Annotated in this window: 44 protein-coding genes (1 of these 44 running past the window's edge); 10 read left to right on the forward strand and 34 right to left on the reverse strand. The window is 71.2% G+C overall.

Annotated features, from left to right (window positions below; all coding sequences use genetic code 11):
- Positions 1-121: 121 nt before the first annotated feature.
- Positions 122-1,702, reverse strand: a complete 1,581-nt coding sequence (gene guaA, locus ACFWBT_RS08065) for a glutamine-hydrolyzing GMP synthase (RefSeq protein ID WP_266761860.1) — start codon at positions 1,700-1,702, stop codon at positions 122-124.
- A gap of 328 nt (positions 1,703-2,030) precedes the next feature.
- On the opposite strand from guaA, the gene ACFWBT_RS08070 reads away from it, so the two are divergent.
- Positions 2,031-2,315, forward strand: a complete 285-nt coding sequence (locus ACFWBT_RS08070; protein WP_261705907.1) for a chorismate mutase — start codon at positions 2,031-2,033, stop codon at positions 2,313-2,315.
- A gap of 1,041 nt (positions 2,316-3,356) precedes the next feature.
- Entirely contained in the window at positions 3,357-4,322 is a 966-nt protein-coding gene (locus ACFWBT_RS08075; RefSeq protein WP_385697252.1) for an LAETG motif-containing sortase-dependent surface protein, read from the forward strand.
- Positions 4,323-4,555: 233 nt separating this feature from the next.
- Here the strand turns inward: ACFWBT_RS08075 and ACFWBT_RS08080 are convergent, their stop codons facing one another.
- The 7 genes from ACFWBT_RS08080 to ACFWBT_RS08110 form a co-directional block, all read right to left on the reverse strand.
- Positions 4,556-6,364 (reverse strand): GMC family oxidoreductase N-terminal domain-containing protein, encoded by a 1,809-nt coding sequence (locus tag ACFWBT_RS08080; protein WP_385697254.1) that lies wholly within the window; start codon positions 6,362-6,364, stop codon positions 4,556-4,558.
- Between the two features lie 70 nt (positions 6,365-6,434).
- Positions 6,435-8,198: a succinic semialdehyde dehydrogenase gene (locus tag ACFWBT_RS08085; protein WP_385697256.1), complete on the reverse strand. Its 1,764-nt coding sequence runs from the start codon at positions 8,196-8,198 to the stop codon at positions 6,435-6,437.
- 230 nt (positions 8,199-8,428) lie between these two features.
- Entirely contained in the window at positions 8,429-10,132 is a 1,704-nt protein-coding gene (locus ACFWBT_RS08090; RefSeq protein ID WP_385697257.1) for a serine/threonine-protein kinase, read from the reverse strand.
- Between the two features lie 92 nt (positions 10,133-10,224).
- Entirely contained in the window at positions 10,225-11,871 is a 1,647-nt protein-coding gene (locus ACFWBT_RS08095) for a protein kinase (protein ID WP_385697259.1), read from the reverse strand.
- A gap of 58 nt (positions 11,872-11,929) precedes the next feature.
- A complete protein-coding gene (locus ACFWBT_RS08100; RefSeq protein WP_385697326.1) occupies positions 11,930-13,654 on the reverse strand; it encodes a serine/threonine-protein kinase in 1,725 nt (574 codons plus the stop codon).
- Positions 13,655-13,841: 187 nt separating this feature from the next.
- Positions 13,842-16,904, reverse strand: a complete 3,063-nt coding sequence (locus tag ACFWBT_RS08105) for a protein kinase (RefSeq protein ID WP_385697261.1) — start codon at positions 16,902-16,904, stop codon at positions 13,842-13,844.
- A gap of 169 nt (positions 16,905-17,073) precedes the next feature.
- Positions 17,074-19,239 (reverse strand): serine/threonine-protein kinase, encoded by a 2,166-nt coding sequence (locus ACFWBT_RS08110; protein ID WP_385697328.1) that lies wholly within the window; start codon positions 19,237-19,239, stop codon positions 17,074-17,076.
- Between the two features lie 263 nt (positions 19,240-19,502).
- Here ACFWBT_RS08110 and ACFWBT_RS08115 point away from each other — a divergent pair, with 263 nt between their 5' ends.
- Positions 19,503-20,579: a serine hydrolase domain-containing protein gene (locus tag ACFWBT_RS08115; RefSeq protein WP_385697263.1), complete on the forward strand. Its 1,077-nt coding sequence runs from the start codon at positions 19,503-19,505 to the stop codon at positions 20,577-20,579.
- Positions 20,580-20,649: 70 nt separating this feature from the next.
- Here ACFWBT_RS08115 and ACFWBT_RS08120 read toward each other — a convergent pair whose 3' ends face one another.
- Positions 20,650-22,356, reverse strand: coding sequence for a glycerol-3-phosphate dehydrogenase/oxidase (locus ACFWBT_RS08120; RefSeq protein WP_385697265.1), 1,707 nt, complete (start codon positions 22,354-22,356; stop codon positions 20,650-20,652).
- A gap of 270 nt (positions 22,357-22,626) precedes the next feature.
- Here ACFWBT_RS08120 and ACFWBT_RS08125 point away from each other — a divergent pair, with 270 nt between their 5' ends.
- Both ACFWBT_RS08125 and ACFWBT_RS08130 read left to right on the forward strand, forming a co-directional pair.
- Positions 22,627-23,832: a nucleotide sugar dehydrogenase gene (locus ACFWBT_RS08125; protein ID WP_385697267.1), complete on the forward strand. Its 1,206-nt coding sequence runs from the start codon at positions 22,627-22,629 to the stop codon at positions 23,830-23,832.
- 153 nt (positions 23,833-23,985) lie between these two features.
- On the forward strand, positions 23,986-24,558 hold the full coding sequence (locus tag ACFWBT_RS08130; RefSeq protein ID WP_385697268.1) for a hypothetical protein: 573 nt from the start codon (positions 23,986-23,988) through the stop codon (positions 24,556-24,558).
- A 174-nt stretch (positions 24,559-24,732) separates the two neighbouring features.
- Here the strand turns inward: ACFWBT_RS08130 and ACFWBT_RS08135 are convergent, their stop codons facing one another.
- The 4 genes from ACFWBT_RS08135 to ACFWBT_RS08150 form a co-directional block, all read right to left on the reverse strand.
- The gene (locus ACFWBT_RS08135) at positions 24,733-25,857 is read right to left on the reverse strand and encodes a GuaB3 family IMP dehydrogenase-related protein (protein WP_385697270.1); all 1,125 of its coding nucleotides are present in this window, start codon (positions 25,855-25,857) and stop codon (positions 24,733-24,735) included.
- A gap of 138 nt (positions 25,858-25,995) precedes the next feature.
- Positions 25,996-27,504 carry an IMP dehydrogenase gene (gene guaB, locus ACFWBT_RS08140; RefSeq protein WP_385697271.1) on the reverse strand — a complete coding sequence of 503 codons (1,509 nt, stop codon included), beginning with the start codon at positions 27,502-27,504 and terminating at the stop codon, positions 25,996-25,998.
- Positions 27,505-27,978: 474 nt separating this feature from the next.
- The gene (locus ACFWBT_RS08145) at positions 27,979-28,554 is read right to left on the reverse strand and encodes a sigma-70 family RNA polymerase sigma factor (RefSeq protein ID WP_315903658.1); all 576 of its coding nucleotides are present in this window, start codon (positions 28,552-28,554) and stop codon (positions 27,979-27,981) included.
- A gap of 268 nt (positions 28,555-28,822) precedes the next feature.
- Positions 28,823-29,434: a response regulator transcription factor gene (locus ACFWBT_RS08150; protein ID WP_003948568.1), complete on the reverse strand. Its 612-nt coding sequence runs from the start codon at positions 29,432-29,434 to the stop codon at positions 28,823-28,825.
- A 389-nt stretch (positions 29,435-29,823) separates the two neighbouring features.
- On the opposite strand from ACFWBT_RS08150, the gene ACFWBT_RS08155 reads away from it, so the two are divergent.
- The gene (locus ACFWBT_RS08155) at positions 29,824-30,153 is read left to right on the forward strand and encodes a WhiB family transcriptional regulator (RefSeq protein ID WP_356468855.1); all 330 of its coding nucleotides are present in this window, start codon (positions 29,824-29,826) and stop codon (positions 30,151-30,153) included.
- A 227-nt stretch (positions 30,154-30,380) separates the two neighbouring features.
- On the opposite strand, the gene ACFWBT_RS08160 is transcribed toward ACFWBT_RS08155, so the two are convergent.
- On the reverse strand, positions 30,381-31,277 hold the full coding sequence (locus ACFWBT_RS08160; protein ID WP_385697273.1) for a LysR family transcriptional regulator: 897 nt from the start codon (positions 31,275-31,277) through the stop codon (positions 30,381-30,383).
- Between the two features lie 79 nt (positions 31,278-31,356).
- Between ACFWBT_RS08160 and ACFWBT_RS08165 the strand changes: the two genes are divergently transcribed.
- From ACFWBT_RS08165 to ACFWBT_RS08175, 3 genes are all read left to right on the forward strand, one after another.
- Positions 31,357-32,025 carry an MOSC domain-containing protein gene (locus tag ACFWBT_RS08165; protein WP_385697274.1) on the forward strand — a complete coding sequence of 223 codons (669 nt, stop codon included), beginning with the start codon at positions 31,357-31,359 and terminating at the stop codon, positions 32,023-32,025.
- Between the two features lie 108 nt (positions 32,026-32,133).
- On the forward strand, positions 32,134-32,907 hold the full coding sequence (locus ACFWBT_RS08170; RefSeq protein ID WP_385697276.1) for an SDR family NAD(P)-dependent oxidoreductase: 774 nt from the start codon (positions 32,134-32,136) through the stop codon (positions 32,905-32,907).
- A gap of 127 nt (positions 32,908-33,034) precedes the next feature.
- Positions 33,035-33,742 carry an ester cyclase gene (locus ACFWBT_RS08175; protein WP_385697278.1) on the forward strand — a complete coding sequence of 236 codons (708 nt, stop codon included), beginning with the start codon at positions 33,035-33,037 and terminating at the stop codon, positions 33,740-33,742.
- A 170-nt stretch (positions 33,743-33,912) separates the two neighbouring features.
- On the opposite strand, the gene groL is transcribed toward ACFWBT_RS08175, so the two are convergent.
- The 4 genes from groL to ACFWBT_RS08195 form a co-directional block, all read right to left on the reverse strand.
- Positions 33,913-35,538 carry a chaperonin GroEL gene (gene groL, locus ACFWBT_RS08180; protein WP_385697280.1) on the reverse strand — a complete coding sequence of 542 codons (1,626 nt, stop codon included), beginning with the start codon at positions 35,536-35,538 and terminating at the stop codon, positions 33,913-33,915.
- Between the two features lie 155 nt (positions 35,539-35,693).
- Positions 35,694-36,002, reverse strand: coding sequence for a co-chaperone GroES (gene groES, locus ACFWBT_RS08185; protein WP_385697282.1), 309 nt, complete (start codon positions 36,000-36,002; stop codon positions 35,694-35,696).
- Between the two features lie 226 nt (positions 36,003-36,228).
- Positions 36,229-36,981, reverse strand: coding sequence for a polysaccharide deacetylase family protein (locus ACFWBT_RS08190; protein ID WP_385697283.1), 753 nt, complete (start codon positions 36,979-36,981; stop codon positions 36,229-36,231).
- Positions 36,978-37,943: a polysaccharide deacetylase family protein gene (locus ACFWBT_RS08195; RefSeq protein ID WP_385697285.1), complete on the reverse strand. Its 966-nt coding sequence runs from the start codon at positions 37,941-37,943 to the stop codon at positions 36,978-36,980. Before ACFWBT_RS08195 ends, ACFWBT_RS08190 begins: the two co-directional genes overlap by 4 nt.
- Before the next feature lie 91 nt (positions 37,944-38,034).
- On the opposite strand from ACFWBT_RS08195, the gene ACFWBT_RS08200 reads away from it, so the two are divergent.
- Positions 38,035-39,228, forward strand: a complete 1,194-nt coding sequence (locus ACFWBT_RS08200) for a methyltransferase domain-containing protein (RefSeq protein WP_385697286.1) — start codon at positions 38,035-38,037, stop codon at positions 39,226-39,228.
- Here the strand turns inward: ACFWBT_RS08200 and ACFWBT_RS08205 are convergent.
- The 16 genes from ACFWBT_RS08205 to rimI all read right to left on the reverse strand — a co-directional run.
- The gene (locus ACFWBT_RS08205; RefSeq protein WP_385697288.1) at positions 39,206-41,248 is read right to left on the reverse strand and encodes a cell wall-binding repeat-containing protein; all 2,043 of its coding nucleotides are present in this window, start codon (positions 41,246-41,248) and stop codon (positions 39,206-39,208) included. The two genes, ACFWBT_RS08200 and ACFWBT_RS08205, sit on opposite strands and share 23 nt — an antisense overlap.
- Positions 41,249-41,424: 176 nt before the next feature.
- Positions 41,425-42,702, reverse strand: a complete 1,278-nt coding sequence (locus ACFWBT_RS08210; protein WP_385697290.1) for an RNA polymerase sigma factor — start codon at positions 42,700-42,702, stop codon at positions 41,425-41,427.
- Between the two features lie 64 nt (positions 42,703-42,766).
- Positions 42,767-43,123 carry a YciI family protein gene (locus tag ACFWBT_RS08215; RefSeq protein ID WP_385697292.1) on the reverse strand — a complete coding sequence of 119 codons (357 nt, stop codon included), beginning with the start codon at positions 43,121-43,123 and terminating at the stop codon, positions 42,767-42,769.
- 162 nt (positions 43,124-43,285) lie between these two features.
- Positions 43,286-43,864 (reverse strand): Uma2 family endonuclease, encoded by a 579-nt coding sequence (locus ACFWBT_RS08220; protein WP_385697293.1) that lies wholly within the window; start codon positions 43,862-43,864, stop codon positions 43,286-43,288.
- Between the two features lie 381 nt (positions 43,865-44,245).
- On the reverse strand, positions 44,246-44,779 hold the full coding sequence (locus ACFWBT_RS08225) for a hypothetical protein (protein ID WP_385697294.1): 534 nt from the start codon (positions 44,777-44,779) through the stop codon (positions 44,246-44,248).
- 306 nt (positions 44,780-45,085) lie between these two features.
- Positions 45,086-46,153 (reverse strand): LCP family protein, encoded by a 1,068-nt coding sequence (locus ACFWBT_RS08230; RefSeq protein WP_385697296.1) that lies wholly within the window; start codon positions 46,151-46,153, stop codon positions 45,086-45,088.
- An 84-nt stretch (positions 46,154-46,237) separates the two neighbouring features.
- Positions 46,238-47,611 carry an endo-1,4-beta-xylanase gene (locus ACFWBT_RS08235; RefSeq protein ID WP_385697298.1) on the reverse strand — a complete coding sequence of 458 codons (1,374 nt, stop codon included), beginning with the start codon at positions 47,609-47,611 and terminating at the stop codon, positions 46,238-46,240.
- Between the two features lie 164 nt (positions 47,612-47,775).
- Positions 47,776-48,855, reverse strand: coding sequence for a LacI family DNA-binding transcriptional regulator (locus ACFWBT_RS08240; protein WP_385697299.1), 1,080 nt, complete (start codon positions 48,853-48,855; stop codon positions 47,776-47,778).
- A gap of 97 nt (positions 48,856-48,952) precedes the next feature.
- Positions 48,953-51,178 (reverse strand): glycoside hydrolase family 3 N-terminal domain-containing protein, encoded by a 2,226-nt coding sequence (locus tag ACFWBT_RS08245; RefSeq protein ID WP_385697301.1) that lies wholly within the window; start codon positions 51,176-51,178, stop codon positions 48,953-48,955.
- 146 nt (positions 51,179-51,324) lie between these two features.
- Entirely contained in the window at positions 51,325-52,173 is an 849-nt protein-coding gene (locus ACFWBT_RS08250) for a carbohydrate ABC transporter permease (protein WP_385697303.1), read from the reverse strand.
- Positions 52,170-53,174 (reverse strand): carbohydrate ABC transporter permease, encoded by a 1,005-nt coding sequence (locus tag ACFWBT_RS08255; RefSeq protein WP_266761800.1) that lies wholly within the window; start codon positions 53,172-53,174, stop codon positions 52,170-52,172. Before ACFWBT_RS08255 ends, ACFWBT_RS08250 begins: the two co-directional genes overlap by 4 nt.
- Before the next feature lie 10 nt (positions 53,175-53,184).
- Positions 53,185-54,480, reverse strand: coding sequence for an extracellular solute-binding protein (locus ACFWBT_RS08260; RefSeq protein WP_385697330.1), 1,296 nt, complete (start codon positions 54,478-54,480; stop codon positions 53,185-53,187).
- A gap of 385 nt (positions 54,481-54,865) precedes the next feature.
- Positions 54,866-55,888 carry a LacI family DNA-binding transcriptional regulator gene (locus ACFWBT_RS08265; RefSeq protein ID WP_385697305.1) on the reverse strand — a complete coding sequence of 341 codons (1,023 nt, stop codon included), beginning with the start codon at positions 55,886-55,888 and terminating at the stop codon, positions 54,866-54,868.
- Positions 55,889-56,128: 240 nt separating this feature from the next.
- Positions 56,129-56,380: a hypothetical protein gene (locus ACFWBT_RS08270; protein WP_385697307.1), complete on the reverse strand. Its 252-nt coding sequence runs from the start codon at positions 56,378-56,380 to the stop codon at positions 56,129-56,131.
- Entirely contained in the window at positions 56,377-57,480 is a 1,104-nt protein-coding gene (tsaD, locus tag ACFWBT_RS08275) for a tRNA (adenosine(37)-N6)-threonylcarbamoyltransferase complex transferase subunit TsaD (protein ID WP_385697308.1), read from the reverse strand. Before tsaD ends, ACFWBT_RS08270 begins: the two co-directional genes overlap by 4 nt.
- Positions 57,473-57,671, reverse strand: partial view of a ribosomal protein S18-alanine N-acetyltransferase gene (gene rimI, locus ACFWBT_RS08280; RefSeq protein ID WP_385697331.1) — the final stretch only. Its footprint extends 275 nt past the window's final position; the window shows 199 of its 474 coding nt (coding positions 276-474); its start codon lies off the right edge, out of view; its stop codon occupies positions 57,473-57,475. The genes tsaD and rimI overlap by 8 nt, the downstream gene beginning before the upstream one ends.

Below are 57,671 nucleotides of genomic sequence, written 5' to 3' on the forward strand. Positions count from 1 at the left end.
GTCCTCGTACTGGATGTACTTGGGCTTTCGGCCGGTGCGGCGAGAGTGCGTGCCGGGAGTCGCGACGGGGCGAACGTTGCCTGTCGCGGCACTAGGGGGTTCTACGCCCCTCGCGGGAGGACTACTCCCACTCGATGGTGCCCGGGGGCTTGCTCGTCACGTCGAGCACGACGCGGTTGACGTCCGCGACCTCGTTCGTGATGCGGGTCGAGATCTTCGCCAGGACGTCGTACGGCAGCCGCGACCAGTCGGCCGTCATGGCGTCCTCGCTGGACACCGGACGGAGCACGATCGGGTGGCCGTACGTCCGGCCGTCGCCCTGCACGCCCACACTGCGGACGTCCGCGAGCAGGACCACCGGGCACTGCCAGATGTCCCGGTCGAGACCGGCGGCGGTGAGCTCCTCGCGGGCGATGGCGTCGGCCTCGCGGAGCAGGTCCAGACGCTCCTTGGTGACCTCGCCGACGATCCGGATGCCGAGCCCGGGGCCGGGGAACGGCTGGCGCTGGACGATCTCGTCCGGCAGGCCGAGCTCCTGGCCGACCATCCGGACCTCGTCCTTGAACAGCTTGCGCAGCGGCTCGACGAGCTGGAACTCCAGGTCCTCGGGGAGGCCGCCCACATTGTGGTGGGACTTGATGTTGGCGGTGCCGGTGCCGCCACCGGACTCGACCACGTCCGGGTAGAGCGTGCCCTGCACGAGGAACGCGACGTCCTCGCCCTCGGCGGCCTCGGCGATGATCTCCGCCTGGGCCTGCTCGAAGACGCGGATGAACTCGCGCCCGATGATCTTCCGCTTCTCCTCGGGGTCCGAGACACCCTTGAGCGCGGTGAGGAAGCGCTCCTGCGCGTCCACGACCTTGAGCTGGACGCCGGTCGCGGCGACGAAGTCCTTCTCGACCTGCTCGGTCTCACCCTGGCGCATCAGACCGTGGTCGACGTACACACAGGTGAGCTGGGAGCCGATGGCCTTCTGGACGAGGGCCGCGGCGACCGCCGAGTCCACGCCTCCGGACAGGCCGCAGATCGCGCGCTTGGTGCCGACCTGCTCGCGGATGAGGGCGACCTGCTCGTCGATGACGTTGCCGGTCGTCCAGGACGGGGTGAGACCCGCGCCGCGGTACAGGAAGTGCTCCAGGACCTGCTGGCCATGCGTGGAGTGCATGACCTCGGGGTGGTACTGGACGCCGTAGAGCTTCTTCTCGTCGTTCTCGAAGGCGGCGACCGGGACGACGTCCGTGGAGGCCGTGACCGTGAAGCCCTCGGGAGCGGCGGAGCAGGCGTCGCCGTGCGACATCCACACCGGCTGCTCGTCCGGGGTGCCCTCGAACAGGGTGGAGCCGGACTTCGAGACGTGCAGCGGCGTACGGCCGTACTCGCGGGCGCCGGTGTTGTCGACCGTGCCGCCGAGGGTCGTCGCCATCAGCTGGAAGCCGTAGCACATACCGAAGACGGGGACGCCCGCCTCGAAGAGCTCGCGGTCCAGACGCGGGGCGCCCTCCGCGTACACCGACGAGGGCCCGCCGGAGAGGATGATCGCGGCCGGATTCTTGGCGAGCATCTCCTGGACCGGCATGGTGCTCGGCACGATCTCGCTGTAGACCCGGGCCTCACGGACACGACGGGCGATGAGCTGGGCGTACTGCGCACCGAAGTCGACGACCAGGACGGTGTCGGGGGCGGCGGGGGACGCTTCTGGCACGGTCTGCCTTCCGGCGGTGAGCAAAAGGGTGTGTACGGCCGATTCTACCGGGGGCCGCGGCGGGGGTGGCGCCGCCCGGGTTTCCGGCCCGGATCTCACCATCCGAACCTGCTTGGCCCATGCCCCCGCGGGCGTGCATACTGCCGTCATGCTCACGCACACGACCTTCCTCTTTACCTATGGCAACCGGCCCACCGGCTGCCATGGTCGTGCTGCTTGAGCAACTGACAAGCGACTTCCCAGGCGCCCCGGGCCGACAAGGCCCGGGGCGTCTGCCGTTTCCGGGCCCAGCCGCTCCGGGGCACCCCTTCCACCGAGGAGCCCCACCATGGCCGACGTACTCGACAAGACCGGCGCCCGCACCGACGAGGCCGCCGATGTGATCACCGGTGCCCGTGAGCGCATCGACGCCCTCGACGACCGGATCATCGGTCTCGTGCAGGAACGGATGGCCGTCTCGGCCGTGATCCAGGAGGCCCGGATCACCTCCGGCGGCCGACGGGTCAACCTGTCCCGCGAGATGGAGATCCTCGGCCACTACCGGGAGGCGCTCGGCAAGCCGGGCACCTCGCTGGCCATGACCCTCCTCGAACTGTGCCGCGGCCGCGTCTGAGACCCGTGCCCCGGGTACGCCGAGAGACCACGGCCTCCGGGACGCGCGGCCCGGTACCCGGCGTACGCACGTACGCATTCCCTCTCACCCGTACGGCGCGTGACCGGGGTGCCGCGGACTTCGTTTCTCCTGATGTCCGTGTCAGCCAGGGGCGGGCCCGAAAGAACCACGCGTGGCTCCGCTGGAGCGATGAGACGTACGGATCGTGCCGTGCGTCGTGGGACCTCGCTCCAGGTGCTGTGACCGGACGGCAGGGGACAGCAGCCCGGTCACTCAAGAGAACGGTCGGCTCCGGGGACGCCCGGGGCCGTCCGGCGGAAACTGTTCAGCGGTGTCGCGGCGGTTCGGAGGCCGTCGCCCACCCGGCACGATGCGAGAACAGCGCACACCGCAGGTCAATCCTGTGCGGTCCAGCGCTCGGGACAGTCCCAAGTCCCGTGCTGGGCAGCCTCGTCGACAATCACCGGACAACTCGATCCGTGCCGCGGAGCCACACCCCGCGACACGGCCCGCCAAGGTCGGCACCACGTGCGCCCCGTGCGCCGCGGCGCACGACCGGCGGCCACCCCCTCGACCAACGGCGCACCCCCCGGCGCCGCTTCCAGGCATCGGCGCTGCCCTGACGTCGGTGCTGACGAGCGAAGGGCCCCGCGGACATCCGTCCCGTGGGGCCCTTCGCCATGCCGGGGCCCCGACGCCGGGGTTCACCGCGACGACCACCACGGCGACGGCGAGCGGGACCCCGATGACCGCCCGCAGCCGGCGGCGGCGGGCCGCGCGCCCGTGCGGACGGTTCTTCGGCGGAGGACACTTCCGAGCGATTCGAAGGACGTACACAAGGCGCGTCCGGGTGTGACCCAGCCCACATAAGAATTACGTGAGTTGAAGGACAACCATTCTCAGCTTTCGCCGGTCACACCTGCAGAACCAACGGCCACAACCGCGCCCCACACGCGGAGGCCTCACCCATAAAAGCCATATGCGCGCCGCGAGTTCACGGCGCTCCGGACTTCCGAGGTCTTCATGAAGCTTCGCCGTGCCATGGCCACTGCGGCCGCGACGGCTGTCATAGCCCCGCTCGCGCTGCTGTCGGTCGCGCCGGCCGCGTTCGCGGAGGAGAACCCCACCCCGAGCGCGAGCGTGTCCGAGTCCTCCTCCGAGTCGGCGTCGCCGAGCTCGTCCGAGGCCGCTCCCGAGCCGTCCGACTCCGCGTCGGCCAGCGCCTCCGCATCGTCGTCCACCAGCGCGTCCGCCCCGGCCCCGAGCGACTCCGCCTCGGCGTCGGCCCCGGCGCCGAGCTCCTCCGAGCCGGAGGAGTCGGAGTCCCCGGACCCCGAGACCGGCGAGTGCGAGGACTCCGCGGTCCAGGTCTCCATCAACGGCCTGTCCGGCAAGATCGCGCGGGGCAGCGGCTGGCACAAGTTCTCCCTGGACGTGCTGAACAACTCCGACGCCACCCTGAGCGACGTCGGCTTCTTCGCCGGTGCGTCCTCCGACAAGGCGGGCGAGAACCTCTTCCAGAGCAAGAAGGTCCGGCTCCAGGCGTACAACCCGGTCGAGAAGGCCTGGGAGGACGTCGACTCCCAGGGTTACGCGGTCGGCTACGTCGGCTACACCGACGAGCTCAAGCCCGACTACGAGGTCGACATCCCGCTGCGCATCAACGTGACGTCCAACGCCCCGGTCGGCGTCGCCTTCTCGCTGGGCGCCAGCATCTACGGCGACGCCGAGGCGGAGTGCACCGGCTTCGGCGAGGTCGCGTACAAGTTCCAGATCGTCGCGGCCGGCACGGACACCGGCGGCACCAAGCCGCAGGAAGGCGGCAAGGTCCCGGTCTCGGACAAGCCCGCCGACAAGAGCAACACCCCGGCGGTCGACGGCAGCCTCGCCGAGACGGGCTCCAGCTCCGCCCTGCCGATGATCGGCCTCGCCGGCGGTATCGCCGTGGTCGCCGGTGCCGGCGCGCTGGTCGTCGTCCGTCGCCGCAAGTCCGGTGCGAGCGCGTAACACCGCCGCACACGACTGACGCGGGCATCAGCCCCGTACAAGGAGAAGGACCTGCGCTCGGAGGGGGGCGCAGGTCCTTCTTCGCGTCCGGAACCGGAACTGGTGCGGGTCCTTCTTCGCGTCCGGGACTCGTGCGGGCCCCGGGCCCCGGGCTCCGGCCGAGGCCGGGGGCCGACCAAGGCCCGGGGGCCGTCCGGTACTTCGGGAAGGAACGCCCCGGGTTCCGGGCGGGGCTACTGCTTCGGTGGCACCGTCGGCATGCCCAGGAACGGCAGCCTCAGTGCGCCGAAGGCGTCCGCGGGGACGGCGGGCCGGCTCGGCTCCACCGCCTTGAGACGCTCGTACGCGGCTCCCGGCGCCGGACGCGGATCGGCCTCGCCCTTGTTGGGCCAGAACGACATGGCCCGCTCGGCCTGCGCGGTGATCGTGAGCGACGGGTTGACGCCCAGGTTCGCGGAGACGGCGGCACCGTCGACGACGGAGATGCCCGGGTGGCCGTAGAGGCGGTGATAGGGGTCGATGACGCCCTCGTCCGCCCCGGCACCGATCGGGCAGCCGCCGAGGAAGTGCGCGGTGAGCGGGGTGCCCATCAGCTCGCCGACATTGCTGCCCGCGAACCCGTTGATCTCCTCGGCGAGGACGGAGGCGGCCTGCGAAGCCGCCTTGATCTGCTTGGGGTTGGGAGCCCCGTGCCCCTGACGTGCCGTCAACAGCCCCTTGCCCGCACCCTTCGGCTTCAGGTACGTCGTCAGGGAGTTGTCGAGCGACTGCATGACCAGCCCGATGATGGTGCGTTCGGACCAGCGGCGGTTGGAGAGCGAACGGAGCACCAGCAGCGGGTGCCTGGCCGCGTTGACGAGCCATCCGGCGACCCTCGACGAGCCTTCCGCGTAAGGGACCTGGAGGATGGACATGCCGCCCATCGCGTTGGAGCCCTTGCCGTAGCGGACGGGTTCGATGTGGGTGTTCTCGTCCGGGTGGATCGAGGACGTGATCGCGACGCCCTGGGTGAAGTCCGCCTTGGGCGTCCCGTGCGCCTTCCGGTAGCGCCGGTTGTCGGTCTGCGCGCCCACCAGCGCCTCGGAGTTGGTGCGGGTCAGCTCGCCCAGCTTCTGTGACAGATACGGCAGTTGACCGCCCGCCTTCATGCGGTGCAGCAGCGTCTGGGTGCCGTAGGTGCCGGCCGCGAGGACGACCCGGTGCGCCGTGAACGTCCGGCCCTTGCCCTTGCGCCGCTCGTCCGTCGGGAGGGTCCCCACGGCGTAGCCGCCCCGCGAGTCGTCGGTGACGGACACGACGGTCGTCATGGGATGGACGACGGCGCCCGCCTTCTCGGCGAGGTAGAGGTAGTTCTCGTTGAGGGTGTTCTTGGCGCCGTGGCGGCAGCCGGTCATGCACTCGCCGCATTCGGTGCAGGCCTTGCGGGCGGGGCCGACCCCGCCGAAGTACGGGTCGGCGGTCTCCGCGCCGGGCTCGGCCCTGGCCCGGCCGTCCGCGTCCTGTCCGTCGCCGAAGAAGACACCCACGGGTGCCATGTGGAAGGTGTCACCGACCCCCATCCGCTCCGCGGCGGCCTTGAGGTGCACGTCCGACGGGGTCATGGTCGGGTTGAGCCGCACGCCCAGCATGCGCCGGGCCTGGTCGTAGTACGGCTTCAGCTCCCCTTCCCAGTCGGTGATGTCCTTCCACTGCGGGTCCTCGAAGAACGGCTTCGGCGGCACGTAGAGGGTGTTGGCGTAGTTCAGGGAACCGCCGCCGACGCCCGCTCCCGCGAGCACCATCACATTGCCCAGCAGATGGATGCGCTGGATGCCGTACATCCCGAGCCTCGGGGCCCAGAGGTAGTTCTTGATGTCCCAGGAGTTCTTGGGGAGCGCGTCGCGGGTGAAGCGCCGGCCCGCTTCGAGGACACCTACGCGGTATCCCTTCTCCGTCAGCCGCAGCGCGGTGACGGAGCCGCCGAAACCGGAGCCGACGACGATGACGTCGTAGTCGTACGTTCCCTCGTCCGGCTGTTCCTGGACAGAGCTCTCCTGTGACACGTGCCGCTCTCCTCATTGAGAACCGTTGCGAACCGTGGATCGTTGTCGAGGACCCCCGCGGGGCCGGTGCCTAGCGCAGCCGGAACGCCTTCATGACCTTGAGGCTCCGGCTCATGAACGCCGCGTACTTCTCGTCGTCCATGCCGAGGGACGGCGCCATCGGCAGCAGCCTCTGATGGGCGACGGTCTGCGCCTCGGTGTACTTGAGGATGCCCTCGGAGCCGTGCCGACGGCCGAGGCCGGAGTCCTTCATGCCGCCCATGGGCGACTGGACGCTGCCGTACGCGGGTGCGTACCCCTCGTTGACGTTCACCGTCCCGGTCCGCAGCCGGGCCGCGATCGCGCGACCGCGCCGCCCGTCCTTCGTCCAGACGGACGAATTGAGGCCGTACGGCGTGGCGTTGGCGAGCTCGACGACCTCGTCGTCGGTCGTGAACCGGTAGAGGGAGACGACGGGGCCGAAGGTCTCCTCGGCGCAGACGGCCATCGGGGCCTCCACTCCGTCGAGGACGGTGGGCTCGTAGAAGTACGGGCCGATGTCGGGCCGGGCGACACCGCCGGCGAGGACCGTGGCCCCCTTGGCGACGGCTTCCTCGACGTGCCGTGTCACCGTCTCCAGCTGCCGTTCCCCGACCAGCGACCCCATGTCCGCCCCGTACGCCAGGGACGTGCCGAGCCGCATGGCCCGGGTGCGGGCCGCGAACCGCTCCGCGAAGGCGTCGGCGATCGACTCGTGGACGTACAACCGCTCGATGGAGATGCAGAGTTGACCGGCGGAGGAGAAGCAGGCACGGACGGCGCCCGCGGCGGCCTTGTCGATGTCGGCGTCCTCGAGGACCACCATGGCGTTCTTGCCGCCGAGTTCGAGGGAGACGCCGACGAGACGGGCGGCGGCGCCCTGGGCGACCTCGCGGCCGGTCCGGGTCGACCCGGTGAAGGAGACGTAGTCGGCGTGCTTCACGACCTCGGGTCCGACGACGGGCCCGTCCCCGAGGACGACCTGGAAGACCTCGGCGGGCAGCCCGGCCTCGATGAGCAGGTCACGCGCCCACAGGGCGGTGAGGCAGGTCTCGGTGTCGGGCTTCATGACGACGGCGTTGCCCGCGACGAAGGCCGGCAGCGCGTCACCCACCGACAGTTCCAGCGGGTAGTTCCAGGGCGCGATCTGCCCGACGACACCGCGCGGGTGGCGCAGCTCGGTGACCTTGGTGAGGGTGGGGACCGCGCCGGTGTGCCGCTTGGGGCGCAGATACGCGGGCGCCTTGCGTCCGTAGTGCCGTGCGGCGACCACGACGGCCTGGACCTCTTCGTGGGCGTGCAGCCGGGCCTTGCCGGTCTCCAGCTGGATCAGGTCCAGCACCTCGGCCTGCCGGGCGAGCACGAGGTCGTGGAAACGGAGCAGGACGGCGGCGCGCTGCCGTACCGGGGTGGCACCCCAGGCGACCTGGGCCGCGCGGGCCCGCTCGAAGGCCTTCTCGACGTCCTCCGGGGTGGACTCGGGCAGGTCGGCCAGCTTCTCGCCGGTGAACGGCGTGTGGTTGGCGGTCCGCCCGGACCCGGCCACGCCCTTGGTGAGCTGCGCAACGAGCTCGGGGGTGACGACATCGGCGGCGGTACGGGCGCCGACCGGGGCGGGGGCGAGCGGGTTGGTGCCGATAACACCGGGGACGCCTGGCGCGTCGGCGCCCGCGGTGCCGTCCGGACCGGCGGCGGCATCCGGGCCGGCCGCGTCCGTGCCGGTCACCGCGGCCACGCCGACCGCTGCGTCGGTACCGGCCGTCTCGTCGGCGCCGGTCTTTTCCGTGGCCTGCTCCGCGGCCTGCGAGTCCGTCATGAGCCGCAGAGTATGCCCGCTCGCTCCCTTTGGGTACCCGTCGGTAATGGCCTTTCACCGAGTACTCACACACCGCCAGTGATCACTGGCAGCAAACGCGCTGATCAGGGCGTTGTCGATCCGGCGATCACCGGGGGATCACGTTCCCGATCACAGTCCGGTCACCGGGGACGAGACCGCGGCCACAGCCACCGCGACCCCGGCCGCCCGCGCGGCACCGCCGCGGCCGGTCACGGCTTGTCGATGTCCAGGTTCGCGATCGCCGTCCTGGCCACCTCACGACCTCGTGCCGTGAAGTCACCCTTGCGCGGATAGCTGATCGTGAGCTTGTACATGTCGCCCGCCTTCGACTTGTAGTAGAAGAGCCGGAGTTCGCGGGGGCGGGGGTTCTGGCTGTCGGTGGTCGTGTAGCCCACCGTGTTCTCCGCGGCCTGCCCGCCCCGGTACGTGACCCCGGCGTCCGGAGACGTCTTCGAGCCCTCGGGCATGCTCAGGTCGTACGAGCCGGTCGCCTTGAACTCACCGTCGTCCGCGTACATCTCGGCCCGCGCCGAGCCCTTGATCTCCTTGTTCGTGTCCTCGGACTTCCTGGCGAGGGTCAGCCCGATCCAGATGCTCCCGCTCCAGTCGGTGTACGTGACCCAGTGCTTCTTGTCCGACGTCCGGTCCGGCTTCGCCTCCTGGTACCCGGCGGGCACCGCCAGTGTCGCGGCGACGTCCGTCACGTGCTTCTTCTGCCAGCCGTCCGGCAGCGGACCGGCGAACGGGTCCGCGATCACCAGGTACACCGCCACCGCCGCCGCGACGACCGCCGCTCCGAGGCCGATCAGGGTCTTGCGGCCGACCCGGACACCCCTGCCGCCGGACCCTCCGGGTCCGTCCGGGCCCTCGATCCGCACGACCTGGGTGGGCGCCGGGGCCGGCGGCTGTGCGGCCTCCTCCAGGAGGCGCCGCACCTCGGCCGCCGCGGGGCGGTGGGACGGCTCCTTGCTGAGCAGCCGGTTGATCACCTCCGCGAGCGGGCCGCCGCCCGAACCGGGCGCGGCCGGCGTGGAGTTGAGGACCGACTGAAGCGTGGCGGGTGTGTTGCTGCGGCGGAAGGGGGAGACACCCTCGGTCGCGGTGTAGAGCACCACACCGAGCGACCAGAGGTCGGAGGCGGGACCGGGGCGCCGGCCCAGCACTCGTTCCGGGGCGATGTATTCGGGTGAGCCGACGAAACCGCCGGTGTCCGTCAGGCTGGTCTCGCCCTCGATCTGGGCGATTCCGAAGTCGGTGAGCACGACGCGGTCGTGCCGGCCGAGGAGCACGTTGTCGGGCTTGACGTCGCGGTGCAGGATGCCCGCCGCGTGCGCGGCCTCCAGGGCACCGAGGACCTCCAGACCGACGCGCGCGGCCTCGCGGACGCCGAGTGTGCCCTCCTGGAGGGCGTCACCGAGCGACCGGCCCCGCACCAGCTCCATGACGATCCAGGGCTGTCCGTCCACGACCGCCACGTCGTGCACGCTCACCACCGCGGGGTGGTCGAGCCGCGCCGCCGCGCGCGCCTCGCGCCGCATCCGCTCGTACGCGTTGGCACGTTCACGCTCGGGAAGGTGGTCGGGAACGCGCGGTTCCTTGACGGCGACCTCGCGGTCCACGGTCTCGTCCTTGGCCCGCCACACGGTGCCCATGCCGCCGTGCCCGAGCTTGGAGAGCAGGCGGTAGCGCCCGCCGATGAGGCGCCCGGTCCCCGGTTCCGGCGCGGGCTGCGGCGCGGGAGCCTGCGGCTGGTCCGGGACGATCCGGGCGGGCGTGGCATACGGATTGCCCGGGTACGGGACGGCGGCGGCCGGGGCCCCCGCCGGTACGCCGGGCACCGCGGCCCTCGGCGGTTGCAGACCGAAACTCGTCGGCTCGTCGCCCCCGTGAGGGACTACCCCGTTGTCGCTCATGCGTCCATCTGTATCGCGGCAGGCCGGTCGCCATCCAGTCCCGCCGCCCGCCGGTCACAGACCCGTGACGCGCGCCATCCCTTATTTCCCCTTTATGAGGGTGCGAAGGTATCCACCGCGACGTCGAAGTACTCCTTCGCCTCCGTCCCCCGCCCGACCGGCGCCGAGACCCATACGTCGTACATCCGGCCGCCCTGCTCCCAGCACAGGTCGTAGGTGTGCCGTGCGCCCTCCGCCTTGGTGAAGCCGTCCCAGGTGAACTCCCAGAGGGCGGCCGGGTGTCCGTCGTGCGTGGTCCGGGCGACCGTGCCGTCGCGGTACCCGGGGTTGTTGGCGGACCCCTCGGAGTCCGCCCGGCGCATCACGCCGAGCGGACCGCCGGTCTCGGGATCGGCCTGCTTGATACCGATGCGGAAGGTCCGCCCCGGTGACATGTAGAAGACCCGCTCCCCTTGCGGGTCCCGGGTGAAGCCGTCGGGCACGGCGAGCGAGAAGCCGTCCGGGTCCGACGCGATGCGGTATCCCGAGGGCGCCGTACGGGCCGAGGTGGCGGTCGGCGACTGCCGCCGGGTCACCGTGACGGTGGGCGCGGCGCTCGCGGGCGGGGCCGAGAGCGTGCCGGACGCCGAGGACGACGTACCCGGCGTCCGTGACGTGCCCGGCGCGCTGGACGAGGGCGGTCTGTTGTCCCCGCCTCCGCCGCCGTTCATCAGCAGCATGGCCGCCGACACCCCCGCGCCGGCCATCGCGGCGACCAGCGCGGCGGCGACGAGGAGACTCCGTGTGGACTGCTTGGGCGGGCCGTCCGTCGCGGTACCGGAAGCGGGCGGCTGCGGCCTGGTCCCCGGTCGGTGCAGAGGTACGTCCCGCCGCGTGGGCGTGTAGGGGACCGACAGTCGCGGCGTACGGCCGGTGTCGCGGTAGGCGCGCAGCATCCGCTCCGCCTCCGCCGCGCCGAGCCGCCGCTCCGGATCGCGCTCCAACAGCCCTCGTACGACGGGCAGAAGCGGTGCGGCCTGGGCCGGCGGACGGATCTCGTCGACGACGACCGCGTGCAGGATGCCGCCCAGCGAGTCGCGGCGGAAGGGCGACGCGCCGCTCAGCACCGTGCACAGCAGGGCGCCCAGCGACCACAGGTCGGACTCGGGACCGGTCCGTGCCCCGGCCATCCGCTCGGGCGCGGTGTACTCGGGCGAGCCGACGAACGCCCCGCTCTCCGTGAGCGTCGTCGCGCCCGCGACCTGGGCGATCCCGAAGTCGGTGAGCACGACACGGTCGGTGCCCGCCTCGACGAGGACGTTGGCGGGCTTGAGGTCGCGGTGCAGGACCCCCGCCTCGTGCGCGCGGCGCAGCGCTCCGAGCAGGTCGATGCCGATCCGGGCGGCCTCGCGCGCGCCGACCGGCCCGTCCGCGGAGATCCGCTCGGCGAGCGAGCCGCCGTCGATCAACTCCATGACGATGTACGGGCGTTCGTCGTCCACGACGACGTCGTGGACGACGATGATGTGCGGGTGGTGCAGTTGCGCAACGGCCCGGGCCTCGCGCAGGGTCCGGTCGCGCTGGAGCCCGGCCTCCTCCGCCGAGAGCGAGTCGTCGAGGGCCAGCTCCTTCACCGCGACCCGGCGGCCGAGCAGTTGGTCGGTGGCACGCCAGACGACGCCCATGCCGCCCCGACCGATTCTGGCCTCCAGCCGGTAACGACCCGCGATCACACGGACGTTCTCCCCCTCGGTCCCCATGGGCCCATCATGCCCCAACGGACGGAGACCTTCCGGAGCGGTGACGTCGCCGTGGGTGCTATCCGGCCTCGCGCCAGTTGCGAAGGACGGTGCCGAACTGCTGACGCGTGACGATCCAGTCCTCCAAGGGCGAGGACATGTAGATCGCGTACTCGACGCCCTTCCGGGACAGATAGGTCTCCTCGATGGCGCGGCGCGGGCCCGGGAAGTCCCCCTGCGACGGCAGCGCGGTCCAGGTGAAGTCCCACAGGGAGGCGCGGCAGTCCCGGAAGGTGTTCTCCTGGAGTCCCATCCGCTGGTAGTCCTTGAGCTTCTTCACCTGCTCCTCCAGGTCGAGCTGGTGGCGGTACGGGTCCTCGAAGTCCGGCGAGTCGTCGAGGGCGATGCGGATGAAGTGCTGGCCTCCGTCGGGGGTGTAGTCGATCTGTGAACCATTGACCTCCCGCTTCCAGTCCTTGCCGGGCAGGGCGAGGCTGAAGCCCTCGGGGTCCTTCCTGCGCACCCAGCCTTCGGGAAGGGTGCCGGCGGGCGTCGCCGAGCCGCTGCTCGTGGGGTCTCCGGTCGGCTTGCCGGCGGCGCCGCCCTTGTTCCCGCCGGTCGCGGAGGAGGAGTCGTTGCCCTGCCGCCAGTTGTCCGCGTACCGCATGGCGACGGCACCGCCGCCGCCGACCAGCGCGGCCATGGCCAGGACGAGGGCGATGCTGCGGCCACGCCGCCGCTTCCCCGGCGCGGGGGCGGGCAGGGGCTGGTACATGGTCCCGGCGGGGCCGCCGCCGTGGGGGGCGTGCCCCGCGGTGGCGCCGGTCCCCTGGCCGTGGTCGCCCGCCGTCGGTGTGCCGTACGGCTGACCACCGTGGGCGGAACCGCCATGGGGTCCACCCCCATAGGTCCCGCCCCTACGGGCAGATCCGTGTTCCACGCTGGTGTCCACATGTTGCGTCGGCACATACGCCTGCGCGGTACTCGGCCGACGGCCCTCCGCGGCCTCGGCGAGCATCTCCTCGGCCTCGGCCGGGCCGGGGCGTTCCGCCGGGTCCTTGCGGAGCAGCGCGGTGATGACGGGTTCCAGCACACCGGCGTACTGCGGAGACGCGGGGTCCTCGTCGACCACGGCCTGCATGGTCGACAGCGGCGAGGTGCGCCGGAACGGCGACCGCCCCTCCACGGCCGTGTACAGCGTGGCCCCGAGGGCCCACAGGTCGGAGGCCGACCCGGGGTCGTGGCCGCGCACCCGCTCGGGCGCGAGGTAGTCGACGGAACCGACGATCTCGCCGGTGCGCGTGATGGTCGTGTCGCCCTCGACCTGGGCGATCCCGAAGTCGGTGAGCAGCACCCGCCGGTCGGACGACAGCAGGACGTTGCCGGGTTTCACGTCCCGGTGCAGCACTCCGGCCGCGTGGGCGGCGCGCAGCGCGCGCAGTACCCACAGACCGATCCGTGCCGCCTCGGCCGGTTCCAGGCGCCCCTGTTCCTTGACCTCGTCGGCCAGCGAGTTGCCCTCGACCAGCTCCATGACGATCCACGGCCGGTTGTCGTGCTCCAGCACGTCGTGGATGGTGACGACGGCCGAGTGGTTGATCCGGGCCGCGGCCCGCGCCTCGGCGTGGGTGCGGGCGAGCAACCGGGCGACGTCACTCTCGGCGACGTACAGCGCGGCGGTCAGCTCCTTGACCGCGACCTCGCGGTGCAGCACCTCGTCATGGGCGCGCCAAACCCGGCCCATGCCACCGCTGCCGATGGAGTCGACAAGCCGGTAGCGGCCCGCGAGGAGCAGGCCCTGCATCTGATTCACGTTTCCCCGCAATGGTCTTGACAGAGTCAGACTAAAGAGCGGTCACCCACCAGGGAACAAGCGGGGTCGTACGGAGACCGCACTGTGACGGTTCTCCCTTCCCTGTACGGGAGGGAACCGTTCGATGTTCAGGCGGCCTCACCCGGTGGAACACGGGGTCCGGGCACAGGAGGCTTGTTCAGCCGGTGACTTGATAGGTCCCCGACGCCTGCTCGTAGAGCCGGGTCACCTCGTCCCGTTCGGCCTCCGGGCCGCGCACCTGCACCACGTGGTAGTGCCCGCCGACGATGATCGCGAGGTTGCGCACGTAGAGCGAACGCCCCGCCGAGTCCTGCCAGATGAACTGCCCCTCGGCCATCGCCCGGCCCCCCACGTCGATCCGCCGCATCCCGCTGGAGGTGGCCCAGGTCGAGTCCCGGAAGGGCTGCAACTCCTTCTCGTTCTCCCGCTGATACGTCATCGGGTCACTGCCGTACGTGGCCGTGCTGTCCCGCCCGGGTACGACGATGAGCTCGAAGTCCCCCTGGGAGTAGACGATCTGGCCGCTCCCGTTCTTCGGCGAGCGGTCCCAGCCGCTCGCCACGGCGACCCGGAATCCCTCGGGGTCCTTGCGGAGCGTGAAGCCCTGGGCGACATCGGGATCGGTGGTGGTGTGCGAGGAGGTCGAACTCGACTGTCCCGAGGGGCTCTTGTCGGGGCCCGGTGAGGTCTGGTCGGGCCGTGGCTCGCTGCTCGCCTTCGCGTCGCCGCCGGTGTTGTCGGGGGTGGGTCCGGCCTGCCCGGCGGCACCGGTCCGCTGCTCGCCCGTGCCGCTCCGGTCCGACTTCGGCATGAAGACCATGGCGTACGTGACCGCCGCGGCCAGCAGGAGCAGGATCAGCAGGAGCAGATTCCGGCCGAGCCGGCGGGGCCTCGCCGAACTCCCCTTCCTGGCACGCTTGTGGCGGGCGTGCGGGCTGGTCGCGGGCAGCCCGGCGCGACGCCTGCGGACGAGCTCGCCCCTGCGCCGTACGATCGGCAGCCGGCTCGCGTCGGCGGGCGGCACGGGTACGACGTGCGCCCCGGCCTCGGGCTCGGGCGCGGACCGCACCAGGGACCGCAGCCAGCCGCGCAGCTCCTCGAAGTCGAGCCGCTCGGTGGGGTCCTGGCGCAGCAGCGACTCGACGACGGGCCGCAGGGGGCCGCACTCCTCGGCGAAGGCGGGCGGCTCCGCGCACACCAGCTGTACCAGTTCGGCGGTGTTCTCCTCCGGATACGGCGCGTGCCCCTGCACGGCGCGGAAGAGCAGCGCGCCCAGGGCCCACAGGTCGGTGGCCGGTCCGATCGGGGCCGCGAGCTGCCAGTTCTCGTGCACCGGCCCGGCCTGCTCCGGCGCCCAGCGCTCGGTCACCGGTCCGACCACGGCCATCCGTGCCTGCCGGGCCCGCTCCGCCGCGAGCGCGGTGGCGGGACCTCGCCGCGGCGACGCCCCGACGACCAGCTCGCCCCAACCGCCGCTGCGGCCTTCGGGGTTGTGCGGGGCGGGGGCGGGGCCCTGCGCGACACCGGGAACCCGGGTGTGATCGGGGGCCGGGGAGGCACCGGGCCCACGGGCGTGCCCGGACTCGGTGAAACCGCCCGGAAGTCCGGGCACCTGGGTGTACCCGGAAGCCTGGAAGCCGCCGGTGAAACGGCCGTTGTCCGGGACCCGGCCGCTGTCGGGAGACCCTCCAGGGGCAGGGACGCCGGAACGACCGCCGTGCCCCGTGACGAAGGGCTGCTGTCCGGGCCCGGACGCGGGGCGCTCGTACCCGGTGGCCCCCATGGCCGGCCTGCCGCCCCCTCCCGGGGGGAGGGTGGCGTGCCCCTGGCCGTTGTCACCGCCGACGGGTCCGCCAGGGCGGGGCTGAGCCCCGTGCCAGGCGGCACCCACTCCGTACGGGTCGGCTATCTGGCCCGGAGGCGCGGTGTGGGGGCGCTGCTGCCCGCCCTGACCGGGCAGCAGTGTCTGCCCGTGGGCCCGGTCCTGCGGGGAGTGCTCGGAGGTGCCGTACGCACTGTCCTGGTCGGCTGGTCCGTTCTGCTCGCCGGGTGCCGCGGGTCGGGGTGCCGGAAGGGCGAGCGGGTCGCCCCGCTGTTCCCCCTGCACGCGGGCCGCGGCGCGCGCTCCCGCACGGTACGCGGCGATGGCTCCGGCTCGCGCGGCGCGGACGTCGCTCTCGGCGCCCCCCGCTCGGTCGCCCGCGTCCGATCCGCCGCCCGGCCCGGCCGGTCCCGCGGGACCGGCCGCTTCGGGAGCACGCGGGCCCCTGCCCGCCGCACCCGCCGTGGGCGTCCCCGGAACCGGTGTTCCCTGCTCCGCCCGGGCCTCGATCGCCGCCCGGCGGGCCTCTTCGGCATCGGCACCGGACGTGGCCGCCACGGCGACACCGCGCGCGATGCCGCCTCCGAACCCGATGCCGCCTGCGGGACCGCGCCCGCCCGCGCTGCCCGGCCCACCGGCGCCGGCACCGCGAGGAGCGCCCGCGTCCGGCCCGGCCGGACGGCCGCTCCCGGTCCGCCCGGAGCCTCCGCCGGAGCCGGGCGGCGCGAGGCCGCCCTCGGCGGCCCCAGGACCCGGCCCGGGCTCACGCGTGAGGTCGTCCTCCCGCACCGGCACCGGGTCGTAGCCGCACAGCGCCTCCTCGGCAGCACCGGCCGCCAGTCCGGTCAGCAGTACGCGGCCGTCGTCGCAGACGAGCACCGTGCGCACGGTGATGTTCCGGTGGACCCACCCGTGCGCGTGCAGGACCCGCAGCGCGGTCAGGACGTCGGAGGCGACCTCGGCGGCGCGGTAGGGGCTGAGCGGCTTGTCGGCGAGCAGTGCCGCCAGCGGCCTCGCGGGCACCAGCTCGCTCACGATCCAGAGCGACCCGCCCTCGGCGAACACGTCGAAGACCTGGTCGAGCCGGGGATGGTCGGGGATCTGCGCGGCGGCCTGGGCGGCCTCGATCGCGCGGAGCACCGCCGGTTCGGTGGGCCGGCGCGTGGTCCGCGCGGAGGCCCGCCGCACCCCGCCGTCCCGGGCCACGAACCCCTCGGGCAGCCCGTCCGCGTCGAGCACCTCGGCCTCGACGACCTCCGGCAACGGCACCTGCCGTACCAGGACTTCCTGCCCGCTGTAGGTGTCGAAGGCCCGGCTCTCGGCGAGTTCGTACTCGTCGGACGGCGGCAGAGGCAGGCGGTAGCGGTCGGCCAGTACCCGTCCCGCATAGTCGTCCACGATGCCTCCCCCAGCCGACCGGTTGGTCAATTCCGTTCGCCGTGCGTTCCGTTGTGGCTTCGTACGGTCCGCAACCACTCACGATACGTGCCCGAGGCAACCCGCAGAGCGGTGATGCGAGATCTCGGGTTCCCTACCGTGGCGGAACGTCACCTCGGCGAGCGGTACGTCACGACTTCGGCTGGAAGGTCTGGGTCAGCGTCTTCCACGTGTTCTTGCGCAGAGCGCCGTCCCACGCGGACGCCTTCGCCGTGTACATCAACGCGTACCCCTGATGCGCGTTGACGACGAAACCGCGGTCGATCGACCGGTACTTCGTGCCCCCGTCCACATAGGTGAACTCCCAGTCGGCCGTGTTCCAGCCGCGGTAGTCCACCTGCTCTATGCGCAGCCTCGAATACTGGGAGCGGGTCATGTAGCGCTCCTGGTTCTTCCAGTCCGCGACCGGGTCGTCCTTGGGCGTCGTCGTCCAGCCGACGAGGAGCTTCTGCCCGCCGGGACCCGTGAACCGGGCTCCCGCGGCGTCCTGGGACTGGAACTTCCACCCCTTCGGCAGCCCTATCGAGAAGCCCTGGCCGCTCTTGTACGTCTTCGCGGCGCCGGAACCCGATCCCGATCCCGACTCCTTGCCGCCGCTCGAACCGTCCGACGTGTTCGCACTCGCGCTCGCATCCGAGGAGGCGTTCCCGGTCCCGTCGGCATCCGAGCCGGAGCCCGACTTGTCGCCGCTGTCGGTGTCGGCGCCGTCGTCGTCCTTCTTGGTGTCGTCGCCGTTCCCGCTCCCGGACGTCGCTCCGCTGGAGGCGGCCGCCTTGCCGCCGCCGGCCTTGCCGTCCTTGGAGCCGTCGTCGTCCCCGCCACCGAGGGTGAGGGCCAGAACGGTGCCGAGCACGGCCAGCACTAGGGCCACCGCGATGATCACCAACGTGCGGCGCGGCACGACATCCGTCAGCGACGCCTTCGGCGCCGGCCGCGGCGCCCGCTCGGGGGCCACCGGCCACCCGGAACCCGAGGCGTTCCGCGCCCCGGCGGCACCCGCGGATCCGGCACCCCCGGCCGAACTGGAGTTCACCGACGCACCGTCATGACCCTCCGGCTTCCGCGGAGCGGGCGGCACGGACGAACCCACCGAGGCGGACGGCACGGAGGTGCCACCGGCCGTACCGGCGGCCTCACCGGACCCGGCACCCGTGCCCGGGGAGGCCGTACCGGCGGCCCCTTCCGCCCGGGAGGCGTCCGAGCCGCCGACCGTCTTCGCACGGGCCGTCGCCGCCGCGGTGGCCGCCGCCGTGGCGGCACCGGCCGCCGTCGCGGCCTTGCGCACCGAGCGCATCGCCCCGCGCAGCCGCTCCGCCGGCTCCTCGCCCTTCCTGGCACCGGAACCGAGACCGCCCGCACCCCGCCGACCCGGTCCTTCCGGCACCGGTGGCATGGCCACGACCTTCGTCGCGTCCTGCGGCTCCGGCAGGGACCGCTCGGGGTCGGGCGCGCGCAGCACTTCGTTGAGCATCGCGCGGGCGCCCGCGTCGTCGAGCCGCTGCTCGGGGTCCTTGGCGAGCAGGCCGTAGATCACGTTCTCCAGCGGGCCCGCGTTCTTCGGTTGTTCCACCGGCTCGGTCATCACGGCCGTGAGCGTCGCGATCGCCGAGCCCTTGTCGTACGGCGGCACACCTTCCACCGACGCGTACAGCAGACCGCCCAGCGACCACAGGTCGGCCGCGGGGCCGGGCTTGTGGCCGCGCGCCCGCTCCGGCGAGATGTAGGAGGGCGCGCCGACGAGCATGCCGGTCGAGGTGATGGACGGGTCGCCCTCCACCTGCGCGATGCCGAAGTCGGTGAGCACGACCCGGCCGTCGTCGGACATCAGCACGTTCGACGGCTTCACGTCCCGGTGCAGGATGCCCTCGCGGTGCGCCGCGCGCAGCACGTCGAGGATGGCCAGGCCCACCTCGGCGGCGCGCTTCGGCGTGAGCAGGCCGTCCTCGCGGATGGCCTCGGCGAGCGACTTGCCCTCGACGAGCTCCATCACGATCCACGGTCGGTTGTCCTCGTCGACCACGTCGAAGACCGTCACCGCGCCGCTGTTGCGGATCCGCGCGATCGCCTTGGCCTCACGCAGCGTGCGCGTGATCAGCCGGCGCTTCTCCTCCTCGTCGATGGCCGACGGGAACCGCAGCTCCTTCACGGCCACCGTGCGGCCCAGGGTCTCGTCCTGCGCGCGCCACACCGTGCCCATGCCGCCGCGGCCGAGAACATCCCCCAGCCGGTACCGCCCGGCGAGGAGACGTTCGCTCTTGTCCTGACGGGATGCTCCCGCCCGCTCCGCCTCCGACATGCGTCCCCTCATGCAACCCGCCCTGACAGAGCCTTCATTGTCCCTCACCCGACAAGTGCCCAACGCCCTGGGGGCCCCTGGAACCGCAACAGCTCAGCCAATGAGACGCCAGGCCCTCGGCCGACACCTCACCAACCGGCGCACACCGCGCAGACCGACCACCCGGCGACCGGAGTCGCGCACACCGGCACCACCCGCCCCCCGTCCCGACCCCCGGCACAGAAACGTGCCCCATGATGGGCCGGGAGAAGGAAGGACCGCCGATGGCGCAGCCCCGGACACCTCGGACACTCCTGGCCATACCCGTGTCCCTGGCGCTCCTCGGCATGGCCCAAACCGGCCTGCCGGGGCGGACCCTGGTCTCCTCCCAAGGCTCTGTCACCGCGGCCTCGGACACCGCGCTCACCCTCCTCGTGACCCGCGGCGGCGCTCCGGCCGCCGCCCTGCTGACCGACGAGGAGTCGGGTCCCCGGTTCACCGAGGCCGGAAACGGAATAGTCCGTTCCGATCATTTCCGCGCCGGAAGCATCACCAAGACCTTCATCGCTACGGTCGTCCTGCAACTCGCCGCCGAACACCGGCTGTCCCTGTCCGACTCCGTCGACGACCACCTCCCCGGTCTGGTGCGCGGCGCGGGCAACGACGGCCGCCGCATCACGCTGCGTGCCCTGCTCGGCCACACCAGCGGCCTCGACGACTTCACCTCGGTCACCCGGGGCGCCGTCCCGGTGACCCCGCTTCAGGCCGTACGCATCGCCCTCGCCCATCCCCCGGCCCACCGGGGCCGCTTCGCCTACTCGAACACCAACTACGTGGTGCTCGGCATGGTCGTCGAGCAGGTCACCGGCCACTCGTACGCCACCGAGACCGAGCGCCGCGTCATCTCTCCCCTCGGCCTGACCGGCACCTCGTTCCCCGGTGCCCGCGCTTCCCTTCCCGCACCGCACGGCCGCGCGTACGCCGCCGACGGCTCCGACGTCACCGAGCTCGACCCGCGCGTGGCCGGCGCGGCGGGTGAGCTGGTGAGCACGCTGGCCGACCTGGACCGCTTCTACGCGGCCCTGCTCGGCGGCGAGCTGCTGCCCTCGCACTGGCTGCGCGAGATGCTCGACACCCGCGCCGCACACGGCTCGTACGGCATGGGGCTGTTCCCGGTGAAGCTGCCGTGCGGGACCACGGTGTGGGGGCACAACGGCCGCATCTCCGGCAGCTACGTGCGCAGCGCGGCCACCGTCGACGGGCGCCATGTCCTCACCTTCCGGGTGAACACGGACGGAGTCACGGACCCGACGCTCGAACCGGCCCTGCTCGCCGCCGAGTTCTGTCCCCGCATCCCGTAGAACGGCCGGGCCGCGAGCGAAGATCCCAGCTCACCGCACCCGTTCGAGTGAGATGAGCGGGAACCCCCGGTCAGAACGACACGATGTCCGGCGCCCCCAACCGCGCCGCGTCGGCCGTCAGATCGTCCGGCTGGCGCTGGGACTCCCGCTCCGCCTCGACCCGCTTCTCGTAGTGCTCCACCTCGCGCTCGATCTGGCCCTTGTCCCAGCCGAGGACGGGCGCCATCAGCTCGGCGGCCTCGCGGGCGCTGCGGGTGCCCCGGTCGAAGGTCTCGATGGAGATGCGGGTGCGCCGGGTCAGGACGTCGTCCAGGTGGCGGGCACCCTCGTGCGAGGCCCCGTAGACGATCTCGGCCCGGAGGTAGTCCTCGGCGGCCGGCAGCGGCTCGCCGAGCGACGGGTCCGCCACGATGAGGTCGAGGAGTTCCTCCGCGAGCGACCCGTACCGGTTCAACAGGTGCTCCACACGCACCACATGGAGCCCGGTGCGCGCCGCGATCCGCGCTCGCGCGTTCCACAGCGCGTGATATCCCTCGGCGCCGACCAGCGGGGTCTCCTCGGTGACGCATTCCGCGACCCGCTGGTCGAGGCCGTGCACCGCCTCGTCCACCGCGTCCTTGGCCATCACGCGGTAGGTCGTGTACTTGCCGCCGGCCACGACCACGAGTCCGGGCACCGGGTGGGCGACGGTGTGCTCGCGCGACAGCTTGCTCGTGGCGTCCGACTCTCCGGCCAGCAGTGGCCGCAGCCCCGCGTACACCCCCTGGACGTCGTCGCGGGAGAGCGGCACGGAGAGCACCGAGTTCACGTGCTCCAGCAGATAGTCGATGTCCGCGCTGGAGGCCGCCGGGTGGGCCTTGTCCAGGTCCCAGTCGGTGTCGGTGGTGCCGATGATCCAGTGGCGGCCCCACGGGATCACGAACAGCACGGACTTCTCGGTGCGCAGGATCAGGCCCGAGGTGGAGTTGATCCGGTCCTTCGGTACGACCAGATGGATGCCCTTGGACGCCCGCACGTGGAACTGGCCCCGCTCCCCGACCATCGCCTGGGTGTCGTCGGTCCACACGCCCGTGGCGTTGACGACCTGCTTGGCGCGGACCTCGTACTCGCCGCCGCCCTCGACGTCGCGCACCCTGGCTCCGACCACCCGCTCACCTTCGCGCAGGAAGCCGGTGACCCGCGCGCGGTTGGCGACCTTCGCGCCGTACGCGGCCGCCGTGCGCACCAGCGTCGCCACATAGCGGGCGTCGTCCATCTGCGCGTCGTAGTACTGCAGGGCGCCGATCAGCGCGTCCTTCTTCAAGGCCGGTGCGACGCGCAGGGCGTGGCGGCGGCTCAGATGGCGATGGGTGGGCAGTCCGCGTCCGTGGCCGCGAGCCATCGACATGGCGTCGTACAGCGCGACGCCGGAGCCCGCGTACACCCGCTCCCAGCCCTTGTGCTGGAGGGGGTAGAGGAACGGGACGGGCTTCACCAGGTGCGGTGCCAGCCGTTCGAGCAGCAGGCCGCGCTCCTTCAGTGCCTCACGGACGAGCGCGAAGTCGAGCATCTCCAGATACCGCAGACCGCCGTGGATCAGCTTGCTGGATCTGCTCGACGTGCCCGATGCCCAGTCACGCGCCTCGACCAGCCCGGTGGACAGACCGCGTGTCACTGCGTCCAGCGCGGTGCCCGCGCCGACCACGCCCGCACCCACGACCAGCACGTCCAGCTCGCCCTCGGCCATTCCCGCAAGTGACTCGGCGCGCTCCGCCGGCCCCAGTGTCGCTGTCCTCACCGCTGCCTCCCGCTGTTGTCGCGCTGGCCGCACCTGTCCGGCGACGCCCGGCTCACATCCCCCCTGCCCAAAGTCTGACCGTCTTGCCCCTCATCGGCCACCGTCCATCCGCAGCCTGTGGACAACTCTCGGCGACGCGCAGGGAATCTTGATCGATCAATCCCGTAAATCGGTCATATTTACTCCTAGTCTGACATTGCTCTCGCCCATCCTGTCCACAGGGCTTGCGCACCTGTCCCGCATCGGTTACTGGGAAGGACGGCCCACTCCATGCCCGCAGACCTCGCCGTCATCGGACTCGGTCATCTCGGCCTGCCCCTGGCCCAGGCCGCCGTCGCCGCCGGCATCTCCACCCTCGGCTACAAAACAGGGCCGGAGGGCGGCTCCCTCACCCCCGCAGAACTGCGCCGGATGCTCTCGGGGGGCTTCCGGCCGGCCACCGACCCGGCCGAGCTGGGCCGCGTACGCACCGCCGTCATCTGCGCCCCGACCCCGCGGGGCGCGGACGGCACCCTGGACCTCGGCCAGGTGGAGGCGGCGGCCCGCACGCTGGCCGCACAGCTGCGCCCGCACACCACCGTGATCCTGGAATCGGCCGTACATCCCGGCACCACCGAGGAATTCCTCCGCCCGCTCCTAGAAGCGGGCTCCGGACTGCGCGCGGGGCGCGATTTCCACCTCGCCTACTCCCCCAGCCGGGTCGATCCCGGCAACCGCGACTTCACCCCCGCGAACACACCGAAGGTCATCGGCGGCCTCACCCCGGCGTGCACCGAGTCGGCCGCCGCCTTCTACGGGCGGCTCACCGACAAGGTCGTACGCGCGCGCGGGCCGCGCGAGGCGGAGACCGTGCAGGTCCTGGAGACCAACTTCCGGCACGTGAACATCGCGCTCGTCAACGAGATGGCCGTGCTCTGCGACGACCTGGGCGTGGACCTGTGGGACGTCATCCGCTGCGCGGAGACCAAGCCGTTCGGCTTCCAGGCGTTCCGGCCCGGACCGGGAGTGGGCGGGCACGGGATCGCCCAGGGCCTCGGCGCGTCGGGGCGCCCGCTCCGGATGGTCGAACTCGCCCAGCAGGTCAACCACCACATGCCCCAGTACGTCATCCAGCGCGCCGCCACGCTCCTCAACGAGCACGGGAAGTCCGCCCGTGCCGCGCGCGTGCTCCTCCTCGGCGTCACCTACAAGGCGGACATCGCCGATCAACAGGGCGCTCCCGCCCACGAGATCGCCGTACGCCTGATGGAACTCGGCGCGTCCGTCAGCTATCACGACCCGCACGTCCCCGCCTGGAGCGTCCTCGGGCGGCCCGTGCCGCGCGCGGACTCCCTCTACGAGGCCGCGGCCCACGCCGACCTGACGATCCTGCTCCAGCAGCACCGCACGTACGACCTGCAAGGACTGTCCGTGAAGGCCCAACTCCTCCTGGACACAAGGGGAGCGACCCCGACCGGCGCGGCCCACCGGCTCTGACCCCTGAAAAATCCCCCCACGGGTTGTCACTCCCGCCTGCTAATGTGCGGCAGCTCTCGCACACACATGCGCCCATGTCCCGGGCGCCGGCAGGTGTGTGCCCGCGTCCCATGCGCACACCACAGCTGCGCCCACATCCCTGGGGGGAACCACATGAGTCAGTCGACGCCGCCGTCCGGTCCACCGGTCGACAACAACCCGTACGCGGGCGCGCCAGCCGATCAGCCGCCCGTCCCGCAGCAGGGATTCCCGCAGCAGGGTGTCCCGCAGGGCGCGCCCCAGCCGGGCTTCCCGGTCGCGCCCGTCGCCCCGGCCGCCCCCGCGCGCGGCAACGCGGCGCTCGGTCTCGCCGCCGCCGTCGCCGCCGGCCTGGTCTCCGCGATCCTGTACGGCCTGATCATCGGCCTCACCAAGCACGAGATCGGCTATGCCGCCGTCGGTGTCGGCTTCCTGGTCGGCATCGCCGCGGGCCGCGTCGGCGGCCGCAGCCAGACCCTGCCGGTCGCCAGCGTGATCGTGTCCGTCGCCGCGATCTATCTCGGCCAGCTGGTCGGCGAGGCCATGATCGGCGCGAAGGAGTACGGCGTCGGCTTCAGCGAGGTCTTCTTCGACCACTTCGACGTGGTCCAGGAAGCTTGGAAGTCCCAGGCCGACCCGCTGACCTTCGTCTTCTTCGCGGTCGCGGCGTACGTGGCCTTCCAGAGCACCCGCAAGGCCGGGCTCTGACACGACGGCCAGGGGTGCCGCCCGCGTCGCTCCGGTCCTCGCGGGTGCCGCCGGGCTGCTGACAGGCGGCTGACGGGACGGCCTCACGGATGAAGGGCCCGTCCACCACTGGGTGGACGGGCCCTTCACCTGTACACACGTACAGGCCGGTACGCGGACGTACCGGCGTACGCGCTAACGCTTGTGCTGGGAGTCCGCGACCGTCACCTCGACGCGCTGGAACTCCTTGAGCTCGCTGTAGCCCGTGGTGGCCATGGCGCGGCGGAGGGCACCGAAGATGTTCATCGAGCCGTCCGGGATGTGCGACGGACCGGCGAGGATCTCCTCGATGGTGCCGACGGTGCCGAGGTCGACCTTCTTGCCGCGCGGCAGCTCCTCGTTCACCGCCTCCATGCCCCAGTGGTGGCCACGGCCGGGCGCGTCGGTGGCGCGCGCGAGCGGGGAGCCCATCATCACGGAGTCCGCGCCGCAGGCGATCGCCTTGGGGAGGTCGCCGGACCAGCCGACACCGCCGTCGGCGATGACGTGCACGTACCGGCCGCCGGACTCGTCCATGTAGTCGCGGCGGGCCGCGGCGACGTCCGCGACGGCGGTGGCCATCGGGACCTGGATGCCCAGCACATTGCGCGTGGTGTGCGCGGCGCCGCCGCCGAAACCGACGAGGACACCGGCCGCGCCGGTGCGCATCAGGTGCAGCGCCGCGGTGTACGTGGCGCAGCCGCCGACGATCACCGGGACGTCGAGCTCGTAGATGAACTGCTTCAGGTTCAGCGGTTCGGCGGCACCGGAGACGTGCTCGGCCGACACCGTCGTGCCGCGGATGACGAAGATGTCCACGCCCGCGTCGACGACGGCCTTGGAGAACTGCGCCGTGCGCTGCGGGGACAGTGCGGCGGCGGTGACGACCCCGGCGTCGCGCACCTCCTTGATGCGCTGCCCGATCAGCTCCTCCTTGATGGGAGCCGCGTAGATCTCCTGGAGGCGGCGGGTCGCGGTCTCCGAGTCCAGCCCGGCGATCTCGTCCAGCAGCGGCCGCGGGTCGTCGTACCGCGTCCAGAGGCCTTCCAGGTTCAGGACGCCCAGGCCGCCCAGCTCGCCGATACGGATCGCGGTGGCCGGGGAGACGACCGAGTCCATCGGGGCGGCCAGGAAGGGCAGCTCGAAGCGGTACGCGTCGATCTGCCAGGCGATCGAGACCTCCTTCGGGTCCCGCGTACGGCGGCTCGGGACGACGGCGATGTCGTCGAAGGCGTACGCCCGGCGGCCGCGCTTGCCGCGCCCGATCTCGATCTCAGTCACGTTGTGGCCTTTCCGTCTTCGCTTCTGCGCCTCCCAGTATCCCCGACGCCTACGGCAAGAGCGGCCCCGGAACCTCCGGGACCGCCCTTGTCGGGGGCTCCACGCACCTGCGGGAGCCCGTTCATGTGTACGGGGTGACTACTTGTTGCGGCTGTAGTTCGGCGCCTCGACCGTCATCTGGATGTCGTGCGGGTGGCTCTCCTTGAGACCCGCCGAGGTGATCCGGACGAACCGGCCGCGGTCCTGGAGCTCCGGCACGGTGCGACCGCCGACGTAGAACATCGACTGGCGCAGACCGCCGACCAGCTGGTGGACGACCGCGGAGAGCGGACCGCGATAGGGCACCTGGCCCTCGATGCCCTCGGGGACGAGCTTCTCGTCGGAGGCCACACCCTCCTGGAAGTAGCGGTCCTTGGAGAAGGAGCGCTGCTCGCCACGGGACTGCATGGCACCCAGGGAGCCCATGCCGCGGTACGACTTGAACTGCTTGCCGTTGATGAACATCAGCTCACCCGGGGACTCCTCGCAGCCGGCGAGCAGCGAACCGAGCATCACGGTGTCGGCACCCGCGACCAGGGCCTTGGCGATGTCACCGGAGTACTGGAGGCCACCGTCGCCGATGACCGGGACACCGGCCGCCTTCGCGGCGAGCGACGCTTCGTAGATGGCCGTGACCTGCGGAACGCCGATGCCGGCGACCACGCGGGTCGTACAGATGGAGCCGGGGCCCACGCCGACCTTGATGCCGTCGACGCCCGCGTCGATGAGCGCCTGCGCGCCGTCACGGGTGGCGATGTTGCCGCCGATGACGTCCACGCCGCCGGAGTTCGACTTGATCTTGGCGACCATGTCGCCGACCAGGCGGGAGTGGCCGTGCGCGGTGTCGACGACGATGAAGTCGACGCCCGCCTCGATCAGGGCCTGGGCGCGCTCGAACGCGTCGCCCGCGACACCGACGGCCGCGCCGACCAGCAGACGGCCCTCGCCGTCCTTGGCCGCGTTCGGGTACTTCTCCGCCTTGACGAAGTCCTTGACGGTGATGAGGCCCTTGAGGACGCCCGCGTCGTCGACCAGCGGAAGCTTCTCGATCTTGTGGCGGCGCAGCAGCTGCATCGCGTCGTTGCCCGAGATGCCGACCTTGCCGGTGACGAGCGGCATCGGCGTCATGACCTCGCGCACCTGGCGCGAGCGGTCGGTCTCGAAGGCCATGTCACGGTTGGTGACGATGCCGAGCAGCTTGCCGCCGCCGTCGGTGACCGGCACACCGGAGATGCGGAACTTGGCGCAGATCGCGTCGGCCTCGCCGAGCGTGGCGTCCGGGTGCACGGTGATCGGGTCGGTCACCATGCCGGACTCGGAGCGCTTCACCAGGTCGACCTGGTTGGCCTGGTCCTCGATGGACAGGTTGCGGTGCAGAACACCGACGCCGCCCTGGCGGGCCATCGCGATCGCCATGCGCGACTCGGTGACCTTGTCCATGGCGGCGGACAGCAGCGGGATGTTGACCCGGACGTTCTTCGAGATGTGCGAGGCGGTGTCGATCTGGTCGGGCGCCATGTCCGACGAGCCCGGCAGCAGCAGCACGTCGTCGTAGGTCAGCCCGAGTGTCGCGAATTTGGCGGGCACTCCGTCGACGTTGGCAGTCATGACACCTTCCCCAAATGGCCTTGATCGGTGCGGATGTCCATGCTAACGGGAAGCATGGCTCTCTCATTCCACGGTTGAGGGTGGGCTTCGGCTTCGTATGTTCGTACGGGATCGATGTCGTCACCGTTCAGACCCGTGCCCGGAGAGGGCGTCGGGGCCGCGCCGGGGCCACCGCGCCCGGTCATGTCTTCGCCGGACCGGCCCCCGCCCCCGTGGTGGAGGGGAACCCGCCGTGTGCCCTGGCCGGGACCAGCGGCGACGTCATCGGGGTACCCGCCCTTCCCCCGCCGTTCGCGGGGAAAAAGGGGGATCCGCCGTCATGGAAAGGAGGCCCGCGCCACCCGGCTGGGTGACGGTGGGCACCACTGGAGGAGACCGTCGGCACCACCGGAGAACACCGTTCCGGACGGGACCCGATCGGCGCGGCGGGGACACGGCGCACCGGCCGCGCGTCACCGCGACCGGCCGAGATCCCTACTGCTCCGCCAGCGCCCGCAGCCGACTCAGCGCCCGGTGCTGCGCCACCCGGACGGCGCCCGGTGACATTCCCAACATCTGGCCCGTCTCCTCGGCCGTGAGGCCCACCGCGATGCGCAGAAGAAGCAGCTCGCGCTGATTCTCGGGGAGATTGGCCATGAGTTTCTTGGCCCATTCGGCGTCGCTGCTGAGCAGCGCGCGCTCCTCCGGGCCGAGAGAGTCGTCGGGCCGCTCCGGCATCTCGTCGGAGGGAACGGCCGTGGACCCGGGATGACGCATCGCGGCACGCTGGAGGTCGGCGACCTTGTGCGCGGCGATCGCGAAGACGAACGCCTCGAAGGGGCGCCCGGTGTCTTTGTAGCGCGGCAGCGCGAGGAGCACCGCGACGCAGACTTCTTGCGCCAGGTCCTCCACGAAGTGCCGCGCGTCGCCCGGAAGCCGGGAAAGACGGGCGCGGCAGTAACGCAGCGCGAGCGGGTGTACGTGAGCGAGCAGGTCGTGTGTGGCCTGCTCGTCGCCGTCGACCGCGCGATGGACGAGCGCACCGATCCCCGTCGTCTCGTCTTCACGCATCGGTCCATGGTGCCTTGGCGTCGTCCTGTCCGTGGCACCGCGTCCATAGTTGTGCACCGAAGCGTTATGAGTAGGTGCGCCGGAACTCATCTCCTGCGCCCTCCCCTTCCGCTCGACCGACTTGTCCCCAAGGAACTCCACACCTCAAGGATGCGGCATCCGCCGGGAAACGGGGATCGGACACCGAAGAGGCTCTCTCCGAGGGCCCGGCCCCACCCGCCGTCCGGCGGGCAGGGACTACTTCCGTCATACCCTCGAGACGGCTCACCTAGCGGACCAGGCCCCACCGGAATCCGAGCGCGACCGCGTGCGCCCGGTCCGAGGCACCGAGCTTCTTGAAGAGCCGCCGGGCGTGGGTCTTGACCGTGTCCTCCGAGAGAAACAGCTCACGGCCGATCTCCGCGTTCGAGCGGCCGTGGCTCATGCCCTCGAGCACTTGGATCTCACGCGCGGTGAGGGTGGGCGCTGCGCCCATCTCCGCCGAGCGCAGTCTGCGCGGCGCGAGTCGCCACGTGGGGTCGGCGAGCGCCTGGGTCACGGTGGCGCGCAGCTCCGCCCGCGAGGCGTCCTTGTGCAGATAGCCGCGGGCGCCGGCGGCGACGGCGAGTGCCACCCCGTCCAGGTCCTCGGCCACGGTGAGCATGATGATGCGCGCACCGGGGTCGGCGGACAGCAGCCGCCTGACCGTCTCGACGCCGCCCAAACCGGGCATGCGTACGTCCATCAGAATCAAATCCGAACGGTCGGCACCCCAGCGGCGGAGGACTTCCTCGCCGTTGGCCGCCGTCGTCACACGCTCGACACCGGGCACGGTCGCGACCGCACGGCGGAGCGCCTCTCGGGCAAGCGGGGAGTCGTCGCAGACGAGGACGGATGTCATGACCGTCCTCCGCAGCTGATGCGCGTCACCTTGAGCCTCCAGGCTGTTACGAATCGTCACCTGTGCGGTCGATACTCGCCGACGGATATGACCGCCTGCCCGAGCGCTTGTTCCTTCAACCGCCTCAGCCATCTCAACGATGGTCACTCGAAAGAGTTACGGGGCAGTCGGCCGTCATCGGCACTGTACGTGAGGGCGCGGACACGGTGCAGACATGCGCGCCGACCCTCAACGTTTCATCACAACCGATGCCCCATTTAGCCTGTTTTCTTCCCATTTGCTGGTGTCTGAGGCTAGATTCGCAATGAGTCATATTTTCATCTCCTTAGATCGTAGATGTACGGTCGGTGGGCACAGAGCAGCCCAGAACGGCAACAAGGGGACACGCAATGGCAGATTTCTCCCGCCTTCCCGGTCCGAACGCGGACCTCTGGGACTGGCAGCTCCTCGCGGCCTGCCGCGGGGTCGACAGCTCGCTCTTCTTCCACCCGGAGGGCGAGCGTGGTGCGGCACGGAGCGCTCGTGAGAACTCGGCCAAAGAGGTCTGCATGAGATGCCCGGTGCGCGCGGAGTGCGCGGCACACGCGCTGGCGGTGCGCGAACCGTACGGGGTGTGGGGCGGACTGACCGAGGACGAGCGCGAAGAGCTCATGGGACGGGCACGCAACCGGCTGGTCTCGGCATCGACCACCGCGAGCAGTCCCGCCTCGAACAACTGAAGGAACGTTTCTGCTCTGAAGGCGCGTGCCGGGCGGACGCGGACACGGCGTGGACGAAACGCGTGCCGGGCGGACGCGTACACCGGGTGGACGAAACGCGCGCCGGGCGGACGCGTACACGGCAGGGACCGGCACGGCAGGGAGAGGCACGTCGGCGCGTGCACGCGTGCCCCCGCTTTCGACGCGGCAGAAGCCGTGCGTCCGCGGTAGCCCCCGGCGGGAAGCCGCTAGCGGGCCGCCGCCCGCGCCAGCCGGTCCAGCGTCGCGGCCACCGCGGGCACCGCGGCGAGATCCGGGAGGGTGAGGGCGACGATCTCGCGGCGCACCGCGGGCTCCACCGTCACGGTGCGTGCCCCCTTCGGGCGTACCGACTCGATCGCGAGCTCCGGAAGGACGGCGACGCCGAGTCCCGCGCCCACCAGCCCGACCACGGCCGGATAGTCGTCGGTGGCGAAGTCGATGCGGGGCTCGAAGCCGGCACCGCGGCAGACCTCGACGAGCTGGCCGCGGCAGCGCGGGCAGCCCGCGATCCACGGCTCCCCGGCGAACTCGCCGATCGCCACGGACTCCGACCGCGCCAGCCGGTGCCCCTCGGGCACCAGACCGACGAGGCGGTCCATCAGCAGCGGCCGTACGACGAGGTCGTCCCATTCCTCGACGCCCGGCGCCCCCTCGTAGCGGAACGCGAGCGCGATGTCGCAGTCGCCGGCCCGGAGCTTCTCGACGGACTCGGGCGGTTCGGCCTCCTCCAGGGAGACACGGGTGCCGGGGTGAGCGGCGCGCAGCGCGGCGAGAGCCGTGGGGACGAGGGTGGAACTGCCGCTGGGGAAGGACACCAGCCGGACCCGGCCCGCGCGCAGACCGGCGATCGCGGCGACCTCCTCCTCGGCGGCCGTGAGACCGGCCAGGATGCTCGCCGCGTGCTTGACCAGCGCCTCGCCTGCCTGGGTTAGGCGCATCTCGCGGCCCGTCCGGACGAGCAGGGGGGTGCCCACGGACGACTCCAGGGCCTTCATCTGCTGGCTGACGGCGGGCTGGGTGCAGCCCAGCTCGCGGCCCGCCGCCGAGAAGGATCCGGTGGTGGCGACGGCGCGCAGGACACGGAGATGACGGGCCTCGATCACCTCTTGAGCATAAGCGAATCTTGGATGCGGCGAGAAATATCGCATCGACGCTTTGGGCTGTATCGCCTAGCTTGATGCCATGAAGCTTTTGTCGCTCAACGTCGGCCGGGCGCGGGCCGTCGAGTACACCGACCAGCCGGAGGGCATGACCGGCATCGACAAGCGACCGGTCGACGGGCCGTTGCGCGTGACGGCACCGGGACCCAAGGGGGTCGGCGGGAGCGGACTCGCCGGGGACGCGATCTGCCACCTCCGTCATCACGGCGGTGACGACCAGGCCGTGTACGCGGTCGCGCGCGAGGACCTCGACGACTGGGAGCGCGAGCTCGGCCGGACCCTGCCGAACGGCGTGTTCGGCGAGAACCTCACGACGTGGGGGCTCGACGTGTCCGGCGCGCTGATCGGCGAACGCTGGCGGATCGGTTCCGAGGTCGTCCTGGAGGTCACCTCCGGGCGGATCCCGTGCCGCACCTTCCAGGGGCACCTCGGCGAGAAGGGCTGGGTGAAGCGGTTCACGCGGCGGGGCGCGCCCGGCGCGTATCTGCGGGTGATCGAGCCCGGCGAGATCCGCTCCGGGGACCCGATCGACATCGTGCACCGGCCCGGCCACGATGTCACCGTGGCCGTCGAGTTCCGTGCCTCGACGACCGAACGGGAGCTGCTGCCAAGGCTGTTGACGGCGGGCGACGCACTGCACCCGGAGACCCGGGCGGCGGCGCGGGAGTACCTGGCGAAGTACGGCGCGTAGGGTCCGCCGCGGGTCAAGCCGAACGGGGTGCGGAGAACTCGTGGAACCCGGTCGGACGTTGGGCGGCACCGGCCACCGGGCGGCAGGGTCGGTCACTAATCTTGCGCCATGACAACGGCTCTGATTACGGGATCGACCGCGGGAATCGGTGCCGCCTTCGCGCGGCGGCTGGCGGCGGACGGGCACAACCTCGTGCTGGTGGCGCGGGACACGAAGCGGCTGCGGGAGCAGGCGACCGAGCTGCACGACCGGCACGCCATCGAGGCGGAGGTGCTCACGGCGGACCTGGCGACGGACGAGGGTATCGAAGCGGTGGCCGCCCGCCTGTCCGACCGCAGGAACCCGGTCGACCTGCTGGTCAACAACGCCGGCTTCGGCAACAAGGGCCGCTATCTGGACGTGTCGATGGCGGACGAGCTGAAGATGCTCAAGGTGCACTGCGAGGCGGTGCTCCGGCTGACGTCGGCGGCGACCGAGGCGATGCGCGAGCGCGGCCGGGGCGGCGTCGTCAACGTCGCGTCGGTGGCCGCGTTCGTGCCGCGGGGCACGTACGGGGCGTCGAAGGCGTGGGTCGTGCAGTTCACCCAGGGCGCGGCGAAGGACCTCGCGGGCAGCGGGGTGCGGCTGATGGCGCTGGCTCCCGGTTTCGTGCGCACCGAGTTCCACGAGCGGGCCGGCATGGGCACGGACAACATCCCGAACTGGATGTGGCTCGACGCCGACAAGCTGGTCGCGGCGGCACTCGCCGATCTGGCGCGCGGCCGGACCCTGTCCATTCCGGACCCGCGCTACAAGGCGCTGATGGGCGTGGTGAAGGTGACGCCGCGGGCGCTGCTGGGCGGGATCACGTCGAGGACCGGGCGGAAGTACGGCCCCCAGTAAGGGCGATCACGCAGGTCGCGCGGTTCGCGTGGGGCGCGCTCGCGCGTCCCGTGCGGTGGGTGGTGTCGCCCCTCCGGTGGGAGGATTGAGGGTGAATCAACCGGACCAAGGGGCCGGAGGCGGCGCCATGACATTCGTGCAGTTGATTGACTGTAGAACCAGTCGGTTCGACGAGATGAACCGGCTGATGGACACCTGGGTCGAGAGGACCAAGGGGAAACGGACCGCGACGCACAGCGTCATCGGCAAGGACCGTGCCGACGCGAGCCACTTCGTGGAGATCGTGGAGTTCCCGTCGTACGAAGACGCGATGCGGAACTCGAAGCTTCCGGAGACCGACACGATCTTCCAGGAGATGGTGGCGCTCTGCGACGGGATGCCGACGTTCACGGACCTGGACGTGGTGCGCGACGAGCAGCTCTACGCGACGAACGTCCGCACGTACTTCGACATGCTGGCGGGCCCGGGTGAGCTGGAGCCGCTCAACGGTCTGATGGCTGAGAGCTATCACGACCACGATCCCGCCAACGAACAGGACACCATCGGGCTCGACGCGGTGCGGCGCGAGATCGAGATGTGGCGCGGCGGCTTCGACTTCGCGTTCACGATCGAGGACCAGATCACGGAGGGGGACCGCGTCTGCACGCGGTGGACCTGGAACGGCACGCACACGGGCGACTTCATGGGGATCCCGGCGTCCGGGAAGCAGGCCTCCATGACCGGCACGACCATCTTCCGGTGCGGGGAGGACGGAAAGATCGTCGAGGGCTGGTGGCAGTACGACCGGCTGGGTCTGATGGCCGGGCTGGACGCGCTGGACGCGCTGGCGGGCTGACCGCATCGGCGCGCTGGACGCCCTGGAGGGCTGACCGCTCGGTGTGCCGGAGGGACGGTCCCGGGGAAACAGCCTCACGGAAACGCGGGAGGTCCCCGTTCCTGATGGAACGGGGACCTCTTCACGACGTCACGCCTCGGTGGGCGTGTCCGTCTTCATGACGTCGTACGTCAGTGGGAGTGACCGTGGCCGCCGTGACCGGCGTCGCTCTCGTCCTCGGCCGGCTTCTCGACGACCAGGGTCTCGGTCGTGAGGAGCAGGGAGGCGATGGAGGCGGCGTTCTCCAGGGCGGAGCGGGTGACCTTGACCGGGTCGATGACGCCGGCCTTGACCAGGTCGCCGTACTCGCCGGTGGCGGCGTTGAAGCCCTGGCCCTTGTCGAGCTCGGCGACCTTGGAGGTGATGACGTAACCCTCCAGGCCGGAGTTCTCGGCGATCCAGCGCAGCGGCTCGACGGCGGCCTTGCGGACGACCGCGACACCCGTGGCCTCGTCGCCGGTCTTGCCGAGGTTGCCCTCGAGGACCTTGACGGCGTGGACCAGCGCGGAGCCACCACCGGAGACGATGCCCTCCTCGACCGCGGCGCGGGTCGCGGAGATGGCGTCCTCCAGACGGTGCTTCTTCTCCTTGAGCTCCACCTCGGTGGCGGCGCCGACCTTGATCACGCACACGCCGCCGGCCAGCTTCGCGAGGCGCTCCTGGAGCTTCTCGCGGTCCCAGTCGGAGTCGGTGTTCTCGATCTCGGCCTTGATCTGGTTGACGCGGCCGACGACCTCGTCGGAGCTGCCGCCACCGTCGACGATCGTGGTGTCGTCCTTGGTGACGGTCACGCGGCGGGCGCTGCCGAGCACGTCCAGGCCGACCTGGTCGAGCTTGAGGCCGACCTCCTCGGCGATGACCTGACCACCGGTGAGGGTGGCGATGTCGCCGAGCATGGCCTTGCGGCGGTCACCGAAGCCGGGGGCCTTCACGGCGACGGCGTTGAACGTGCCGCGGATCTTGTTCACGACCAGGGTCGACAGGGCCTCGCCCTCGACGTCCTCGGCGATGATCAGCAGCGGCTTGGAGGCGTTCGACTGGATGACCTTCTCCAGCAGCGGCAGCAGGTCCTGGATGGAGCTGATCTTGCCCTGGTGGATGAGGATGTACGGGTCGTCGAGGACGGCCTCCATACGCTCCTGGTCGGACACCATGTACGGGGACAGGTAGCCCTTGTCGAAGGCCATGCCCTCGGTGAAGTCCAGCTCCAGACCGAAGGTGTTGGACTCCTCGACGGTGATGACACCGTCCTTGCCGACCTTGTCCATCGCCTCGGCGATGAGCTCGCCGACCTGCGGGTCCTGGGCGGACAGACCGGCGACGGCCGCGATGTCGGACTTCTCGTCGATCGGGCGCGCGGTGGCGAGGAGCTCGTCGGAGACCGCCTTGACGGCCGCGTCGATGCCCTTCTTCAGCAGCGCCGGGGAGGCACCCGCGGCGACGTTCTTCAGGCCCTCGCGCACGAGCGCCTGGGCGAGCACGGTGGCGGTGGTCGTACCGTCACCCGCGATGTCGTTGGTCTTGGTCGCCACCTCCTTCACCAGCTGGGCACCGAGGTTCTCGAACGGGTCCTCGACCTCGACCTCACGGGCGATGGTCACGCCGTCGTTGGTGATGGTGGGGGCGCCGAACTTCTTGTCGATGACGACGTTGCGGCCCTTGGGGCCGATCGTCACCTTCACCGTGTCGGCAAGCTTGTTGACGCCGCGCTCAAGGGCGCGACGGGCGTCCTCGTCGAACTTCAGGATCTTCGCCATGGGAGCGGTTCAGCCCTCTCGGAAAACTTGGGAGAAACGAACGGCGCCCCCAGCGCCCGGTTCATCAAAGGTAGCGGGGGCCAGGGGCGCAGTTCACTGCAATGCTTGGTGCGGGGTTGTCCGGGGGAAGCCCCCGGACGCCCTTACCGGGTGAATTACTTCTCGATGATCGCGAGCACGTCGCGAGCCGAGAGGACGAGGTATTCCTCGCCGTTGTACTTCACCTCGGTGCCGCCGTACTTGCTGTAGAGAACGATGTCGCCGACGGCGACGTCGAGCTCGACACGCTTGCCGTCCTCGACACGGCCCGGACCCACGGCCAGGACGACGCCCTCCTGGGGCTTCTCCTTCGCAGTGTCCGGAATGACCAGGCCAGAGGCCGTGGTCTGCTCGGCGTCGAGCGGCTGGACCACAATGCGGTCCTCGAGCGGCTTGATGGCAACCTTGGAGCTGGCGGTCGTCACGATCCGACCTCCCCCTTCGGAGATCTCACGGGGTTAACTGTCTGAGGTGGCGACCAGGTCGATCCGTCGTCGCGGGTGCCGGACCTGCCCGTCGCTATTGGCACTCTCCAGGGGGGAGTGCCAGACCTGAGACTATGACTGCGATTAGCACTCGGTCAAGCGGAGTGCCAAAGGCGTCGGCGTGGCGCGGGCCGGAAGGTGCCGGAGCGGGGCGACCGGGCGGCCCCTAGAGGTAGTTCTCCAGCCGGGCCGGAGTGAAGCCCTCCGCCTGGATGCGCCGGAGCAGCCGGACCGTGGCGTCCGTGAGATCGGGTTCGCCGAAGCCGCAGAGGATGTCGCCCGGCCGGAGCCGGTGCGCGTCGGCGGCGCGGCCGAGGACGATCGCGGTGACCCCGCAGTCGGCGGCGGCGCGCAGGGTGGTGCTGTCGTACCTGCCGTAGGGGGGCCGCAGCAGCCGGGGCCGGATGCCGAAGCGCTGCCGGAGTTTGTCCTGCTGTCCGCAGATCTCGGCGCGCTGGCCGGCGTAGGGCAGGCCGCGCAGGGAGGCGTGGTCGAGGGTGTGGTTCTGGACGCTCGCGCCGACCGCGCGCAGCCGGGCGAAGTGCCCGTACCCCGGCCCGACGACACCGTCCGTGAGGAACACGCTGACCGGCAGCCGCAGTTCGCGGACCATGTCGACGAACCGGGGATCGCGCTCCACCCCGTCGTCGTACGTCAGGAAGACCACCTTGTCGTGGGTGCGCACATGGTCCACGACGGGCGGCAGTCCCGGGCCCGCGGTGCGTGCGGTGGTCCGGGCGGGCGCCTTCGGGGCCGCGGCGAGCGGGGTGGCCAGACCCCAGCGGCGGTACGCCGCCTCCTGCGGACGCACCCGCTGGGCCGCCTTCTTGCCCAGCCGCTCGATGGGGTCGACGGACTGCGCGCAGCCACCGAGCAGCACCGCCGCGAGCAGGCCGGCGAGCGCCGCCCGCACCCTCACAGGTAGTCCTCGAGGCGCGCGACCGCGTACCCCTTGCGGGTGACCGTCTTCAGGAAGCGGCGGACCATGTCGGGCATCGTGCCGTTCCAGTCCTTGCGGCCCCGGAAGTGGGTGAGGACGATGTCGCCGGGGTGCAGGTCCTGGTCGTCCTCGCGGTACTCCCAGTGGTCGACGAAGACTTCCTCGTTCCAGATGGGCGCGTACGCGACGCCGCAGGACTTGGCGGCGCGCAGGGTGTCCTGGTTGTAGTTGCCGTACGGCGGGCGGAAGAGGACCGGGCGCTTGCCGAACTGCTTCTTCATCACGTCCTGCATGCCGCAGATCTCGCGCTTCTGCCGCGCGTAGGACAGGGCGGGCAGATAGGGGTGGTGCAGCGTGTGGTTGTTGAGGGTGATGCCGCGGTCGCGCATCTTGCGGAAGTACCCGTAGCCGTCCTTGACCAGGTAGTCGCTGAGGAAGGCGGTGTACGGGATCTTCAGGTCGCTCATCATCCGCAGGAAGGCGGGGTCCTTCTCCTCGCCGTCGTCGATGGTGAGGAAGACGACCTTGTCCTTGGTGGGGACGGTCGTGAAGACCGGCGGCAGCCCCAGCTCCTCCTGGTCGTCGACCTCGAACCCCTTGCGGGCCTCGATGACCGGCTTCCTGGCGGGCGGCGCCGGGGGTGTCAGCGGCACCTCGGCGAGTCCCCAGCGCTTGGCGGCGGCGACACGCCGGGCCTGTGCCAGCCGGAGCCGGGAGGCGTACGCGTCGAGGGCGCGGGCCGGGGGCGCCTGGAGCCGGACCTGCCGACCGTGGGCCGGCTTGGCGGCGTCGGCGTCGGCGCCGGAACCGGAACCGGGGGCGGAGCCGGAGCCGGTCTCGGCACAACCGGAGACGAGGAGGGCGAGGGCGAGCACGCCGACTCCCCAGCGCGCACCGGCCCCGTTTGTGCCGTTTTTATCATTTTGTCGTACGGGTCGCATGGGGCCGGATCCTCCCAGGTCACCGCCCTCGCCAAGGCCCCGACACCGCCGCCCGAAGCACACCGTCCACCGACTGGCCCACAATGGCCGGGTGAACGACGTCTCCTTCGCCTCCCTCCTCACCGCCGAGGGCCGCGCCCTGCTCGACGAGGTCCGCGCCACCGAACCGGCACAGGAACTGGCCGTCGCCACCCGGCTGCGCCGCGACCACCCCGCCGAACTGGTCTCGGCGGCCCTCGGACAGGCCCGGCTGCGACAGCGGGCGGCGGCGAAGTTCGGGGCCGAGGACGCCGGACGGATGTTCTTCACCCCGAACGGGGTCGAGCAGTCCACCCGGACAAGCGTGGCGGTCCACCGCGCCGAGCGGCTGCGCGCCCTGGGAGTCCGGTCCGTCGCCGATCTCTGCTGCGGCATCGGCGGCGACGCGATCGCGCTGGCCCGCGCCGGAATCCGCGTCCTCGCCGTCGACCGTGATCCGCTGACGGCCGCCGCGGCCCGCGCGAACGCCGACGCGCTCGGGCTCACGGACCTGATCGAGGTGCGTGAGACGGACGTCACCGAGGTGGACACCTCTTCGTACGACGCGGTCTTCGTGGACCCGGGGCGCCGGGGCGGCCGGGGCCGGATCTTCGACCCGGAGGCGTACTCGCCACCGCTGTCCTGGGCGATCGGGGCGGCCCTGAAGGCTCCCGTCGCCGCGCTGAAGATCGCCCCCGGCATCCCGCACGAGGCGGTCCCCGCCGGGGCGGAGGCCGAGTGGATCTCGGACGGCGGGGACGTGAAGGAGGCGGTTCTGTGGTTCGGCACGGAGCCGGGCCTGGTGCGCGCCACCCTGCTGCCGGGCCCGCGCGAGCTGCGCGGGCGCGGGCTGCCCGATCCGGCGGTGCGGGCGGTCGGACGCTATCTGTACGAGCCGGACGGCGCGGTCATCCGCGCGCACCTCGTCGCCGAGGTCGCCGAGGAACTGGACGGCGGGCTGGTCGACGAGACGATCGCCTACGTCACGGCCGACGAGCTGCGCCCGACCCCGTACGCCTCCGCGTACGAGATCACCGACCGACTCCCCTTCAACGTGAAGAAGTTGAAGGCGCTGCTCCGGGAACGGGAGGTCGGCATCCTGACCGTGAAGAAGCGCGGATCGGCCGTCGAGCCGGAGGAGCTGCGGCGCAAGGTGAAGCCGCAGGGCCCCCGCTCCGCGACGGTGTTCCTGACACGGGTGGCGGGCGCCCCGACCATGCTGGTGGGGGCACCCGCGACACCGTCTACTGGTGGTGGACCGTCTTGAGGGGTGCCAGGTTCGGATCGGCGCCGACCGGGCCCGACCTCACGACCGTCGCGGCCTGGCCGCCGTTCGTGCGGAGCGTGAAGGTGCTCCGCTGCGCACTCGTGGGCACCACGCCCTTGTAGTACGGGTGGTACACGAACTGGCTGCCGCTCGCGCTGATCGAGGCGCCCGCGGTGTCCAGCGCGCCCGCCGCGATCGACCCGCTGCCGCCGAAGCCGACCACGAACTGCGTGCTCGCGGACTCCCGCAGCAGATAGCTCTTGGCCTCGCTCGACAGGGTGCCGGGCGAGGTCCACAGGACGGGTCCGAAGACGTTCATCGCCGCACCCGCCGACACGCCGCCACGCCAGCTGTCCGTGGAGGCGAGGGCGGCCTGGCTCGGCGCACTCCACCAGAACTTGGCGACCGCCGCGGAGGTGCCCTCGTTGCCGCTCGCCGTGATCGGGTAGTACGTGTACGTCGACGGCCACTTGGAGAAGTAGGTGTGCGTCAGCGCGTACTTCGCCGAGGCACCCACCGTGATGATCATGGTGTTCTTCGGGTTCAGGCTGTTGAGGTACGCCTTCACCGAATCGGTCAGCTTGTTGCCGTCGTTGAGGACGACACCGCCCGCGCTGCTCGTGCCGTCCGCCCCGGCCGCTGCGGCCGCCGCGAGCGCCGAGTGGTAGTCGGTGCCGGTGGCCAGGAACACGTACTTCGGCGCGCTGGTCACGGACTTCGCCACCGCGACCGAGGTCGAGTACCGGGACGTTCCCGCCAGCCGCTTCGGCGTGAAGCCGAGCGCGGACACCTGCGAGGAGACCGAGCCGCTGAGGACGGACGTGCCGCCGATGAGATAGACGTTCGCGCCCGGCTTCAGCACCCGCTTCAGCTCGGCCTTCGTCGCGGAGGACAGCCCGCTCTTCGGGGTCATCAGCACCGGACCGTGCTTCTTGCCGGCCAGCGCGGGCGCGGTGAGCGAGTACGCCTCGGAGTCCTGGTTGATCAGCACCGCGGCCTTGGCGTCCATCAGACCCGGAACGCTCTCGCCGACCGTGTTCCAGGTCCAGCGCGAGGAGGCCGTGTTGGTGGCGTAGGTGTCGGCGCCCCAGACCCGTCCTGTGCTGTTCTTGCGCAGCGGCTGCCAGCTGGGGTTGGAGCCGGAGTTGCCGCCCGGGTCGGCCGGCACCTTGGTGAGCGCGCCGGTGGCCAGGTCCACATACTCGGTGGTGTGCACGTCGGCGCTGTCGCCCGAGGTGTGGGCGTCGAAGATGATCCGCTTGCCGGTGGGCGACCAGGACGGGTTCGCGTAACCGCGGGAGTCGCTGGTGATCTGCCGGACGCCCGTGCCGTCCGCGTTCGCCGTGAAGAGCTGCGACAATCCGCCGTCGACGTTCCGGACGAACGCCAGCTTGGTGCCGTCCGGTGAGTAGGCGGGCTGCTCGGCGTCGGTCAGCACCCGCTTGACCGTGTTCGCCGTCGAGTCGTAGACCCAGACGCCGTCGTTGTCGTAGCAGCCGTAGTTCTTGCGCCGCTCGAACGCCATCAGACCGGTCGGGCTCACGGTCGGGTCGCTGTCGCAGACGGTGGACGGCTCCTGGGCGGCCGTCAGCAGCGGGCGGGGCGCCCACGAGCCGTCGGAGGGGCCGTAGGCGAGCTGGCCGCCGGTCGAGAAGACGACGTAGCGCCCGCCCCACCAGAAGGTCAGGTCCTCGTACGCGGCGCTGGATCGCACCCCTTCCGCCCAGGGCAGAGTGATCTTCGAGGAGCCGCTCGGCCTGATGCTCGAGATCTGGCTCGCGGCGGTGACGAGCCGGCTGCCGTCCGGCGCCCAGGCGGCGTACCACCCGGACTGCTGGGGAACCTCGGTGGCCTTGCCCGTGGCGGGATCGATCAGGAGCGGGCCGTCCACGAGGATCTTGCCCTCGGTGCCCGGCCAGGGCCCTGCATCGTCGGCGACGGCACCCGGAGCCGTCGCCAAGGTGGCCGCGGCGAATGCCGCCGCGGTCGCGAGCGCCGTGCCACCGCGGCGCCTGAACATGCTCAAAGTGACCCCCCATGGATCAGAAACGTCGGAATCGCCGCGCACTCGCCGGGCCGGTGCCCCTCTCCCAGAGGCTCACAGCCGCGTCATGGCAGCCGGATCACTGTAGTTCCTGAAGTGACCAGGGGGAACAGAGTTACGAGACGGCTCCGCACGGGCCGCCGTGCGGCGAGTCAGCCGCACTCCCGGGCCCGGGCGGTCAGCAGCGCGCGTTCGCGCTCGTTCCGCGCCAGCGAGGCCGCCCGCTCGAACTCCGCCCGCGCTTCCGCCGTCCTGCCGAGTCGGGTCAGCAGGTCCCCCCGGACGCTGGGCAGCAAGTGGTAGTCGCGCAGGGCGGGTTCGCCGACGAGGGCGTCGACGATCTCCAGGGCGGGGCCCGGCCCGTCGGCCATCGAGACGGCCACGGCACGGTTCAGTTCGACGACCGGAGAGGGTGTGCGGGCCGCCAACAGGCCGTACAGGGTGGCGATCTGCCGCCAGTCCGTCTCCTCGTACGTGTAGGCCTGCGCGTGGCTGGCGGCGATGGCGGCCTGGAGCGCGTACGGCCCCGGGCTGCCGGTGGCGACGGCGCTGGAGCGGCCCAGCGCGGTGAAGCCGCGGCGGATCAGCATGCGGTTCCAGCGGCGGCGGTTCTGGTCCTTGAGGAGGACGGGTTCGCCGTCGGGCCCGGTGCGCGCGGCCGCCCGGGACTCCTGGAGCTCCAGCAGGGCGGCGAGCGCGTGCACCTCGGGCTCCTTGGGCATCAGCTCGGCGAGCACCCTGGCCAGCCGGAGCGCGTCCTCGCACAGCGCCGGACGGAGCAGGTCGTCGCCCGCCGTGGCCGCGTACCCCTCGTTGAAGACGAGGTAGATGACCTCCAGTACGGAACCGAGACGGGCTTCGCGTTCGGGGCCGTACGGGACCTCGAAGGCGACCCCCTTGGTCGCCAGTGTCCGCTTGGCCCGCACGATGCGCTGGGCGACCGTGGCCTCCGGGACGAGGAAGGCGCGGGCGATCTCGGACGTCGTCAGACCGCCGAGGAGCCGCAGGGTGAGCGCGATACGGGCCTCGGCGGACAGGACGGGGTGACAGGCGGTGAAGACCAGCCGGAGCAGGTCGTCGTCGATGTCGTCCGGATCGGCGGGTTCGTCGATGTGGTGCGGCGCCGACAGCGAGAGGTCCCGTCCGACCTCCTCCAGCTTGCGGGCGTAGCGCTCCCGGCGGCGTACGAGGTCGATCGCCCGGTGCTTGGCCGTGGCCGTCAACCAGGCGCCCGGGTTGTCCGGCACTCCGTCCCGCGGCCACTGCTCCAGCGCCGCGACCAGGGCGTCCTGGGCGAGTTCCTCGGCGATGCCGACGTCGAGGACGATCCGTGCGACGCCCGCGATGATGCGGGGGGACTCGATGCGGAAGATGGTCTCGACGGCCGTGTCGACGCCGCCGGCGGGCGCTGGGGTGGGCTGCTGTTCCACAGCACACCATCAGACACCCGCGGCGGCCTCGGACCAAGCAGACCGCTCGGGCCGAGAAGACCGCTCAGCCCCCGGCGATCTCCCGCACCTCGCAGGTGACCGTCCAGAACTCCTCGTGCACCTTCAGGAACCGCTTGGTCCACTCCACGGCCTCGGCCATGTCCTTGCACTGCATGATCGCGTAACCGCCGACGACCTCCTTGGACTCGGTGAAGGGTCCGTCGGTGACGGACAGCTGCCCACCCGACCAGTGGACGCGCTTGCCCTGCGCGGTGGGCGCCAGGCCGTCGGTCTCGAGCATGACGCCCGCCTTGGTGATCTCCTCGATGAGCTCGCCCATCCGCTGCATCAGCTCGGGGCTGGGACCCTCGGCGGGCGCGGTGCTCTCGTCGATCTGGACCAGCGAAAGATAGCGGGGCATGGTGACTCCTCGTGTCTGTGGTGCCTCGGAGGCGGGGTTTCTCCCTGCCTCTCACCCGTGCGTCGAACGGGAGACACCTACTTCGACACCGTCCCCGGATTTCTTCGATTTCGTTCCCCGGGCGGGCCCGGACGGCTCAACCGGGGGAATCGGGGATTCGGGTCAGTCGGCGAAGTCCTTGAGCTCAGCGGTCTCCAGGGTGAAACCGACGGGATCCGGCAGTTCGACGGCTGTACCGTGAGGACGGGTCGTGATGCAGCGGTACTGACCGCCTTCGGGCTCCGCGTGGACAATGACACTGCCCGCCTGCCTGTCGATCAGGACATAGACGGGGATGCCCGCGGCGGCGTAACCGTCCGGCTTGTCGATGTGGTCCCGCCGAACAGCGTCCCCGTCGTGCGAAGTGACCTCGACCGCCATCAGGACACCGTCCGGATCCGCCCACTCAGGCGTCCCGACGAAGTGCCGACGGGGTGCCAGGACGCCGTCCGCCTTCGCCCGTCCGTTGCGGTACTCCTCGACCTTCAGGCCCTGTTCTCCGTACAGCCAGAGATCGGGTCGGTGCTGCATACAGACCTGCTGAAGCCAGGCGATGACCTCATTGTGGTTACCGTCCGGCACGGGCTTGACCACGACCTTTCCGTTGATGAACTCCAGCCGCACAAGCTCGGGCGCGTTGCGGGCGAGTTCTTCGAACTCCTCGACGAGCATCTGGGGCCGGTCGGCTGTGCTGCGGGTCATGGCGTCGCCTCCTCCCCTCCATCCTGCCCCGGTCACGGGCGGACCGTGCTGCAAGGTCGTCATGTGCCTGCTCCCTTCTCGGTTTTCTCCGTGCGGGTCCCGGTACGGAGAGCAGCACGGAGCCGTCCGACATGGGCGCGCACCTCATGCGCCGCGAGGGCCGGCCGCCCGCCCCGGCACACCCCGCACAAGCCGCCCCGCAGTTGGCCACCGTCCCCGCCCGGCTCCCCGCACGCCGTGCACACCACTTCGTAGCGGGGTGCCGGTGGCTGCGGTTCGGGTCGCGGGGGCAGCTTGGCGAGCAGCCGGGCGCGTACGAAGGCGTACGCGTGCGCCACACGCTCCGGGAGCCCCGCCGTCAGCGCCTGGACGAGCTGCGGCTCACCCGCGCCCCGCGCGAACCACTCGGCGGCCTCCCCCTCCAGTGCCGCGCACTCCCCCGCCGACAGCGTCGATCCGGCCGAGCCGGGCCAGCAGGCTGTAGGCGGTCGATCGCGCCGCCGCTGCCACGGGCCGCTCGGTCACCGGCGTCTCCCCGGCGAGAAGGGCGTTCCACCAGGTGTCGTCGTGAGCGGTGCGCGAGAAGAAGGTGTGCCAGACCCAGCGGGGGCAGCCGTCGACGGTGACGGGGCGGCGCACCCTGCGCAAATGCCCTGCCGCGGAAAGGTGCTTGAGGGCCGTGGAGAGGGCGCACTGGCCGTACGGGAGGTGCTTGGCTAGGGTCTTGATCGAGAGGTCCGACTCGTCGGCGAGCCGGTCGATGTACGTCGCGATCGATGCCTCGCGGGTGGGCAGATGTACGAAGTCGCGACCCGTCCGTGGGGTTTGGTCGGGCGCCGACCGTTTTCCGTACCCCGGATTGGCGAGGGGATGGGCGGACGGGCGCGGGGCAGCACTAGGCTGAGTGACAGCCATGGATCGACTCGCTTTCGATCAACGTGGTCAGACCCCCGCCCGGTGCGCCAACACCGACGGGGGTCGATGCTTTCGCGGCGCACGCTACACGCCTGCCACGCTCCGCCGCGACTCGATCACGAAGAGTCATATCCCCTGGCCCGGACGGTACTTCGGCCGTCGGCAAGGGAGGGAGGGCGGGTTGGACCTCCCGCCCATTCCATACAAAAGAGGCTCGAATCCCGATCCCCGAAGCTCAAGTCCCGCGGACCGGCTCCGGGGGTGTCACGTGAGTCGTGGGGTCACTCGAGTGGGGCCCGGAGATCACTACTTGAGCGAGGCCCACAGATCGCTCGCCTCCGGCTCGTTCGCGACCACTCGGTTGTGGTCCGAGGGAGCTGCCACCACCGGCATCATCACCGTCGTGACCTCGTCGGACGAGAGGGACTTCAGGCTCTGGCCGAGCTTCATCAGCTCGCCGAGCGAGTCCAGCCCGGTGTCCGTGGTCAGGCTGCCGGTCACCGCGTTCGCGACGCTGTAGAGCTTGGCCGGGTCGGTGAGCAGACCGGCCGACGAGATCTGCGCCAACAGGGCTTTGACGAGCTTCTGTTGGAGACCGATGCGACCCAGGTCGCTGCCGTCGCCTATGCCGTGCCGGGTGCGGGCGAGCGCCAGCGCCTTCGTGCCGTCGAGGTGGTGTTCGCCCGCGGTGAGGTGCAGATGGCTCTTGTCGTCGTCGATGCCCTCGTCCGTGGTGACCGTGACACCGCCGAGCGCGTCCACGAGGGCCGCGAAGCCGGAGAAGTCGATCTCGATGTAGTGGTCCATGCGGACATCGGTCAGGGACTCGACCGTCTTCACCGCGCAGACCGGGCCGCCGATCGAATAGGCGCTGTTGAACATCGCGTTGTACGCCACCGCCGTCGTCCCCCCGGACGAGGTGGGGCAGGCCGGCCGGGTCACCAGGGTGTCCCGGGGGATGCTCACCACGGTCGCGCGGGTGCGCCCCTCGTCGATGTGCACGACCATCGCCGTGTCGGAACGGGCGCCGGAGCTGTCACCGCCGCCGAGCTTCGCGTTCGCCTTGCCGCTGCGCGAGTCGGAGCCGAGGACCAGGATGTTCAGGGCGCCGCTGGGCAGCGGGGAGGCCGAGGCGGACGCCGGGGACGAGGGCGTCGCCGGCGCCTTCGCCGGGCGGTCGTCGCCGAGCGCGCTGTTGATGTCGACGCTCTTGATGTTCTGGTTCAGATGCCAGTAGGCCCAGCCCGCCGTGCCGACGCCCAGCACCAGCAGTCCCGCCAGGGTGAGGCCGGCGGCCTTCAGTACCCGCGACCGCCGGCCCACCAGCCGGACCCCGACCCCGTTCTCTTCGTGGATCTCTTCGTGTCCCGTCACGAGGAGGAACGTAAGTCCGAATTATTACGAGCGGAGCTTTGGGGTGACCTTTCTTCGAAAACTCTCACGCTTCTCAGGCCGGCTTCAGCCCAAGGTCACCGTGGGCACCGGATTGCTCCCGCTCCAGGAGGCGTTGAACCCGAAGGTCACGGAGCCGCCGTCCGGGACGGTCCCGTTGTAAGAGGCGTTGGCGCAGCTCACCGCCGGGCCGGTCTGGGTGCAGGCCGCGTTCCAGGCCTGGGTGATCCGCTGGCCCTCGCCGTACGTCCAGCTCACCTTCCAGGACGCCAGCGCGGCCCCGGAGCACGCGATGCGGACCTGCCCCGTGAAGCCGGTGTTCCACTGGCTCTGCACGCTGTAGGTCGCCGTGCACGCGCCGGTCGGCGGCGGTGTCGAGGTACCGCCGAGCGAGGTCGCGATCGCGGAGTGCGCCGGTTTCGGCGCGTAGTTCTCGTCGTACGGTGTCGCCGCGCCGTATCCCGAGAAGACGTCCGGGATCCAGGAGTCGGAGTCGGTGAAGCCCCAGACGGTCACGCCGTGGCACCGGGTCACGGCGACGCAGGCGTCGAACACCGCCTTGTAGTCGGCGGCCTGCTGCGCCAGTTTCGCGCTGTCGGACGGGAGTTGCATCCGGATGTCCAGCTCCGTGATCGCGACATCGACGCCGAGGTCGGCGAAGCGCTGGATGTTCTGCTGGAGTGTGCCGGGTACCTGACCGAGGACCAGATGGGCCTGGAGGCCGACACCGTCGATCGGGACGCCCCGCTCCTTGAGGGACTTGACCAGGTTGTAGAGGGCGGTGCTTTTGGCGTTGACGCCCTCGACGTTGTAGTCGTTGATGTAGAGCTTGGCACTCGGGTCGGCGGTGTGCGCCCAGGTCAGCGCCTGGGCGATGTAGTCCGCGCCGAGGCCGTTGTACCAGAGGGTCGAGCGGTAGGTGCCGTCCTCGTTGAAGGGCTCGTTGACCACGTCCCAGGCGGCCAGTTTGCCCTTGTAGCGGGTGACTTCGGTGGTGATGTGGTTCTGGAGCAGGCCGCTCAGCTCGGCGGTCGTCCAGGTGCCGTTCGTCAGCCAGCTCGGGTTCTGGCTGTGCCAGACCAGGGTGTGACCGCGCACCTGCTGGCTGTGGGCCTGCGCGAAGGCGACGATCCGGTCGGCCTCGGCCCAGTCGAAGCTGCCCCGGGTGGGCTCGACGGTGCCCCATTTCATGGCGTTGCCCGGCGTCAGCGAGTTGAACTGGGCTCCGGCGATGTCGCCGTACGTCCCGGTCAGCTTGGAGCCGGTGACGGCCGTGCCGATGACCTTGCCCTTGGCGGCGGCGAGGTCGCGCAGCGGGGTGTCGACGGCGTGCGCCGTCGTGCCGGCCGCGAGCAGCGCGCCCGCGGTCACGGCGCCGGTGAACAGGGCGGCGGCGCGGCGGCGTAAGGAGGTGGTTCCGGGGGTTCGGGAGGTTCTCATGGCGGGTGCCTCCGAAAGTTTCGGTCGTCCAACCGATTGACTTCGGAGGAGTGTGGAGCGGAATGCCCCACCCGTCAACACGGTCCCTGCGCCAACTTCCAGCCAGAACAGGCACCTTGACCCCACGGCTCACAGCTCACGGCTCACCGCTCACCGCTCACCGCTCACGCCGGAGGTGCCCCCGTGCTGCTGCGCACCACCAGGCTCGTCGCCAGTTCCATCCTCGTTCCGGCCGACGGCCTTTCCTGGCGGCCGAGTTCGAGCACCAGCTTCGCCGCCGCCTCGGCCATCTCCGTCAGCGGCTGCCGTACGGTCGTCAGCGGCGGCCCCACCCAGCGCGCCACCGGCAGATCGTCGAAGCCGACGACGCTCAGGTCCTCGGGAACGCGCAGCCCCAGCTCGCGCGCCGCCTCGTAGAGGCCGAGCGCCTGGAGGTCGTTTCCGGCGAAGACGGCCGTGGGCCGGTCAGGCCCGCGCAGGAGTTCGAGACCGGCCCGGTAGCCGCTCTCGTGATGGAAGTTGCCGGGGCGGATCAGGGCGGGGTCGACGGGCAGCCCCGCGGTCTCCAGCGCGGCGCGATAGCCGTCGACCCGGGCGCGGCTGCACATCATCCGCGAGGGCCCGCTGATCGCGCCGATCCGGGTGTGGCCGAGCTCGATCAGATGGCGGGTCGCCGCGAGGCCACCGTGCCAGTTGGTGGCACCGATGGACGGCACGTCGTCGCCCGGGTCACCGGCCGGATCCATCACGACGAACGGGACGGATCTGCTGGTCAGCAGCGCCCGCCCGGACTCGTCGAGCCCGGACAGCACGAGGATCACCCCGTACGGGCGGCGCGCCGCGACCTGGTCGGCCCAGGTGCGGCCGGGGGTGAGCCGGCCCGCGCTCTCGGACAGGACCACGCTCAGCCCCTCGTCCCGGGCGACGTTCTCGACGCCCCGGATGACCTCCATCGCCCAGGCGCTCTCCAGCTCGTGGAAGACCAGGTCGATGAGGGGCGACCGGGTCGCCTCGGCCCGGCGCCGCCGGTATCCGTAGTCGCGCAGCAGCTCCTCGACACGGGTGCGGGTCGCCGGGGCGACATCGGCACGGCCGTTGAGCACCTTCGAAACAGTCGGAGCCGACACTCCGGCCTCGCGGGCGATCTCGGCGAGCGTCGCGGTCCCCGCCGACCGCGCGCCCGGCCGATTCGACCCGTTGTCCCTGGTGGCCGATGACGGATTCGACGGGTTCGACTGAGTCATGGGCGGGATCGTAGCTTCGCCCGTCGGCACGCCTAACCCCTCTTTGGCGCCAATCACCTCGTCACGGCAGCACCGTGTGGCCCGAAAGATTCGCTCCTCACTTCACCCGGACCTCGCACCGCATCCGCCGTCCGGGACCCACCACGCGCTCGGGTCCGGTCAGCGTCAGCGGCACCGCGTGGCGCAGGTCGACGTCCGCGCTCGACACCCCCAGCCGCAGTTCCAGCTCCCCGGGTTCGACGATCCGCCGCCCGTCGGGGCCGGTGTACGCGGCCAGATCGGCCGGGACCGTGAAGTGGACCTCGGCCGACGCGCCCGCCTCCAGCGGGACGCGCGCGTAGCCCACGAGCCGGACCACCGGGCGGGCCACCTTGCCGACCGGGTCGTGGAGGTAGAGCTGCACGACCTCCGTACCGGCCCGCTCCCCCGTGTTGCGCACGGTCAGCCGCAGCGTCGTCTCACCATCGGTCGCGACCACCCGGTCGTCGGCCGTCGGCGGCAGCCAGGCGTACGAGGTGTAGGAGAGTCCGTGCCCGAAGGCGTACAGCGGGGTCGGGTCGAGGGTGCTCGCCTCACCGAGCCGGCCGAGCGGCGGCGCGAGATAGGTCCACGGCTGGCCCGCCGGGTCGCGCGGCACGCTCACCGAGAGCCGCCCCGAGGGGTTGACCCGCCCGGAGAGGACCCCGGCGATCGCGGGCGCGCCCTCCTGGCCCGCGAAGAACGTCTGCACCACCGCCGCGCACCGGTCCGCCCAGCGGCCGAGCGCGTAGGGGCGCCCGGAGAGCAGCACGAGCACGACCGGCGTTCCGGAGGCCAGCGCCTTGTCCACCAACTCTCCCTGTCCCTCGGGAAGTTCGAGGTCGGCCGCGTCGCAGCCCTCGCCGGAGGTGCCCCGCCCGAACAGTCCGGAGCGGTCGCCGACCGCGATCACGCACGCGTCGGCTCCCACGGCGTCGTCCGTGAACTCCACGCCGGGCAGCTCCGCGCGCAGCGCTTCGAGCAGCGTCGGCACGGCGACACCCATCGGCACATCGGGGTGGTCCAGCAGGACATGGCGGGGGAAGGTGTAGCAGCCGAGCAGGCCCGCCGGTTCGTCGGCGAGCGGTCCGAGCACCGCGATCCGCCGCGCCTCGGGCCCGAACGGCAGCCCGCCGCCGTTGGCCAGCAGCACGACCGACTCCTCGGCCAGCCGCCGTGCCAGCGCGCGCATATGAGGCGGGTCGAGAGCCACCGGACCGTCGGCGGCGGGCGAGGTCCAGTCCGGGTCCAGCAGTCCCAGTTCGCATTTCTGCGTCAGCACCCGCAGCGCGGCCCGGTCCACGGACTCCTCGTCGAGCGGCCCGGCCCCGTAGCAGCGCACCGCGGGGAGTTCGACGTCGACGCCCGCCGCGAGCGCCAGCGCGGCCGCACCCGCCGGGGAGTCGGTGAGCCCGTGCGCGGATTCCAGGAAGGACACCCCGAAGTAGTCGGCGACCACGGTCCCGGCGAACCCCCATTCCTCTCGGAGGAGTTGGGTGAGGAGTTGGTGGTGGGCGTGGGCGGGCAGCCCGTCGAGGTCGTTGTAGGCCGCCATCACCGAGCGGGCACCGCCCTCCCGTACGGCCATCTCGAACGGAGGGAGGATCACGTCGGCGAGTTCGCGCGGGCCGATGGAGGCGGGCGCGTGGTTGCGGGCGCCGCGTGAGGCCGAGTACCCGGCGAAGTGCTTGAGCGTGGCGACCACGCCCGCGGACTGGAGACCCTGGACGTAGGCGGTGCCGACGGTCGCCACGAGGTAGGGGTCCTCGCCGATCGACTCCTCCGTGCGGCCCCAGCGGGGATCGCGAACGACGTCGAGGACGGGGGCCAGTCCCTGGTGGATGCCGACCGAGCGCATCGAGGCGCCGATCGCCGACGCCATCTCCTTCACCAGGGCCGGATCGAAGGTCGCGCCCCAGGCCAGCGGGGTGGGGAAGACGGTGGCCCGCCAGGCCGTGAAGCCGGTCAGGCACTCCTCGTGGGCGAGGGCGGGCAGCCGGAAGCGGTTGGCGGAGCGGATGCGTTCCTGGAGGGAGGCGAGCCGGGCGGCGCCCTCGGCGGGCTCCACCGGGGCCGTGCCGAAGGGGCGGGTGAGCTGGCCGAGCCCGTCGGGCAGCAGTCCGGCCAGGTCGATGTCCTCGGACAGGGCGTGCTGGAGGGGCGCCATGTCGCCGCCCGGCGTCTCGTTCGAGCCGGGCCAGACGCTGTAGAGCTGGGCGGTCCTCTCGCGCGGGGTCATCCGGGCGAGCAGGTCGGCGGCGCGGACGCCTACGGGCAGAGCGGGGTCCTGCCAGGGGTGGATCATGTAACTCCTCGCATCCGTAAGGGAATCCGGGGCGTCCCGGGCGTCATGTGCGGCGTGGGTGTCCGGGTGGTCCGGAGAACCCGGGGGTCCGGGGGTCCCGGGGGTCCGGGGAACCGCGAGGACCGCGGACGGGGCCGTGCCGCGGCTCAGCCCTTCGTCGCGCCGAGCGTGATGCCGCCGATCAGCTGTCGTTCGGCGACCGCGTAGAAGGCCAGGGCGGGTGCCATGGCGAGCACCAGGTAGGCGAAGATGCGGGCCACGTCGGAGGCGTACTGGCCCTGGAACTGCTGGATGCCGACGGGGACCGTCCACCAGGTGGGTTCGCTGAAGACGAGCAGGGGCAGCAGGAAGTTGTTCCAGCTCCCGACGATGGCCAGCACGGAGACCGTGCCGAGCGCGGGGCGGGCCAGCGGCAGCAGGATGCGCCAGAAGAAGCCGAAGGCGGAGCAGCCGTCGAGGACCGCCGCCTCCTCCAGCTCCCCCGGGATCTCCCGGAAGAAGCCGCGCAGGATGACGATCGTCAGCGGCAGCCCGAACGCCGCCTGGGGCAGGATCACGCCCCAGGGGTTGTCGAGCAGCCCCACCGTGCGGAGCAGGATGAACAGCGGCAGGATCGCCACCGCGAACGGGAACATCAGCCCCATGGTGAAGACGGTGAACAGCACCTCCCGTCCCCGGAAGGCGAACCGGGCCAGCGCGTAGGCGGCGAGCGCCGACACCCCCACGGTCAGGACGGCGGTCGCCACCGCGATCAGCGTGCTGCTGCCGACCGCCCGCCAGAACGGGCCCGAGCCGAGCAGGGACGTGTAGTTCGAGGTCACCCACGGGTGCGGCAGACCGAAGGTGTTGCTGGAGAGCTGGTCGGTCGTCTTGAAACCGGAGACGAGGGCGAACAGCAGGGGCGTCACCATGACGGCGGCGACCAGCCACAGGACGGCGTACACGGGGACGCTGCGCAGCCGTCGGCGGCGTACGACGTCCTTCGGCGCGCTCATCGGTTGGCTCGCATGCTGGTGATGGCTCCTTCGGTGTCGCGGCGCAGCACGAAACGCTGGTAGGCGAGGGCGAAGACGAGGCTGATCAGGAACATCGCCACGCTGATGGCGCTGGCGTAGCCCATCTGGTAGCGCTTGAAGCCGTACTGGAACATGCTGATGACCATGGTTTCGGAGTGATGGTCGGGTCCGCCCGCGGAGATCACCCACACCAGGTCGAAGAGCTGGATGGCCCCGATCACGGACAGGAACACGCTGATCCGCAGGGTCGGTGCGAGCAGCGGCAGGGTGATGTGCCGGAAGCGCTGCCAGGTGCCGGCGCCGTCGATCCGCGCCGCCTCGTGCAGTTCGGCCGGGATGCCCTGGAGGCCCGCCAGGTACAGCATCATGTGGAAGCCGAAGTACTTCCAGGTCATGACCAGGAAGAGGGTGGGCAGCACGGTGTTCTGGCCCGCGAACCAGAGCCCGCCCACGCCGTCGAGACCGATCGAGCCGAGCAGTCTGTCGGCGAGACCGTCGTCCGGCGCGAAGATCATGCCGAACAGCACGCCGGTGATGACCTCGGAGAGCACGTACGGCGCGAAGAACAGCATCCGGTAGACGGCCCGGCCGCGCAGCCGCTGGTTGAGCAGGACGGCCATGGCGAGCGCGAACGGCAGTTGCAGCACGATCGAGAAGGCGATGAGCAGGAAGCCGCGCCACAGGTCGCCGAGGAAGACCGGGTCGTCGAGCAGCCGGGTGTAGTTGGCGAACCCCACGGAGTCCGAAGGCGTCCCGAAACCACCCCAGTTGAAGAAGCTGACGTAGAAGGCGTAGCCCATCGGGACGAGGACGAGCAGCCCGAAGAGCGCGAGCGCCGGGACGGTGAAGACGAAGGCGCCCAGCCAGGCTCGTACCCGGCGCCGGACGGGCGGCGCCGCCGAGGGACCGGGGGAACCGGTCACCGGCCCGGAGGACTTGCCGATGACCGGTGGGTACGTCGAGGTCGTCGAGTGTGTCATCGGGGGGCCGTTAGCTCTTCTCGCTCTTGGCGACCTGGGTCACCGAACGCGTGACCTGCTCGGGAGACTTGGAGCCGGCGATGAGCGCGGCGACACTGTCGTTGATCTCCTGGCCGACGGCGGGCGCGTACGCCTGGTCGAGGTAGAGCTGGAAGCCGGTGGACGAGGCGAGGGCGTCCGAGACGGCGCTGAGGTTGGGGTCGGTCAGCGCGGAGCGCACGTCCTTGGACACGGGCACCAGGCCGGTCTCCTTGACGAGCTTCGCGGCGAACTCCCGCTCGGCGAAGAACTTCAGGAACTCCACCGCCGCGTCCGGAGCCCCCTTGCGCACCGCGTGTCCGCCGCCTCCGCCGAACACCTCGGTGAGCGCGCCCTTTCCGCCCTCGACGGCGGGGAAGGAGAAGAAGCCGAGGTCCTTGCCGATGCCCTTGCCTGAGTCGTTCTCGACGACGGGCGCCCACTGGCCCATCAGTTCCATGGCCGCCTTGCCGTTGCCCATGGTGGCCGCCTCGCCGTTCGGCGTGGAGTAGGCGGCGCCGAGGAAGCCCTTCTGGAAGGGTTCCAGGGCGACGAGGTCTTTGAGGTGCTGACCGGCCTTGACGAAGCCGTCGCCGGTGAAGTCGGCGTCGGTGGCGGCCTTCTGCATCGCGTCGAGGCCCGCGACCCGCATCGACAGGTACGCCCAGAAGTACATGCCGGGCCACTTCTCCTTGCCGGCCAGGGCGATGGGCGTGACGCCGGCGCTCTTCAGCGCCTTGACCGCGTCGAGATAGCCGGACCAGGTGGTGGGCGGGGTGTCGATCTTGGCCTTCTTGAAGAGCGCCTTGTTGTACCAGAAGCCGACCATGCCGATGTCGAACGGGACGGCGTACGTCTTCTCGTCGAACCGGTAGGCCGCCAGCGCGGCCGGGAGGTAGTCCTTGGTCCAGGAGGAGACCCTTCCGGTCAGGTCCTCGACCAGGCCCGCGTCGATCTGCTGTCCGAGAACCCCGCCGCCCCAGGTGTGGAAGATGTCCGGCAGCTTGCCCGAGGTGGTCAGCGCCGTCATCTTCGCCTTGTACGCCTCGTTCTCCAGCGTGACGATCTTGATCTTCACGTCGGGGTGCGCGGCCTCGAAGTCCTTGGCGCGCTGGGCCCAGATCTTCTTCGCCGGCTGTGTGGTGGTGATGTTCCACCACTCGATGGTGGTCCTGCCCGAGCTGTTCCCGCCGTCGGACGAGCCGCACGCGCTCAGGGCGGCCGCCCCCAGTCCGGTCGCGGCGGAGGCCGCCAGGAACCCACGGCGGGAAAGAGAGGTGTTGCCCAACGCTCGCATCGCACACCTTCCGGAAGAGTGCCGAAAATTATCGGTCGAGTGCGCACGGAAGTTACGGGCGCGGGACAGGTATGTCAACGCTCCTGACAAATATCGGAGTTGGGGTGGCGGACCGCGCTGAGCGCGCGGCGAGCAGGGGAGCCATCGCGCCCGGATCCATCGCGCGACGGCGCCTCCGGTGACCCCCCGCGTCACACCCCCGGCACCGGACACATCCCACGTCAGACCGCCCGGTGCCAGACACATCCCACGTCACACCGCCCGGTGCCAGACACATCCCACGTCACACCGCCCGGTGCCAGACACACCCCGCGTCAGACCGCCCGGTGCCAGACACACCCCGCGTCAGACCGCCCGGTGCCGGACGTGCGTCGCGTCAGATCGTCCGTGTCGTCGTGCTCGCTCGGATCACCAGTTCGGTGGCCAGTTCGACGCGGGGGGACGCCGGGTCCTCGCCCAGGGCCAGCCGCAGGACCGTGCGGGTCGCCAGCTTGCCCATGTCGGCGAGCGGCTGGCGCACGGTGGTGAGCGGCGGCGCCGACCAGCGCACCTCGGGCAGGTCGTCGAACCCGACGACGCTCATGTCCTCCGGCACCCGCAGCCCCCGTCGCCGCAGCGCCTCGATCGCCCCCAGCGCCATCTGGTCGCTCGCCGCGAACAGCGCGGTGGGCGGCTCGGCCAGGTCGAGCAGCGTGTTGCAGCCCTCGAAACCCGACGCGTGGTAGAAGTCCCCCGGCACGATCAGGGCGTCGTCGACACCGACGCCGGCGCCCTCCAGCGCCGCCCGGTACCCGTCCAGTCGCGCCCGCGAGCACATCAGCCGCGGCGGTCCGGCGATAAAGCCGATCCGGCGATGGCCGAGGCCGAGCAGATGCTCCGTCGCGGACATCCCGCCCGCCCAGTTGGTGGCGCCCACGGTCGGCACCTCAAGCGACGGGGAGCCGGCCGGGTCGACGACCACGAGCGGCACCCCGAGCCGCCGCAGCTCCTCGTGGAGCCGGGGTTCGAGGACCGAGGTCACCAGGATCACGCCGTCCGAGGCGCGGGCCCGCAGGTTGGTCATCCACTGGCGGGCCGACCCGGAGGCGCCGTGGATCGCGGAGACCACGGTGCCCACTCCGGCCGCGTGGGCGACCTCCTCGACCCCGCGGATGATCTCCACGGCCCAGGGGCTGTCGAGGTCGTTGAAGACCAGGTCGATGAGGGCAGCGCGGTCACCGGGCGCCGACGGCTTGCGCCGGTAGCCGTGATGGCGCAGCAGGTCCTCGACCCGCGCCCGGGTCTCCGGTGACACGTCGGAGCGGCCGTTGACGACGCGCGACACGGTGGGCACCGAGACCCCGGCCTCCCGGGCGATCTCCGTGATCGTCACCTTGTTCTTGATGCTCTCCCGGGCCACTGCGCCCACCTCCGTCGACGTGTCCAAGACTCCCCCACGGTTCCACACACCCGTACGAAACTTTGCAGGAGTCTTCCGGAAAACCCAGGTCGACGGGAAGCCCGGCCGGGAGCGGGGTGGCCGGAGGCCGGAAGCCGAGCGGCCCGAGGCCGGGGGCGGAGCGTGGGGTGGTCGGGGGCGGAGCGGCCCGAGGCCGGGGGGGGGGGGCGGAGCGGCGGAGCGGCCGGGCTCCGGCCGCCGTCAGCCCACCGACTCGAAGCGCCACCTGTGCACCGCCCGAGTCACCAACTCCCCGTCGGGCTCAGGCAGTTCGGGAAGCTCGGCGTCGTACGCGGCATCCCACCAGGTGATGACGAGCACCCGGTCCTGGGGCGCCCGCAGGATCTCCCGCCGCACCGGCTCCTCAGCGACCTCCTGCCCCCGCACCCAGGCGAGCAGTTCCTCGCCCCGGCCCGTGACGGCCCGTGCCTCCCACATCAGCGCGACGGTCACGAGTACAGGTTCTCCTTGGCGACCTCGTGCACGTGATCGTGCGTGTGCGCATGCCCGCGCCCCGGCACATGCGGGTCCGTCACCGGCAGCGACGAGTCCGCCGACAGGTCCCAGTCGGAGGCGGCCCGGTTCCGGGCGACCATCTCGGCGCCCAGCGCGGCGACCATCGCGCCGTTGTCCGTGCACAGCTTCGGGCGCGGCACCCTGAGCCGGATCCCGGCTGCCTCGCAGCGCTCCTGGGCGAGCACCCGCAGCCGCGAGTTGGCGGCCACGCCACCGCCGATCATGAGGTGGTCGACGCCCTGGTCCTTGCAGGCCCGGACGGCCTTGCGGGTGAGCACGTCCACCACGGCCTCCTGGAAGGACGCGGCCACGTCACGCACGGGCACGTCCTCCCCGGCCGCCCGCTTGGCCTCGATCCAGCGGGCCACGGAGGTCTTCAGACCGGAGAAGGAGAAGTCGTAGGCCGGGTCGCGCGGCCCGGTGAGTCCGCGCGGGAACGCGATGGCCTTCGGGTCGCCCTCCTTCGCGTACCGGTCGATGACCGGGCCGCCCGGGAAGCCGAGGTTCAGCACACGCGCGATCTTGTCGAAGGCCTCGCCCGCCGCGTCGTCGATGGTGGCGCCCATCGGCCGTACGTCGGAGGTGATGTCGGTGGACAGCAGCAGCGAGGAGTGGCCGCCGGACACCAGCAGGGCCATCGTCGGCTCCGGCAGCGCGCCGTGCTCCAGCTGGTCCACGCAGATGTGGGAGGCGAGGTGGTTGACGCCGTACAGCGGCTTGCCCAGCGCGTACGCGTACGCCTTCGCGGCCGAGACCCCGACGAGCAGCGCCCCGGCGAGCCCGGGCCCGGCGGTGACGGCGATGCCGTCCAGGTCCCTGGCCGTCACCCCCGCCTCCTTCAGCGCCCGCTCGATGGTCGGCACCATCGCCTCCAGGTGCGCCCGGGAGGCGACCTCGGGCACGACCCCGCCGAAGCGCGCGTGCTCGTCGACGCTCGACGCGATCGCGTCCGCGAGCAGCGTGTGCCCGCGGACGATGCCGACACCGGTCTCGTCGCAGGAGGTCTCGATGCCGAGGACGAGAGGTTCGTCAGCCATGGGTCTCTGTTCCTTGTACGGAGGCGGAGGGGTCGTGCAGGCGCATCACGAGGGCGTCCACGTTCCCCGGCTGGTAGTAACCGCGGCGGAAGCCGATGGGTTCGAAGCCGAAGCGCTCGTACAGCTTCTGCGCGCGGACGTTGTCCACGCGGCATTCGAGCATCACCTCGGCGCAGTCGAAGGCGCTCGCG

The sequence above is a fragment of the Streptomyces sp. NPDC060027 genome, from assembly GCF_042737005.1.
GTDB lineage: Bacteria > Actinomycetota > Actinomycetes > Streptomycetales > Streptomycetaceae > Streptomyces.

Coding starts and splice junctions, on each gene's coding strand:
- ACFWBT_RS08170 (WP_385697276.1), top strand. CDS start 32,134: ATGACAACGGCTCTGATTACGGGATCGACCGCGGGAATCGGTGCCGCC.
- ACFWBT_RS08195 (WP_385697285.1), bottom strand. CDS start 37,943: ATGCGACCCGTACGACAAAATGATAAAAACGGCACAAACGGGGCCGGT.
- ACFWBT_RS08090 (WP_385697257.1), bottom strand. CDS start 10,132: ATGAGCGACAACGGGGTAGTCCCTCACGGGGGCGACGAGCCGACGAGT.
- ACFWBT_RS08115 (WP_385697263.1), top strand. CDS start 19,503: ATGGCGCAGCCCCGGACACCTCGGACACTCCTGGCCATACCCGTGTCC.
- ACFWBT_RS08100 (WP_385697326.1), bottom strand. CDS start 13,654: ATGCAGGGCCTGCTCCTCGCGGGCCGCTACCGGCTTGTCGACTCCATC.
- ACFWBT_RS08110 (WP_385697328.1), bottom strand. CDS start 19,239: ATGTCGGAGGCGGAGCGGGCGGGAGCATCCCGTCAGGACAAGAGCGAA.
- guaB (WP_385697271.1), bottom strand. CDS start 27,504: ATGACTGCCAACGTCGACGGAGTGCCCGCCAAATTCGCGACACTCGGG.
- ACFWBT_RS08225 (WP_385697294.1), bottom strand. CDS start 44,779: ATGGCTGTCACTCAGCCTAGTGCTGCCCCGCGCCCGTCCGCCCATCCC.
- ACFWBT_RS08150 (WP_003948568.1), bottom strand. CDS start 29,434: ATGACATCCGTCCTCGTCTGCGACGACTCCCCGCTTGCCCGAGAGGCG.
- ACFWBT_RS08130 (WP_385697268.1), top strand. CDS start 23,986: ATGAGTCAGTCGACGCCGCCGTCCGGTCCACCGGTCGACAACAACCCG.
- tsaD (WP_385697308.1), bottom strand. CDS start 57,480: ATGGCTGACGAACCTCTCGTCCTCGGCATCGAGACCTCCTGCGACGAG.
- ACFWBT_RS08070 (WP_261705907.1), top strand. CDS start 2,031: ATGGCCGACGTACTCGACAAGACCGGCGCCCGCACCGACGAGGCCGCC.
- ACFWBT_RS08175 (WP_385697278.1), top strand. CDS start 33,035: ATGACATTCGTGCAGTTGATTGACTGTAGAACCAGTCGGTTCGACGAG.
- groL (WP_385697280.1), bottom strand. CDS start 35,538: ATGGCGAAGATCCTGAAGTTCGACGAGGACGCCCGTCGCGCCCTTGAG.
- ACFWBT_RS08250 (WP_385697303.1), bottom strand. CDS start 52,173: ATGAGCGCGCCGAAGGACGTCGTACGCCGCCGACGGCTGCGCAGCGTC.
- ACFWBT_RS08155 (WP_356468855.1), top strand. CDS start 29,824: ATGGCAGATTTCTCCCGCCTTCCCGGTCCGAACGCGGACCTCTGGGAC.
- ACFWBT_RS08215 (WP_385697292.1), bottom strand. CDS start 43,123: ATGCCCCGCTATCTTTCGCTGGTCCAGATCGACGAGAGCACCGCGCCC.
- ACFWBT_RS08255 (WP_266761800.1), bottom strand. CDS start 53,174: ATGACACACTCGACGACCTCGACGTACCCACCGGTCATCGGCAAGTCC.
- ACFWBT_RS08235 (WP_385697298.1), bottom strand. CDS start 47,611: ATGAGAACCTCCCGAACCCCCGGAACCACCTCCTTACGCCGCCGCGCC.
- ACFWBT_RS08165 (WP_385697274.1), top strand. CDS start 31,357: ATGAAGCTTTTGTCGCTCAACGTCGGCCGGGCGCGGGCCGTCGAGTAC.
- ACFWBT_RS08095 (WP_385697259.1), bottom strand. CDS start 11,871: ATGGGGACCGAGGGGGAGAACGTCCGTGTGATCGCGGGTCGTTACCGG.
- ACFWBT_RS08145 (WP_315903658.1), bottom strand. CDS start 28,554: ATGCGTGAAGACGAGACGACGGGGATCGGTGCGCTCGTCCATCGCGCG.
- ACFWBT_RS08240 (WP_385697299.1), bottom strand. CDS start 48,855: ATGACTCAGTCGAACCCGTCGAATCCGTCATCGGCCACCAGGGACAAC.
- ACFWBT_RS08245 (WP_385697301.1), bottom strand. CDS start 51,178: ATGATCCACCCCTGGCAGGACCCCGCTCTGCCCGTAGGCGTCCGCGCC.
- ACFWBT_RS08075 (WP_385697252.1), top strand. CDS start 3,357: ATGGCCACTGCGGCCGCGACGGCTGTCATAGCCCCGCTCGCGCTGCTG.
- ACFWBT_RS08085 (WP_385697256.1), bottom strand. CDS start 8,198: ATGACGGACTCGCAGGCCGCGGAGCAGGCCACGGAAAAGACCGGCGCC.
- ACFWBT_RS08205 (WP_385697288.1), bottom strand. CDS start 41,248: ATGTTCAGGCGCCGCGGTGGCACGGCGCTCGCGACCGCGGCGGCATTC.
- ACFWBT_RS08220 (WP_385697293.1), bottom strand. CDS start 43,864: ATGACCCGCAGCACAGCCGACCGGCCCCAGATGCTCGTCGAGGAGTTC.
- ACFWBT_RS08125 (WP_385697267.1), top strand. CDS start 22,627: ATGCCCGCAGACCTCGCCGTCATCGGACTCGGTCATCTCGGCCTGCCC.